This is a genomic window from Streptomyces iranensis (assembly GCF_017874715.1).
GTDB lineage: Bacteria > Actinomycetota > Actinomycetes > Streptomycetales > Streptomycetaceae > Streptomyces > Streptomyces iranensis.
Genome location: NZ_JAGGLR010000012.1, coordinates 114,590 through 171,413, shown reverse-complemented (window position 1 = coordinate 171,413; position 56,824 = coordinate 114,590). Strand labels below are relative to the sequence as shown.

At 69.9% G+C, this 56,824-nt stretch carries 49 protein-coding genes and 1 pseudogene (2 of these 50 cut by a window edge); 26 read left to right on the top strand and 24 right to left on the bottom strand.

Going from position 1 to position 56,824, the window contains the following annotated elements; genetic code table 11:
• The 3 genes in view from menE to J2Z30_RS22970 are tightly spaced (at most 10 nt apart) and all read right to left on the bottom strand, a layout consistent with a single transcriptional unit that may run on beyond the window.
• Nucleotides 1–1,243, bottom strand: partial view of an o-succinylbenzoate--CoA ligase gene (gene menE, locus J2Z30_RS22980; protein ID WP_044580429.1) — the 5' portion only. The gene continues 284 nt to the left of window position 1, outside the view; 1,243 of the gene's 1,527 nt are visible here — the first part of the coding sequence; it begins with the start codon at nt 1,241–1,243; the stop codon falls past the left edge of the window.
• A 10-nt stretch (nt 1,244–1,253) separates the two neighbouring features.
• Entirely contained in the window at nt 1,254–2,129 is an 876-nt protein-coding gene (locus J2Z30_RS22975; RefSeq protein WP_044580430.1) for an amidohydrolase family protein, read from the bottom strand.
• A complete protein-coding gene (locus J2Z30_RS22970) occupies nt 2,129–3,046 on the bottom strand; it encodes an SDR family NAD(P)-dependent oxidoreductase (protein WP_044582552.1) in 918 nt (305 codons plus the stop codon). Before J2Z30_RS22970 ends, J2Z30_RS22975 begins: the two co-directional genes overlap by 1 nt.
• A gap of 247 nt (nt 3,047–3,293) precedes the next feature.
• Here J2Z30_RS22970 and J2Z30_RS22965 point away from each other — a divergent pair, with 247 nt between their 5' ends.
• The 4 genes from J2Z30_RS22965 (at nt 3,294) to J2Z30_RS22950 (ending at nt 7,764) form a co-directional block, all read left to right on the top strand.
• The gene (locus J2Z30_RS22965) at nt 3,294–3,719 is read left to right on the top strand and encodes a MarR family winged helix-turn-helix transcriptional regulator (RefSeq protein ID WP_044582553.1); all 426 of its coding nucleotides are present in this window, start codon (nt 3,294–3,296) and stop codon (nt 3,717–3,719) included.
• Nucleotides 3,720–3,751: 32 nt separating this feature from the next.
• Entirely contained in the window at nt 3,752–4,576 is an 825-nt protein-coding gene (locus J2Z30_RS22960) for a PaaX family transcriptional regulator (protein ID WP_044580431.1), read from the top strand.
• Nucleotides 4,577–4,737: 161 nt separating this feature from the next.
• Nucleotides 4,738–6,120 carry a hypothetical protein gene (locus J2Z30_RS22955; protein WP_044580432.1) on the top strand — a complete coding sequence of 461 codons (1,383 nt, stop codon included), beginning with the start codon at nt 4,738–4,740 and terminating at the stop codon, nt 6,118–6,120.
• Between the two features lie 15 nt (nt 6,121–6,135).
• The gene (locus tag J2Z30_RS22950) at nt 6,136–7,764 is read left to right on the top strand and encodes an MFS transporter (protein WP_044580433.1); all 1,629 of its coding nucleotides are present in this window, start codon (nt 6,136–6,138) and stop codon (nt 7,762–7,764) included.
• Here the strand turns inward: J2Z30_RS22950 and J2Z30_RS22945 are convergent.
• From J2Z30_RS22945 to J2Z30_RS22930, 4 genes are all read right to left on the bottom strand, one after another.
• Nucleotides 7,749–8,159 carry a VOC family protein gene (locus J2Z30_RS22945; RefSeq protein ID WP_044580434.1) on the bottom strand — a complete coding sequence of 137 codons (411 nt, stop codon included), beginning with the start codon at nt 8,157–8,159 and terminating at the stop codon, nt 7,749–7,751. The two genes, J2Z30_RS22950 and J2Z30_RS22945, sit on opposite strands and share 16 nt — an antisense overlap.
• A gap of 114 nt (nt 8,160–8,273) precedes the next feature.
• Nucleotides 8,274–8,666: a helix-turn-helix domain-containing protein gene (locus tag J2Z30_RS22940; protein ID WP_209468794.1), complete on the bottom strand. Its 393-nt coding sequence runs from the start codon at nt 8,664–8,666 to the stop codon at nt 8,274–8,276.
• A gap of 7 nt (nt 8,667–8,673) precedes the next feature.
• Complete coding sequence (locus J2Z30_RS22935) at nt 8,674–10,146, bottom strand: MFS transporter (protein ID WP_063791035.1); 1,473 nt, start codon at nt 10,144–10,146, stop codon at nt 8,674–8,676.
• Nucleotides 10,143–11,417 carry a lyase family protein gene (locus tag J2Z30_RS22930; RefSeq protein WP_044580436.1) on the bottom strand — a complete coding sequence of 425 codons (1,275 nt, stop codon included), beginning with the start codon at nt 11,415–11,417 and terminating at the stop codon, nt 10,143–10,145. The genes J2Z30_RS22935 and J2Z30_RS22930 overlap by 4 nt, the downstream gene beginning before the upstream one ends.
• A gap of 188 nt (nt 11,418–11,605) precedes the next feature.
• Here J2Z30_RS22930 and J2Z30_RS22925 point away from each other — a divergent pair, with 188 nt between their 5' ends.
• Nucleotides 11,606–12,364, top strand: a complete 759-nt coding sequence (locus J2Z30_RS22925; protein ID WP_044580437.1) for an IclR family transcriptional regulator — start codon at nt 11,606–11,608, stop codon at nt 12,362–12,364.
• Between the two features lie 295 nt (nt 12,365–12,659).
• Nucleotides 12,660–13,100 carry a carbohydrate ABC transporter permease gene (locus tag J2Z30_RS22920; RefSeq protein WP_245388316.1) on the top strand — a complete coding sequence of 147 codons (441 nt, stop codon included), beginning with the start codon at nt 12,660–12,662 and terminating at the stop codon, nt 13,098–13,100.
• A gap of 9 nt (nt 13,101–13,109) precedes the next feature.
• Here the strand turns inward: J2Z30_RS22920 and J2Z30_RS22915 are convergent, their stop codons facing one another.
• From J2Z30_RS22915 to J2Z30_RS22905, 3 genes are all read right to left on the bottom strand, one after another.
• The gene (locus J2Z30_RS22915; RefSeq protein ID WP_044580438.1) at nt 13,110–14,444 is read right to left on the bottom strand and encodes an NtaA/DmoA family FMN-dependent monooxygenase; all 1,335 of its coding nucleotides are present in this window, start codon (nt 14,442–14,444) and stop codon (nt 13,110–13,112) included.
• 359 nt (nt 14,445–14,803) lie between these two features.
• Nucleotides 14,804–15,913, bottom strand: a complete 1,110-nt coding sequence (locus J2Z30_RS22910) for a mandelate racemase/muconate lactonizing enzyme family protein (protein WP_044580439.1) — start codon at nt 15,911–15,913, stop codon at nt 14,804–14,806.
• Nucleotides 15,914–15,925: 12 nt separating this feature from the next.
• Nucleotides 15,926–16,687 carry a creatininase family protein gene (locus J2Z30_RS22905; protein WP_044580440.1) on the bottom strand — a complete coding sequence of 254 codons (762 nt, stop codon included), beginning with the start codon at nt 16,685–16,687 and terminating at the stop codon, nt 15,926–15,928.
• On the opposite strand from J2Z30_RS22905, the gene J2Z30_RS22900 reads away from it, so the two are divergent.
• Nucleotides 16,686–17,672 carry an ROK family protein gene (locus J2Z30_RS22900; RefSeq protein ID WP_245388315.1) on the top strand — a complete coding sequence of 329 codons (987 nt, stop codon included), beginning with the start codon at nt 16,686–16,688 and terminating at the stop codon, nt 17,670–17,672. The genes J2Z30_RS22905 and J2Z30_RS22900 overlap by 2 nt on opposite strands.
• Here the strand turns inward: J2Z30_RS22900 and J2Z30_RS22895 are convergent.
• The 5 genes from J2Z30_RS22895 to J2Z30_RS22875 are packed head-to-tail and all read right to left on the bottom strand — an operon-like array spanning nt 17,659 to nt 22,679.
• On the bottom strand, nt 17,659–18,543 hold the full coding sequence (locus J2Z30_RS22895) for an ATP-binding cassette domain-containing protein (protein ID WP_044580441.1): 885 nt from the start codon (nt 18,541–18,543) through the stop codon (nt 17,659–17,661). The two genes, J2Z30_RS22900 and J2Z30_RS22895, sit on opposite strands and share 14 nt — an antisense overlap.
• Nucleotides 18,540–19,349, bottom strand: coding sequence for an ATP-binding cassette domain-containing protein (locus J2Z30_RS22890; RefSeq protein ID WP_052701922.1), 810 nt, complete (start codon nt 19,347–19,349; stop codon nt 18,540–18,542). The genes J2Z30_RS22895 and J2Z30_RS22890 overlap by 4 nt, the downstream gene beginning before the upstream one ends.
• Nucleotides 19,346–20,182, bottom strand: a complete 837-nt coding sequence (locus J2Z30_RS22885) for an ABC transporter permease (protein WP_044580442.1) — start codon at nt 20,180–20,182, stop codon at nt 19,346–19,348. The genes J2Z30_RS22890 and J2Z30_RS22885 overlap by 4 nt, the downstream gene beginning before the upstream one ends.
• Nucleotides 20,179–21,153: an ABC transporter permease gene (locus J2Z30_RS22880; RefSeq protein ID WP_044580443.1), complete on the bottom strand. Its 975-nt coding sequence runs from the start codon at nt 21,151–21,153 to the stop codon at nt 20,179–20,181. Before J2Z30_RS22880 ends, J2Z30_RS22885 begins: the two co-directional genes overlap by 4 nt.
• On the bottom strand, nt 21,150–22,679 hold the full coding sequence (locus J2Z30_RS22875) for an ABC transporter substrate-binding protein (protein WP_044580444.1): 1,530 nt from the start codon (nt 22,677–22,679) through the stop codon (nt 21,150–21,152). Before J2Z30_RS22875 ends, J2Z30_RS22880 begins: the two co-directional genes overlap by 4 nt.
• A gap of 95 nt (nt 22,680–22,774) precedes the next feature.
• Between J2Z30_RS22875 and J2Z30_RS22870 the strand changes: the two genes are divergently transcribed.
• From J2Z30_RS22870 to J2Z30_RS22855, 4 genes and pseudogenes are all read left to right on the top strand, one after another.
• A complete protein-coding gene (locus J2Z30_RS22870) occupies nt 22,775–23,608 on the top strand; it encodes an IclR family transcriptional regulator (protein WP_044580445.1) in 834 nt (277 codons plus the stop codon).
• Nucleotides 23,605–24,858 (top strand): serine hydrolase domain-containing protein, encoded by a 1,254-nt coding sequence (locus J2Z30_RS22865; protein WP_209468793.1) that lies wholly within the window; start codon nt 23,605–23,607, stop codon nt 24,856–24,858. Before J2Z30_RS22870 ends, J2Z30_RS22865 begins: the two co-directional genes overlap by 4 nt.
• A 268-nt stretch (nt 24,859–25,126) precedes the next feature.
• Nucleotides 25,127–26,143: pseudogene (locus J2Z30_RS22860) on the top strand (extracellular catalytic domain type 1 short-chain-length polyhydroxyalkanoate depolymerase); the annotation flags it as partial.
• 94 nt (nt 26,144–26,237) lie between these two features.
• A complete protein-coding gene (locus J2Z30_RS22855; RefSeq protein WP_044580447.1) occupies nt 26,238–27,167 on the top strand; it encodes a LysR family transcriptional regulator in 930 nt (309 codons plus the stop codon).
• 60 nt (nt 27,168–27,227) lie between these two features.
• Here J2Z30_RS22855 and J2Z30_RS22850 read toward each other — a convergent pair whose 3' ends face one another.
• The 3 genes from J2Z30_RS22850 to rocD all read right to left on the bottom strand — a co-directional run bounded on the left by J2Z30_RS22850 (nt 27,228) and on the right by rocD (nt 31,463).
• On the bottom strand, nt 27,228–28,556 hold the full coding sequence (locus J2Z30_RS22850) for an aspartate aminotransferase family protein (protein ID WP_044580448.1): 1,329 nt from the start codon (nt 28,554–28,556) through the stop codon (nt 27,228–27,230).
• Nucleotides 28,553–30,040 carry an APC family permease gene (locus J2Z30_RS22845; protein ID WP_044580449.1) on the bottom strand — a complete coding sequence of 496 codons (1,488 nt, stop codon included), beginning with the start codon at nt 30,038–30,040 and terminating at the stop codon, nt 28,553–28,555. The genes J2Z30_RS22850 and J2Z30_RS22845 overlap by 4 nt, the downstream gene beginning before the upstream one ends.
• 139 nt (nt 30,041–30,179) lie before the next feature.
• On the bottom strand, nt 30,180–31,463 hold the full coding sequence (rocD, locus tag J2Z30_RS22840; RefSeq protein ID WP_078957204.1) for an ornithine--oxo-acid transaminase: 1,284 nt from the start codon (nt 31,461–31,463) through the stop codon (nt 30,180–30,182).
• Between the two features lie 90 nt (nt 31,464–31,553).
• Here rocD and J2Z30_RS22835 point away from each other — a divergent pair, with 90 nt between their 5' ends.
• From J2Z30_RS22835 to J2Z30_RS22795, 9 genes are all read left to right on the top strand, one after another.
• Nucleotides 31,554–32,411: a MurR/RpiR family transcriptional regulator gene (locus J2Z30_RS22835; protein ID WP_044580450.1), complete on the top strand. Its 858-nt coding sequence runs from the start codon at nt 31,554–31,556 to the stop codon at nt 32,409–32,411.
• A 233-nt stretch (nt 32,412–32,644) separates the two neighbouring features.
• A complete protein-coding gene (locus tag J2Z30_RS22830; RefSeq protein ID WP_044580451.1) occupies nt 32,645–33,937 on the top strand; it encodes a glutamine synthetase family protein in 1,293 nt (430 codons plus the stop codon).
• A complete protein-coding gene (locus J2Z30_RS22825) occupies nt 33,927–35,060 on the top strand; it encodes an amidohydrolase family protein (RefSeq protein ID WP_044580452.1) in 1,134 nt (377 codons plus the stop codon). The genes J2Z30_RS22830 and J2Z30_RS22825 overlap by 11 nt, the downstream gene beginning before the upstream one ends.
• A gap of 233 nt (nt 35,061–35,293) precedes the next feature.
• Complete coding sequence (locus J2Z30_RS22820; RefSeq protein WP_052701924.1) at nt 35,294–36,223, top strand: MurR/RpiR family transcriptional regulator; 930 nt, start codon at nt 35,294–35,296, stop codon at nt 36,221–36,223.
• Nucleotides 36,198–37,472: a M20 metallopeptidase family protein gene (locus tag J2Z30_RS22815; protein ID WP_308280019.1), complete on the top strand. Its 1,275-nt coding sequence runs from the start codon at nt 36,198–36,200 to the stop codon at nt 37,470–37,472. The genes J2Z30_RS22820 and J2Z30_RS22815 overlap by 26 nt, the downstream gene beginning before the upstream one ends.
• A 102-nt stretch (nt 37,473–37,574) precedes the next feature.
• Nucleotides 37,575–39,005: a purine-cytosine permease family protein gene (locus J2Z30_RS22810; RefSeq protein WP_044580453.1), complete on the top strand. Its 1,431-nt coding sequence runs from the start codon at nt 37,575–37,577 to the stop codon at nt 39,003–39,005.
• A complete protein-coding gene (locus J2Z30_RS22805; protein WP_044580454.1) occupies nt 39,002–40,321 on the top strand; it encodes a M20/M25/M40 family metallo-hydrolase in 1,320 nt (439 codons plus the stop codon). Before J2Z30_RS22810 ends, J2Z30_RS22805 begins: the two co-directional genes overlap by 4 nt.
• 14 nt (nt 40,322–40,335) lie before the next feature.
• Entirely contained in the window at nt 40,336–41,019 is a 684-nt protein-coding gene (locus J2Z30_RS22800; RefSeq protein WP_052701926.1) for an SDR family NAD(P)-dependent oxidoreductase, read from the top strand.
• On the top strand, nt 41,016–41,393 hold the full coding sequence (locus tag J2Z30_RS22795) for an SDR family NAD(P)-dependent oxidoreductase (RefSeq protein WP_052701928.1): 378 nt from the start codon (nt 41,016–41,018) through the stop codon (nt 41,391–41,393). Before J2Z30_RS22800 ends, J2Z30_RS22795 begins: the two co-directional genes overlap by 4 nt.
• 36 nt (nt 41,394–41,429) lie before the next feature.
• On the opposite strand, the gene J2Z30_RS22790 is transcribed toward J2Z30_RS22795, so the two are convergent.
• Nucleotides 41,430–43,715, bottom strand: coding sequence for a penicillin acylase family protein (locus J2Z30_RS22790; RefSeq protein ID WP_107073451.1), 2,286 nt, complete (start codon nt 43,713–43,715; stop codon nt 41,430–41,432).
• Between the two features lie 71 nt (nt 43,716–43,786).
• Between J2Z30_RS22790 and J2Z30_RS22785 the strand changes: the two genes are divergently transcribed.
• Entirely contained in the window at nt 43,787–44,632 is an 846-nt protein-coding gene (locus J2Z30_RS22785; RefSeq protein ID WP_044580458.1) for a polysaccharide deacetylase family protein, read from the top strand.
• A gap of 192 nt (nt 44,633–44,824) precedes the next feature.
• The gene (ocd, locus tag J2Z30_RS22780) at nt 44,825–45,853 is read left to right on the top strand and encodes an ornithine cyclodeaminase (protein WP_044580459.1); all 1,029 of its coding nucleotides are present in this window, start codon (nt 44,825–44,827) and stop codon (nt 45,851–45,853) included.
• A 51-nt stretch (nt 45,854–45,904) separates the two neighbouring features.
• Here ocd and J2Z30_RS22775 read toward each other — a convergent pair whose 3' ends face one another.
• Entirely contained in the window at nt 45,905–46,972 is a 1,068-nt protein-coding gene (locus J2Z30_RS22775) for an LLM class flavin-dependent oxidoreductase (RefSeq protein ID WP_044580460.1), read from the bottom strand.
• A gap of 232 nt (nt 46,973–47,204) precedes the next feature.
• On the opposite strand from J2Z30_RS22775, the gene J2Z30_RS22770 reads away from it, so the two are divergent.
• Complete coding sequence (locus J2Z30_RS22770; RefSeq protein WP_044580461.1) at nt 47,205–47,861, top strand: hypothetical protein; 657 nt, start codon at nt 47,205–47,207, stop codon at nt 47,859–47,861.
• 98 nt (nt 47,862–47,959) lie between these two features.
• On the opposite strand, the gene J2Z30_RS22765 is transcribed toward J2Z30_RS22770, so the two are convergent.
• The 4 genes from J2Z30_RS22765 to J2Z30_RS22750 form a co-directional block, all read right to left on the bottom strand.
• Nucleotides 47,960–49,195 carry a CaiB/BaiF CoA transferase family protein gene (locus J2Z30_RS22765; protein WP_044580462.1) on the bottom strand — a complete coding sequence of 412 codons (1,236 nt, stop codon included), beginning with the start codon at nt 49,193–49,195 and terminating at the stop codon, nt 47,960–47,962.
• Entirely contained in the window at nt 49,188–50,864 is a 1,677-nt protein-coding gene (locus tag J2Z30_RS22760) for an acyl-CoA dehydrogenase family protein (RefSeq protein ID WP_044580463.1), read from the bottom strand. Before J2Z30_RS22760 ends, J2Z30_RS22765 begins: the two co-directional genes overlap by 8 nt.
• Before the next feature lie 90 nt (nt 50,865–50,954).
• Complete coding sequence (locus J2Z30_RS22755) at nt 50,955–52,283, bottom strand: MFS transporter (protein WP_044580465.1); 1,329 nt, start codon at nt 52,281–52,283, stop codon at nt 50,955–50,957.
• Between the two features lie 180 nt (nt 52,284–52,463).
• Nucleotides 52,464–53,369, bottom strand: a complete 906-nt coding sequence (locus J2Z30_RS22750) for a LysR substrate-binding domain-containing protein (protein ID WP_044582562.1) — start codon at nt 53,367–53,369, stop codon at nt 52,464–52,466.
• 163 nt (nt 53,370–53,532) lie between these two features.
• Here J2Z30_RS22750 and J2Z30_RS49775 point away from each other — a divergent pair, with 163 nt between their 5' ends.
• The 3 genes from J2Z30_RS49775 to J2Z30_RS22735 form a co-directional block, all read left to right on the top strand.
• On the top strand, nt 53,533–53,934 hold the full coding sequence (locus J2Z30_RS49775; RefSeq protein ID WP_245388314.1) for a hypothetical protein: 402 nt from the start codon (nt 53,533–53,535) through the stop codon (nt 53,932–53,934).
• A gap of 674 nt (nt 53,935–54,608) precedes the next feature.
• A complete protein-coding gene (locus J2Z30_RS22740) occupies nt 54,609–55,733 on the top strand; it encodes an LCP family protein (protein ID WP_044580466.1) in 1,125 nt (374 codons plus the stop codon).
• 216 nt (nt 55,734–55,949) lie between these two features.
• Nucleotides 55,950–56,824, top strand: the beginning of a protein-coding gene (locus J2Z30_RS22735; protein WP_107073452.1) for a glycosyl hydrolase family 95 catalytic domain-containing protein. 1,477 nt of this gene lie beyond the right edge of the window; the window shows 875 of its 2,352 coding nt (coding positions 1–875); it begins with the start codon at nt 55,950–55,952; its stop codon lies beyond the right edge, outside the window.

The following is a 56,824-nucleotide window of genomic DNA, read 5'->3' as shown; positions in this document are numbered from 1 at the left end:
CCTCGATCTCGGCGGGGTAGACGTTCTCGCCGCCGGATATGATCATGTCCTTGATCCGGTCGACGATGTACACATAACCGTCTTCGTCGACCCGGGCCGCGTCCCCGCTGCGGAACCAGCCGCCCGCGAACGCGGCCTCGGTCTCCTCGGGCAGCCCCCAGTAGCCGGACATCACATGTGGTCCGCGCACCACCACTTCGCCGGTCTCACCGATGCCGACCGGGGTGAGGCCGGGCCGGACGACCCGTACGTCGCTGAAGAAGTGCGGTACGCCCGCCGAGCCCGCCTTGTCGGCGGCGTGCTCGGCGTCCAGGAAGAGGGTGCCGGGCGCGGCCTCGGTCATGCCGTAGCCCTGGAGGAAGGTGAGCCCGCGCTCCTGGTAGGTGGCGATGAGCGGGGTCGGCACCGGGGATCCGCCGCAGGTGAGGATGCGGAGCGAGGACAGATCCGCGTTCGTCCAGCGGGGATGCCGGGCCACCTGGCCGAACATCGTCGGCACTCCGAACATGGAGGTGATGCGATGCCGTTCGATCAGATCCAGGGTCGTCCCCGGCTCGAAGGCCTCCACCAGGACGCAGGTGCCGCCCTTGAGGAGTACCGGCAAGGTGATCATGTTCAGGCCCGCGGTGTGGAACAGCGGGGCGGACACCAGGGCGCGCTCGTCGGCGAACAGATCGTGGTCGACCAGCACATTGACGGCGTTCCAGATGATGTTGCCGTGGGTGAGCATCGCGCCCTTGGGGCGGCCGGTCGTCCCCGAGGTGTACATGATGAGGCAGGTGTCGTCGGGGGTGACCGGTTCATCGATCGGCTCGGTCGGCGCGGCTGCCAGGGTCTGTTCGTATGCGTCGCCGATCTCGATACAGGTCCGTACACCGGTGTCGGCGGGCAGTCCGGCGACGAGCCCGGCTTGTGCGGCACCGTGGATGAGGGCTTTGGCGCCGGAGTCGGCGAGCTGGTACGCGATCTCGGGGCCGGTGAGCCGGGTGTTGAGGGGGACGAAGACGGCGCCGAGGAGGCCCGCGGCGAACAGGGTCTCCAGATAGGCGGGGTGATTGGGGCCGAGATGGGCGATGCGGTCGCCACGCCTGATGCCCCGGGCGCGCAGGGCATGGGCGAGGCGGGTGGTGCGGGTGTGCAGGGTGCGGTAGTCGGTCGACCGCTCGCCGTGGATCAGGGCCGTGCGGTTCGGGGTCTTACGGGCCCGGCGTGCGGGCCATGACCCCAGTCCCTCGTTGCGCATCCGGCACCCCTTACGGTTTTGTCAGCCCGAGCAGCCGGGCCGCGTTCTCCTTGAGGATCTTCGGCTTGACCGCGTCCTTGATGGAGAGCTTGTCGAAGTCGGCCAGCCATCGGTCCGGGGTGAGCACCGGGAAGTCCGAACCGAACAGGACCTTGTCCTTCAGCAGTGTGTTGGCGTACTGCACGAGCTGCGGCGGAAAGTACTTCGGCGACCAGCCGGACAGGTCGATGTGCACGCCGGGCTTGTGGGTCGCCACCGCCAGCGCCTCGTCCTGCCAGGGGAACGACGGATGCGCCAGAATGATCTTCAGATGCGGGAAGTCGGCGGCCACGTCGTCCACATGGAGCGGGTTGGAATACTTCAGCCGGATGCCGCCCCCGCCGGGCACACCGGCGCCGATGCCGGTCTGGCCGGTGTGGAAGAGGGCGATGGTGCCGGTCTCCTCGATCACCTCGTACAGGCCGTACGCCACCGAGCGGTCGTTGGGGAAGAAGCCCTGGACGCTGGGGTGGAACTTGAAGCCCCGCACGCCGTACTCCTCGACCAGCCGCCGGGCCCGCCGCACGCCCGCCTTCCCCCGGAAGGGGTCGATGGAGGCGAAGGGGATGAGGACGTCCGCGTTGGCGGCGGCGGCCTCGGCGACCTCCTCGTTCGGGACGGGCTCGGTACCGGTGGCGGACTCGGCGTCCACCGTGAAGATGACGGCGGCCATCCGCCGTTCGCGGTAGTAGGCGGCCGTCTCCTCGAGGGTGGGCTTCCGTTTGCCTTCGACCTTGAAGTAGGCGGCGGAGGCGGCGTGCAGATCGTCGTCCAGGGAGGAGTGGCCCTTGGCGGACACCTCCGCGTGGGTGTGGACGTCGATGGCGACCAGATTCCGGAGGTCCATCACGCCTCCGGGGTCTTCGGCGCGGGGATGCCCACCGACTGCGGCTCGGCGCCGACCGATGTGTGCCAGACGTCGGCGAGGGCCTCGGGGGTCCAGCCGCCGTCGGCGTAGGCGGTCCGTATCTCCCGCGGATGCGACCAGAGCGCCACCTTGTCGCCGCCGATGCCGACGCACTGGCCGGTGACGCCGCGGGCGGCGTCGGAGGCCAGGAAGGGGACGAGGGCGGCGCAGTCCTCCGGGGTGCCGAATCCCTCGCCCTTGCGCAGGAAGTCCGGCAGCGGCTCGCCGTTCCTCAGGGCCTCCACATGCGGGGCGAAGGCGGGAATGGTCTCGGTCAACGCGGTGGCGGCGACCGGCACGATCGCGTTGACGGTGATGTTCGCGCGGGCCAGTTCCATGGACCAGGTGCGGGCCATGGCGGCGATCCCGGCCTTGGCGGCCGCGTAGTTGGTCTGGCCGAAGTTGCCGCGCTGCCCGGCCGGGGAGCCGACGAGGACGAGTGTGCCGCCATCGCCCTGCTCGCGCATGCGCAACGAGGCGGCGCGGGCGCAGGTGAAGGTGGCGCGCAGATGGGTGGCGATGACCGCGTCGAAGTCCTCGTCGGTCATCTTCCAGAGCACCTTGTCGCGCAGGATGCCCGCGTTGGTGACCAGGACGTCGAGCCGGCCGAACTCCTCGACGGCACGGCTCACCAGCCGGCCGGCGGCCTCGGCGGAGCCGACCGGGACCACCTCGGCCACGGCGGTGCCACCGGCCTCGGTGATGGACTTGACGGCCTGTCCGGCCACGGCTTCGTCGACGTCGTTGACGACCACGGACGCGCCGTGGGCGGCGAGGGCGTGTGCGTAGGCGAGGCCGAGGCCCCGGCCGCTGCCGGTGACGACGGCGACCTTGCCGGTCAGATCGATGGTGGGCACGAGCGGGTCCCTTCGCATGGGTGCGCCTGTCCGGCGCGGAGTGCGGCGGCGAGATCGAAGCTAAGCGCAATAATTGGTGTCGTCAACAGTTGTTGTCCACCTCGGGTGCGTCATGCTGGACTCTGCACACGAGACCCACCCCTCCGGGGAGCGCCGAGACCGGCGCCCCGGAGCCGAGACCAGGGAGCCCGCCATCGCCCGCCGGCACACCGACACCCCGCCCCCCATCGACGCGGACGAACCGTGGATGCGGGCGCTGCACGCGGACTCGGGCTATCTGCTGTACCGCCTGGGCTTGCGCTCCGGTCAGCTGTTCAACACCTTCCTCCAGGAGTCGGGGCTGCGGCTGCGGCACTACGCCGTGCTGCGCTGCCTCGCCACCTGTGAGGGCGCGTTGCAGCGAGAGCTCAGCGCCCGGCTCGGCTATGACCCGAGCGCGATCGTCGGCCTGGTGGACGACCTGGAGAAGCTGGGTTTCGCCGAGCGCCGCCCCGCCCCCGACGACCGCCGCAGCCGCATCGTCGTCCTCACCGAGGGCGGCCGCGCGTTCCTCCGTGACACGGATCAGGCGGGCCGGCGGGTGACCGACGAACTGCTCACCCCGCTCGCCCCCGCCGAACGGGAGACGCTGCACAAGCTCCTGGTGCGCGTCGCCGGGAACGGGCTCGCCTGACGCTGCCGCGTGTGCGCGGGGCCTCGTAATGTATGCGTGTGACCGCTCCAGCCCTCCGCCCCCAGTCCCTGCTGCTCAGCTTCCTCGGTGACGAAGTGCTGGGCCGCGCGGTGTGCGTGTACACGGGGAGCGTCATCGAGGTGTTCCGGCGCGCCGGAGTCGGAGAGCAGGCCACCCGGTCCACCCTCACCCGCATGGTCGGCCGTGGTCTGCTGAGTCGTCGGCGTGAGGGCCGGCGGACCTACATCGGCCTCACCGACCGCTCGGAGGCGATCCTCCGTGACGGCGAGCGGCGCATCTGGAAGACGGGCGCGGTCAACCGCGAGTGGGACGGCACCTGGACCCTGCTCGGCTTCTCGCTCCCGGAGTCATGGCAGCGCCAGCGGCACGATCTGCGCTCCCAGCTGACCTGGGCGGGCTTCGGCGCGCTGTTCAGCGGACTGTGGATCGCGCCGGGCGAGGTCGACGTCTCCGAGATCGTCGCCGCGCTGGGCCTGGCCGCGCATGTGAAGGTCTTCCGCGCCCACGCGGACGTCGGCATGGATATCGCCGAGATGGTCGACGACACCTGGGACCTGCGCGAACTGGGCGCCGGTTACCGGGACTTCGACGCGTTCTGGCGGCCGTACGCCTCGGGTGGCGTGGACTTGGCCGGAGAGGACGCCCTCGCGCTGCGTCTCCGCCTGACCGCCGAGTGGCTGCAGGTCATCCGCAGTGATCCGCGGTTGCCCGTACGGCACCTGCCGGAGGACTGGCCCGCGGCCGGGGCGGAGGAGACGTTCCGCGCGGTCCACGGCCTGTTGGAGGCGCCCGCCCGGGACGCGGCGCGCCGGTCGATCGAGACCGTTCCGGCGTAGCCGTCTTCACGCGTGCCACACCAGGGCGTGCTCTCAGGCGAAATTGTGCATTGCGTTGACGGCTGCAAGAAATCAGCCCTACATTCCTCCACACCTTCGTTCAGCGCGCTGAGACGCCCCCAGGTTCCCCGCTCCGCAGCCGCCCACAAGGAGCCACTTCCATGTTTGCTCGCACCCGTCCGCGTGTCGCACTGGCCGCCCTGGCGTCCGTCGCCCTCACCGCCCTTCCCTGGTCAGCCGCCCAGGCGGACCCGACGGCCACTGCCCATCTCACCGGCACCCTCGCCGACGGCGCCACCTGGATGGCGGACGTCCCCGACCGCTGGAACGGCACCCTGCTGCTGTTCAGCCATGGCTTCGGCCCCACCGTCGCCCAGGACGCCCCCTCCGACGCCGTACGCACCGAGTTGCTCTCCGAGGGCTATGCGATGGCCGGTTCGTCGTACGACCCCCATGGCTCGATGTGGGCCCTGAACAGCGCAGAACCCGACCAGTTCGCCACACTCGACGCCGTCGTCGCGAAGATCGGCACCCCGCGGCGCACCCTGGCCGTCGGCCAGTCCATGGGCGGACTCGTCAACGCGCAGATCGCCCGCGACGGCGCCGGCCGTGTCGACGGCGTGCTCGGCCTGTGCGGCCTGGTCGCGGGCGGCACCGACCTGGACAACTACCAACTCGACGCCGAGTACACCATCGCTCGGCTGCTCCTGCCGGGGCAGGACGTCCGTCTGGTGCGCTTCGGCTCCGCCGCCGACGCGGCCGCCACCGCCGGGAAGCTCACCGACGCCGTCACCGCCGCGCAGGCCACCCCGCGGGGCCGGGCCCGGATCGCGCTGGCCGCGGCCTTCCTCAACCTGCCCGCCTGGGCGCCCGGAAAGGACCGGCCCGCCCCGGCCGACTGGGCAGGCCAGGAGGAGCAGCAGTACACGTGGTTCGCGCAGGGCATCCTGTCGTTCGTCGAGGGCGGCCGGTTCGCCATGGAGCAGTCCGTCGGTGGCGACAACTCCTGGAACCGGGGCGTCGACTACGCCCACCTGCTCGCCGGCTCCGCTCACGCGCCGCAGGTCCGCGCGCTGTATCGGGCGGCCGGACTCGACCTGCGCGCCGACCTGACGTCCCTGACCCGGAGCGCCTCGATCGCCGCCGACCCCGCCGCCGTCCGTACGGCGCAGCGCACCTCGTCCGCCGGTCAGGGCCTCGGCGTACCGCTGCTGGACGTGCACACGATCGCCGACAATCTCGTACCCGTGGAACAGGAACGGCAGTTCGGCGACCGGGTGCGCACGGCCGGGGACGGCGCGCTGCTGCGGCAGGCCTACGTCGAACGACAGGGCCACTGCGCATTCACCACCGCCGAGACCGTGGCCGCCCTGCACGCGCTCGAACACCGCGTCGTCACCGGCCACTGGGACGACGCCGCGACCCCGGCCGCGCTTCAGCGGTCCGCCACGGCGCTCGGTCTGGACGGGGCGGCGTACGCCCCGTACCGCCCGGCACGTCTGACGGTCGGCCGCGATCGCCCGGCACCCCCCGCCCGCCACTGACGTTGGGACCCTCATATGTCCGACGCATCCGCCTCTTCTCCCTCAGCGCCCCCTTCCGCATCCCCGGTCCCGCGTCTCCCGCTCGGTACGCTCGTCGCCGGCTGTCTCGCCGTCTGCCTCGCCCAGATCGGCCTCGCGATACCGGCCACCCTCAACGGCCTGTTCCAGGAACACCTCCACCCCGTCGGCGCCCAACTCACCTGGATCTCCGACGCGTTCCTGCTGCCCGTCACCGTCCTCGAACTCTCCTTCGGCGTGCTGGGCGACCTCTTCGGCCGCAAACGGCTCCTCGTCGGCGGGGCCGCACTGGTGTGCGCGGGCGAGGTCGTCGCCGCAAGCGCGTCCGGCATCCATCAGCTGTGGGCGGGGCAGGCGCTGGCCGGTCTCGGCGCCGCCGCGCTCTTCCCCACATCGCTCGCCATGATCGCGGCCGGTACGCACACCGGTGCCCAGCGGGCCCGCGTCATCGCTCTCTGGGCCTCCAGCCTGTCCGCGGGCGGCTTCCTCGCGCCGCTGCTCGGCGGTATCACCGGCACCTACGGCTCGTGGCGCTCGGCGTTCGTGGTGGTCGCCGTGCTGGCCGCGGTCAGCGCCCTGGTGAGCCTGTGGCTCGCCGCCAACTCCCGGGCCCCGGAGGGGCGTTCGCTGGACATCGGCGGCCAGATCACCATCGGCGTCGGTCTGTTCGCCCTGCTGTACGCCGTCATCCAGGGGCCGACCGACGGCTGGGGATCGACCCCCGTGATCGTGGCGTTCGTGATCGCCGCGGTGTTCCTGGGCCTGTTCGTGGCCGCCGAGAGCCGGGCCCGCTCGCCCCTCCTGCGCCTGGCCCTGTTCCGCGACCGTTCCTTCGCGATCGCGTCGGTCGTCGCGGTGGTGGGCATGTTCAGCTTCCTGGGCACGGCCTATGCGGCGAGCATCCGGCTCGGCCCCATCCAGCACCAGAGCCCGATGCGCACGGCCTTCGCGTTCCTGCTGCTCAACGGCGTCACCCCGGTGCTCACCCCGCTGACCTCCCGGCTGCTGAACCGGCTGCCCGCACGGACGCTGCTCACCTCCGGTCTGACACTGATCGCCGTGGGCGACTTCCTGGCCGCCGGGCTCGACGTCGGCGACCGGAGCCTGACCTCGCTGATCCTGCCGCTCGGCCTGGTCGGCATCGGTTTCGCCCTCACGGTGTCGTCCATCACCGCGACCGCCGTCAACACGGTGCCACTCCCGCTCGCGGGCATGGCCAGCGCGGCCACCAACCTGCTGCGCGACTTCGGCTTCACCCTCGGACCCGCCGTCATCGGCGCCGTCGCGCTGAGCCAGGCGGCGTCCCGGGTGACCTCGTCGCTGACCACCTCGTCGTCCCTGACCGCGGAGTCGAAGGCGGCGGCGCACGAGGTGCTGAGGGAAGGCGGCCCCCTCGCGCTGAACTCCGTCCCCGCCACCTCCCCGCCGGGCGCGGCCCGCGCACCCGCCCTCGACGCCCTCGGCCACGGCTACGCGATCGGCTTCGTGGTGTGCGGCTCGGCCGCCGTGTTCTCGGCGCTGCTGGTGGTGACGGCTCTGCGGGGACGGATGGCGGAGAAGGGCGCGCCGCGAGCGGAGGACGGTATGCGACGGCGGCCCGCGGGAGAGTCTCAGTCCGCCGGTTGAGTGAAGCGGAGGCGGTTGCCGAACGGGTCACGCAGGCCGCAGTCGATCCCGTACGGGCGCTCGGTGGGTTCCTCGGTGAACTCCACGCCCTGCGCCAGCAGTGTCTCGTAGGTCTTGCGGCAGTCGGGGGTGGTCAGGATGAGCCAGCCGCCCACCACGCCCTTGGTCACCAGCTCTCGGACCTGCTCCGCCGTCTCCTCCGACATCGCCGGAGCACCCGGCTTCTCCAGCAGGATCTGCCGCTCGGGGTGACCGGGAACGCTGACGGCGAGCCAGCGCATGAAGCCCAAGTCGATGTCCGCGGCGACCTCCAGGCCGAGCTTGCCGACGTAGAAGTCGAGGGCCTCGTCCTGGTCGAGGACGTAAATCTGCGAATGTGTGATGGCGTTGAACATGGGACTCACGCTACCGAGCGGACCGGACGAAAACTTATCCGAAACTGCTCAGCCGGCGGACGGCTGACACCGGGGGACGGCTGACACCGGGGACGGTACGGATACGGCGGATGGTCAGGCACTCGGCCGCGTCCACGCCATCGTGAAGCACGTCGGCACGCCCGTGGCCACCGCTTCCTTGCGGTAGGCCCGCGGCGATCGGCCGACGATGTCGCGGAACGTACGGCTGAAGGTGCCCGGACTGCCGAAGCCGACGTCGAAGCAGATGTCCGTCACCCTGCGGTCGCTCTCCCGCAGCAGGAACATCGCTCGCTCCACACGGCGGCGCTGCAGATAGCGGTGCGGCGTTTCACCGAACGTGGCCCGGAAGGTACGCGTGAAGTGCGCCTCGGACACGTGCGCGATCCGGGCCAGGGCCGGGACGTCCAGCGGCCGTGCGTAGTCGCGGTCCATCGCGTCCCGGGCCCGGAGCATGCGGCGGTTGGTCTCTTCTGCGGCGCGGCTCACGGTGTCATCACATCACGGTCCGCCGAGCCTCGGCGAGTGCGGACCCCGCTACGTGACGTGCGCGCTGTCGTCGGGTGTGCTCTCCGAGGGAGCGCGGCGGCGCGGCTCCGGCGGCGCTCATCCGGGGCTGCTGCCCGGACGTCGGGGCGAGGTCGGTGTCGAGCAGCGACTCCGTGCTGGTCTCCGGTGCCCACACCCAGCAGACCAGTCCGCCGACGAGGAGAATCACCACACACCCGACGAGGGCGGTGTCGATGCCGTGTCCCGCCTCGACGACGGGGAGCAGGAAGGTGCTGGCGGCTGATCCGAGGCGGCTGGCGGCCGTTGCGATGCCCACGCCCGAGGCTCGCAGATCGGTGGGGAACAGCTCCGGTGGGTAGACGAACTCCAGGTTCACCGCGGCCGACATGAGGAAGGCGAAGGCGGCGAACAGTCCGATGACGACGATGGCGGACGCGCCCGCGTCGGCGAACAGGATGAGCACGGTGAGCAGTGCCGCGCCGGTGAAGAAGGTTCCCACCAGGAACCGGCGGCGGCTGATGCGGTCGATCAGCAACAGGCCGACGACGGCCCCGATGAGCAGGAACACGTTGTAGAGAGCTCCGGCGCCCATCTTGCTGGTGACGCCGAGGGCCTCCATCACCTGGGAGGAGAAGGTGCCGAGTGCGAAGAAGGGGATGACCTGGCAGACGTAGAAGAGCGCGCCCACGCCCGTCCGCCTGCGGTAGGCGGGTCCGAAGAGGGCTGTGAAGCCGCGGTGTTGGCTCAGCGGGGGAGCGGTGGGCGGAAGGACACCCGGGCCGAGGTGGCGGCGGACGACATCGGCGGCTTCGGCGTTCCGCCGATGCCTGGCGAGCCAGAGCGGGGATTCGGGCACTCCCAGGCGGAAGCCGAAGACGAGCAGGGCCGGGAGCGCGCTGATGGCGAGCATGTACCGCCAGGCGTTGTCTCCGTGTCCGGTCAGAAGGAAGCCGATGAGATACGCGAAGACGTAACCGGCGGCCCAGGCGACGGCCAGCAGGCTCATGAGGCGGCCGCGGAACTTGCGCGGTGAGTGCTCGGTGACGAGGGACTTGCTCACGACATAGTCGGCGCCGAGCACCAGTCCGAGGAGCAGCCGCAGGGTCAGGAGCTGTCCGGGTGTCTGCACGAAGAACTGCAGGAGCGACAGAACGGCGAAGAAGAGCATGTCCCAGCCGAAGATCCATCTGCGGCCGATCCGGTCCGCGACCGGGCCCACGGCGATGGCACCGGCGAACAGGCCGGTCAGGGTCGCCGCACCCAGCGCGCCGGTCCACAGCGGAGTGAGACCGAGGGTGTCGCCGGCCGCGGCGATGACGATGCCGATGATGCCGAGGATGAACCCGTCGCTGAACTGGCCGCCCGTGCCGGCGACGGCGATCCTGATGTGGAAACGCGTGAGCGGGGCGTCGTCGTAGGCGATGGACGCGGGCTGGGTGGGGGAGATGGGCGTGGTCATCGTGCCGTTCCTTCGTCGCTTCCGCCCGCTCGCAGTTCGGCGGTGGCCGACTCGTAGCCGTGGGTCGCCGACATCTCGACCCACCGGTCGAGCGCCCCGGCGAGGTTGCGCTCGCGGTGGGGGCCGTTCCAGTTCAGGCCGAGGACGCAGCGCTCGGTGAAGGTCGTGGCGGCCGCGGCCAGGTCGGCGAAGATGTCGCTCAGGGCGTCGAGGATCACCGGTTCCATGACGTTGAGTTCGAGTTCACCGGCGGCGACGGCGCATTCAACGGTGTGGGCGCCTCCCCTGACGCGATAGCTGAGCTGCATCACGTACTCCGGTATCACCGGATTGACCTTGGCCGGCATGATGGAGGATCCGGCCTGGACCGCCGGAATCGTCAGCTCGCCGAACCCGCCCCGCGGCCCGGAGGACAGCAGCCGGACATCGGCGGCGATCTTCGCCATGGTGATCGCCGCCCGCGCGCCCGCCGAGGCGATCCCGGCGTAGGGATCGAAATGCGCGAGGCTGTCGTAAGGGTTCTCGGACGCGCTGATGGGCAGCCCCGTGAGCCGTGCCAGTTCCTCGGCGCAGCGTTCCGCGAAGTGGACGGGCGCGCCGATCCCGGTACCCACCGCGGTCGCTCCGATCGGAACGGTGGTCAGAGCGTGGGTGGCCGCCTCGAGGACGCCGGCGGTACGGCGGACGGCCGCTGCCTGTGCCCGATGGGTGTCACCGGCGGTCAGGGTGACCGCGTCCTGGAGACACGTACGGCCCAGACGAGGAGTCGTGCCGAACTCGGCCGCCTTCGACTCCAAGGCGTCCGCGAGCCGGTTCAGAGCGGCCACGGGTGCGTCGACCTGGCTCAGCAGTGCGAGCGCCATGGCGGTCGGATAGGTGTCGTTGGTGGACTGGGACGCGTTCACATGGTCATTGGGATGGACCGTGGCTCCGGCCAGCTCACCGGCGCGTGCCGCGATCACCTCATTGACGTTCATGTTGGCGGTGGTCCCGCCGCCACCGTGCACCAGCGCGGTGGGGAAGTGGTCGGCGTGCTCGCCGTCGAGGATCTCCTGGCACGCCTTGGCGATGGCGTCGCAGCGCTGTTCGTCCAGTACGCCAAGGGCCTGGTTGGCGCGTGCCGCGGCCAGCTTCACCTGGGCGTAACCGCGCACCAGGGGCGGGAAGTCGCCGAACGTGCGGCCACGGGGCGGGAAGTTGTCCATGGCCAGCTCGGTCTGCGCTCCGTACAGGGGCGCCCACGTCGAATCCGGATGGATGCCGGTGCTCACAAGCTGCTCCGTTCTTCGGGGAGAGGGTTCCACCACCGCGTCTGCGGTGCGCGTCACCCTAGGCACCGATATACGGCCTGAACAGGGACGATGCTCTCCCAGCAACAAGGTTGTGGCATCTTGGCTGGTGGGATAGAAAAGCGACGACAGTATGTTGCTGTGGCAACAACAAGTGGAAGGTGGCGGGTATGGACTCGGCAGCCGAACGCGTAGCCGCACTCCTGCTGGCCTTCGGGCGTCGCGGCACCACCGGGGACCACTCCGTCAGCGACCTGGCCAGAGCCGTCGGCCGTGAACGCAGTCAGGTCTCCCGGATGCTCCAGGCCCTCGGTCGCGGCGGTCTCGTCGAGCAGGACAGCCACACCAAGCGCTACCGACTGAGCTGGAACATGCTGGTCCTGGCCGCCGGTGCCGGAGACAGCTCGCTCCTGCGGGCGGCCAGACCCGTGCTGCGCGCGCTCGTCGCACGCACCGGCGAAGTGGCGCTGCTGTCCGTGCAGCGAGGCAACCGGTCGCTGACCGTACTGCGCGAAGAGTCGAACCAGTCCCTCCGGGCCGGCGGATGGGTCGGCCGCAGCTCACCTCTGCACTGCACGGCCTCCGGCCGGGCCCTGCTCTTCGACACCGACGACGATCTCGTGGCGGAACTCGTCGCAGCGGACCTGACGACTCCCATGTCGGGGCTGTCCGCTCCCCGGACCATCGAGGAGGTTCTCGAACGCCTGCGGATCGAACGTGACCGTGGCTACAGCATGGCGAGCGAAGAGGTCGAGATCGGCCTGACCTCGGTCGGAGTTCCGCTGCGGACACCGGACGGTGAGCTGGTCGGCGTGATCAACGTATCCGGCCCCACATCACGGATGATCAACCGGCTCGATGACGCGGCCCGGCGGCTCCACGGCGCCGCCACCGCCATCGAGGGCACCCTCGGGCGCATGCTCTCGTGATGTGACCCGGGCGATGCGCTTCGGCACTTCTGTCGCCGCGCGGAGCCGTCGCCGGGGCATCGGGCGCGCCGCGTCAGGCCGAGGGCCGAGGGCAGCAACAGCACCGAGGATGCGGCCGCCCAGGCCTGGGGGCGACACGACGCGGGGTGGGGGGCGGGGTGCGGGCCCGCCGCGGCGCCGTGGCCGGCGAAGAGCTCGGGCAGGCGTCCGGCGAACCCCGCCGACGCCGTCAGCAGGCCCGCCGCCAGCGGCGCCGCCGCATCCGGGAAACCGGTCCCCGCCCCGGGAGGAATCGATGAACGCCATGGCCACGGCTGCCCCCAGGGCCAAGGCCAGGGCCTCCGCCCCGGCACGGGGGCGTCCGGTGCTCGGCCGGTTCCTGGTGCTGAACACATTCGGGCTGTTCGACACCTATACCGGCATGGTCCTTCCGCTGATGGTGGACGCGGCCGGGATCTTCATCATGAAGCAGTTCTTCGAGTCGATCCCCCGGGAGGTCGAGGAGGCCGCGCGGGTGGACGGCGCCGGGGTGATCCGGACCTTCTGGTCGGTGGTGCTGCCGATGGCCCGGCCCGCGCTGATCACCCTGACGATCCTGTCGTTCCAGGGCTCGTGGAACGAGTTCACCCACTTCCTGGTGGCCACGCAGTCCGGCCGGTACGAGACGTTGACGACCGGGCTCGCGCGGTTTGTCTCGGGCGGGTTGGGCGGCGGCTCGGGGGCGGTCAAGGAGTAGTCGGGGAGATCAGACTCGCGCTTCGGTGGATGTCCAGTGGTTGACGGGGACGGGCAGCCCGAGATTGCCGCGCAGGGTGTCGGCCGGGTACTCGGTGCGATACAGCCCGCGCTTCTGGAGGATCGGGACGACGCCGTCGATGAAAAGTCCGAGGTCGTCGTCGGTGCGGAAGGCGAGGTTGACACCGTCGAAGGCGCCGGCGGAGAACCACCGCTCGATGGCGTCGGCGACCGTCTCCGGCGCACCGGCGAACGGGGAGCGGCGGAACTCCCCGACGGACTCCGCCACCTGGCGCAGCGTCAGGCCCTCCGCCGTGGCGCGGGCGATGATCTTGGCGGCGCCGGTCCGGCCGCCCTTCTCGGCGAGGTGTGCCACGTCCGGGAACGGCGCGTCCAGATCGTGTGCGCTGAAGTCGTAGGCGCCGAAGGAACGGCCGAGGAGCGCGAGGTTGCGGTCGAAGTCGTTGTCCTCCTCGAAGATCTCCCGCTCGCGGCGCCGGGCCGCTTCGTCGGTCGGGGCGACGACCGGGCCGCCATGGATGAAGATCTTGATGTGCTCGGGATCGCGCCCGTAGGCGGCGGTGCGGCGCTTGATGTCGGCGTAGTACTCCCGCGCCTGCTCCAGCGAGCCGCCCGGCGCGTAAATGCCCTCGGCGACCTGCGCGGCGAGGTCGCGGCCCTCTTCGGAGACTCCGGCCTGGAAGATCACCGGCTGTCCCTGGGGCGAGCGCGAGAGGTTGAGCGGGCCCGCCACCTTGAAGTGCTCGCCCTCATGGTCGAGTCGGTGCAGTTTGGCCGGGTCGAGGAACAGGTTGCGCCCGACGTCGGCGGGGAACGCGTCGTCCTCGTAGGAGTCCCACAGACCCCGGGCGACCTGCACGAATTCCAGGGCGCGGCGGTATCGGGTGGTGTAGTCGAGGTGTTCTTCGAACCCGAAGTTCCGGGAGGCCCCCGTGTCGAAACTGGTCACGACGTTCCAGCCGGCGCGGCCACCGCTGATGTGGTCGAGGGAAGCGAACCGCCGGGCCAGGTTGAAGGGTGAGTTGTACGTCGAGCTCGCCGTGCCGACCAGCCCGACGTGACGGGTGTGGGTGGCGACTGCCGACAGCAGGGTCAGCGGCTCCAGCCGGTTGAGGTAGTGCGCCGGGTAGGTGGCGTCGATGAACTGGCTGTCGACGATGAACAGGGCGTCGAAGAGGGCGTGTTCGGCCGCCTTGGCCTGTCGGATGTAGTAGTTGATGTCGATGCTCGCGTTCTTCGCGACCCGCGGATCCTTCCACAGTCCGTGCTGACCCGGGCCGCCGACGCCGTACGGGTGCAGCGCGAGGTGGAGCGTGCGGGACATGGGGGTTCTCCCTGCGGTCGGTTCGGGCGTGCGGCAGCGCGCGGAGTGGGGCGGAGCCCAGCAGGTGGGGGAGCGGGAGGATGCCCCGCGCCGGCGCGGCGGTACGGCGGACGGCCGGTTCCGGCGGAGCGGACCGGGGCCGGTGGGCCGTGGGCGGCGGCTGGTCAGCGACAGAGCGCGCTGGAGGTGCGCCGCAGATCCACGTAGCGGCACACCACACCGGGGTGCGTCGTGAGCATGCCGCAATCCTGCGGGCAGGCGTCACCGGCTGTCAATGGACACCTATTGGTGTCTCATCGCGCGGGATGTTTCCGAGCGCTGTCGACGCGGCTCAGAGCCTGCCGTGGCAGGCGGAGGCGTCATCCCGTGAGATCGCCCTCCCGCTCGTTCACCGCCGAGTAGTGCCGCAGCTTCTCCTCGTCGACGCGCACGCCCAGGCCCGGACCCCGCGGGACGGCGAGGCGGCCGTCGATGAGCGGGATCGGGTCGGCGATGTCATCGGCGTGCAGGTAGTACATGCTGTCGATGGCGCGGCTGAGCAACGGAGTGCTGGCGACCACGGCGAGGTGGGCGGCGGTGGCGATGCCGAGTTCGCCGCCGCTGTGCAGGTTCATACCGAGGCCGAAGGTCTCGCAGTGGGCGGCGAGGGCCTTGGTCGGTGCGATGCCGCCCCACTTGTAGACGTCGCCGTGGACGACGTCCACCGCGCCGAGCCGCACCGCCGGAGCGAAGTCCTCGAAGCGTACGACACACATGTTCGTGCACAGCGGGATGCGTACCTTGGCCCGCACCTGGCTCATGCCCTCGATGCCGGGGCACGGGTCCTCCAGGTACTCCAGGTCCAGCTCCTCCAGCTTGATCCCGGCACGTACCGAATCCGGCACCGACCAGGCGGCGTTGGGGTCGACGCGCAGCTCGGTGTCCGGCAGCGCGGCACGGAGTGCGCGGAGGTTGGCGACATCGCCGTCCACGTCGCCGGTGCCCTTGAGCTTGACCGCCGGGAAACCGCCCTCGGCCACCACCCGGGTGGCGTGCTCGGCCAGGGCTTCCGGGGTGGGGCCGTCGGAGCGGGTGACCAGTGCGGTGAGCGGGACGGTGTCGCGTACCGCCCCGCCGAGCAGGTCGGTGAGCGAGTGGCCGGTGGCCTTGCCCATGGCGTCCCAGCAGGCGACGTCCAGGGCGGCGATGGCGGCGTAGCCGAGGTAGCCGTGGAAGAACGGCACCATGTGCTGCTTGCGGTGGAAGGACTCCAGGGCGAACGGGCTGGTGCCGATGAGGTCGGGCGCGAGTTTGCGGACGAGCGCGGCCACCGGCTGCCCCCACATCGTCTCGCCCCAGCCGTCCACCCCCTCGTCGGTCCGGATCCGGACCACGGTGCGGGTCTCGCCGGTCTTGGTCTCGAAAGAGCTGGTGAACGGGGAGGTGAGGGGGAGGTTCACGACCCAGACGTCGATGTGTGTGACCTTCATGTACGAGGCCTCCTAGATGGCACCGGGGGCGGTTGCTTCGGCGAAGGCCCGGATCGCTTGGGCCAGTTCGGTGGCGCGGGTGGACAGCTCGCCCGGGTCGGGGCGAGCGGTGGACGGGTCGTCGGTCATCCCGCCCACCCGTGCCCACTCGCCGTGCCGCTCGGCGGTGAGGCCGGGGTGCGGCGGGGCGTTGAAGAGCGGCGGGGCGCCGTCGGGACGGTGTGGCTCGATGGGTGTACGGACCAGGTCCGGGTGGGCGGCGAGCATGAGGGAGGTCTCGTAGCGGCCGGCGTGCCCGGGGTTCTCCGGGGCCTCGCCGAGGCTCCAGTAGGAGCAGGCCGCGAACGCGCCCTCGGTACGCAGTGCGTGTTCCTTGACCGCCAGGCGCATGATCTCGTCATTGCCACCGTGGCCGTTGACGATCATGACGCGGTGGAAGCCGCTCTCGGTGAGGGACCGCAGAATGTCGGCGAGGACCGCCGCCAGGGTGCCCGCCGACAGTGACACCGCGGCCGCGAAGAGGTGGTGCGGGCTGTGCCCGTACGGCAGGACGGGGAGGCGTACGACCGGCGGCCCGGCGTCCGCCAGCAGCTCGGCCGCCCGGTCCACCACCGCCGTGACCAGCAGCGTGTCGGTGCCCATCGGCAGGTGGGCGGCGTGCTGTTCCTGCGAGCCGATGGGCAGCAGGGCGATGGCGTCCGCGCCCGCGGTCCGGGCCTCGTACCAGGTGAGTTCGGTCAGCCGGAGCAATGTGGTACTACCTCCTGGGTTCATGGCGTGGCAGAGTCTGCGCATGGCCGCACTCGCCCCCGACGGCGGACGCCCCCGGCTCCGCCTGGTGCCCGATCCCCCGGTCGCCCCCGCACGTCCGCTGCTGGGCGCGGTGGAGGTGCTGCCCGGACAGGTGCGCGCGGCGCTGGTCGACCACTCGGGAAAGCTGCTGCGGCGCACCGTGGCCGGCTTCGACCCGGCGGCGCGGGAGGCGGCCGGAGTGGACGCGGCGGTGCGGCAAGCCGCACTGGAGTGCTTCGACGGGCGTGAGCTGACCGGGGTAGGGGTGGCCGCGGCCGGTCTCGTGGACCCGGAGCGGGGCACGTTCATCGAGGTCAACGACGTGCCGGCGCTGCGCGGCTACCCGGTCGCTGAGGTGCTGCGGCGGGCGCTCGGGGTGCCGGTGTACGTCGAGCACCGGGCCCGGCTCCAGGTGCTGGGCGACCGGTGGTTCGGCGTGGGCCGGGGCCTTCGGTCCTTCGCCTCGGTGTCCACCGGCGAGGTGCTGGGCGTCGGGGTGTTCTTCGGCGGCGAGCTGCTGGCCCCGCACGGTGGCCGCAGCGGCGCCCATATGACGGTGCTGGCCGGTGGCGAGCCGTGCACCTGCGGGGCGCGCGGCTGCTGGAAGACCGTGGCCACGACGCGCTGGCTGCGGCGGCGGGCGCAGACGGAGGGACTGGGCACCGGAATGACGCTCGAGGCGCTGGTACGACGCGGGGACGGTGGTCGGCCCATGGTCGAGGAGTACGCCGACAACCTCGCGCTCGGCCTGGTCAACATCCAGCAGCTCTTCGCCCCCGGTCTGTTCGTGCTGCACGGCGAGGCCGTCGAGGGCGGAGAGGGATTCCGGGCCCGGGTCGAGGAGCGGCTGCGGCGGGACAGCGGCTGGTCGACGGCCGCCCCGCCGCGGGTGGTGCTGGGCGAGGCGGGCCGGCCGGACGACGTGGCGCTGCTCGGGGGCGCGGGGCTGGTCCTCACACACCGGTAGTCCCGCCGCCGGTCCCGGTCCCGGTCCCGGTCCTGGTCCTGGTCCGGTACGCGTCGGGGCGTGGCACGGCGGCCAGCAGCTCGCGGGTGTACGGGTGCCGGGGCGCGCCCAGCACGGTGGCGGTCTCCCCGCACTCGACCACTCTGCCGCGCCGCAGCACCGCCACCCGGTCGGCGATCTGCCGGACCACGGCGAGGTTGTGCGAGACGAACACGTAGGTGAGGCCGTGCTGTCGCTGCAGCTCGACCAGCAGGTCGAGGACCTGGGACTGGACGGAGACGTCGAGGGCGCTGGTCGGCTCGTCGAGCACCACGAGCCGCGGTGAGGACGCCAGCGCACGGGCGATGGAGACGCGCTGCCGCTGCCCGCCGGAGAACTCGTGCGGGTACCGGTCCTGCAGCCGCGCCGGCAGCCCGACCGACTCCAGCAGCTCGCCGACCCGCTCCCGCAGCCGCGCCCTGGCGCGCCGTCCGCGGTAGGTGACGTCATGGGTGACCAGCGGCTCGGCCACGATATCGGTGACTTTCATGCGCGGATTCATGCTCGAGTACGGGTCCTGGAGGACGACCTGCATCCCGGCCCGCAGCGCACGCATCTCGGCCGGCGACAGCCGGGCGAGGTCGTGGCCCTCGAAGCGGACGGTCCCGGCGGTGGGGTCCAGCAGCCCCAGCAGCAGCCGGGTCAGGGTCGTCTTCCCGGAGCCGGACTCGCCGACGAGGGCGAGGGTCTCGCCGTCCTCGACGGTGAGCGTGACGTCGTCGACGGCGATGGTGCGGGTGGTGCCGGGTCCGGTGAACTCCCTGGCCAGGCCGTCCAGTTCGAGCAGCGTCGTCCTCGTGGTCGTCCTCCGGGACGTGTCGGCGGTCGTCATGATGTCGGCTCCAGTCGCGGGGTGGCGGCCAGCAGGTCGCGGGTGTACTGCTGCCGGGGCGTCTCGAAGACCTCGGCGACGGTGCCGTGCTCCACGACCCGGCCGGCGTTCATCACCACGACCCGGTCGGCGGTCTCCGCGACCACCCCGAGGTCGTGGGTGACCAGCACCACCGCCATACCGTGCCGGGCGCGCAGCTCGGCGAGGAGGTCCAGGATCTGCCGCTGCACGGTGACGTCCAGGGCGGTGGTCGGCTCGTCGGCGATCAGCACCCGCGGCCGGCCGACCAACGCCGTCGCGATCATCACGCGCTGACGCAGCCCGCCGGACAGCTCGTGCGGGTACTGCCGTGCCCGCAGTTCCGGATCCGGGATCCCGACCTCGTCCAGCGCCCGTACCGCCTCCTGCCGGGCCCCGGCGCGCGAGGCCCCGCGGTGCGTGCGCAGCACCTCGGCCACCTGGTTGCCGACCCGCTGCAGCGGGTCGAGGCTGGTCATCGGGTCCTGGAAGACCATCGCGACGTCGTTGCCGCGCACCTCGCGCAACCGCTTCTCCGGCAGCGCGAGCAGGTCGCGGCCGTCGAGGAGGACCTCGCCGCCCGGGTAGGCGCACGGCGGTTCGGGGTTGAGCCGCAGCGCGGCGAGCATGGTGGCCGACTTGCCGCTGCCGGATTCGCCGACGACGGCCAGGGTCTCTCCGGCGTGTGCGGTCAGGCTCACGCCGCGCACGGCGTGCACGGGGCCGCCGGCGAGGCGGAAGTCGACGTGCAGATCGCGGATTTCGAGCACGGGGGCTTGTGTGGTCATCGGCGGTACGCCTTCGGGTCCGCGACGTCGCGCAGCGCGTCGCCGGTGATGTTGATGGCCAGGGACGTGAGCATCAGCGCCAGCCCGGGGAAGACCGCGACCCACCACGAGGTACCGAGATAGAGCTGGCCGTCGGCGAGCATCGAGCCCCAGGTGACGGTCTCCTTGGGCACACCGAGGCCGAGGTAGCTGAGCGAGGCCTCGGCGACGATGGCCGCCGCGATGTGCAGCGTGGCGATGGTGGCCAGGTGCGGCAGGACGTTGGGGAGCAGATGCCGGCGCATGATGGTGAGGTCCGTGACGCCGGTCGCCCGAGCCTGGGTCACATAGTCCCGGGTGCGCAGCGACAACACCTCGGAGCGGACCACGCGGGCGTACGCCACCCAGCCGGTGAAGCCGAGCACCAGGACGACGTTCCACAGCCCGGAGCCGAGGAAGCCGACGATGGCGAGCGCCAGCAGCAGTGAGGGGAAGGCGAGCTGGATGTCGGCGAAGCGCATCAGTATCCGGTCCGGCCATCCGCCGCGGAAGCCGGCGAACAGCCCGCACACCGCCCCCACCACACCCGCGAGCAGCGCCGCCCCGATGCCGACGAGGAGCGAGACCCGGGAGCCGTAGACGACGCGGGACAGCACATCGCGGCCGAGCTGGTCGGTGCCCAGCGGGTGTGCGAGGCTGCCGCCGCCCTCCCAGGCCGGGGGCGTGAGCCGGGCGAGGAGTTGCTGCTTGGCCGGGTCGTCCGGGGCGAGCAGTGGCGAGAAGACGGCGGCGATCACGAGCAGCGCGAGGACGCCGAGGGCCGCCAGGGCGAGCCGGTTGCGTACGACGGTCATGATTGGGCCCGCACTCTCGGGTCGAGGAGGCTGTAGGAGAGGTCGACGAGCAGGTTGACGATCACGAAGGCGGCGGCGAAGAACAGGACGGCCGCCTGCACCAGCGGGAAGTCCCGGTGCGAGATGGCCTCCACGGTCAGCCGTCCGATGCCCGGCCAGGAGAAGACCTGTTCGGTGAGGATCGCGCCGCCGAGCAGCCCGCCGAACTCCAGGCCGATGACGGTGACGGTCGGCAGCGACGCGTTGCGCAGCCCGTGTGCGAGCACCACCTTCGCCGGGCCGAGTCCCTTGGCCTTCGCGGTGCGGATGTGGTCCGAGCCGAGGACGTCGATGAGCGAGGAGCGCAGCAGCCGGGCGATGACCGCGATGGAGTAGACGGACAGCGTGACGGCCGGCAGCACCAGATGCGCGAAGGTGCCGTAGCCGGAGGCCGGAAGCACCTTGAGCCGCACCGAGAAGAGCAGGACCAGCAGGATGCCGACCCAGAACGGAGGGGTGGACTGGCCGAGCAGCACCGCCGTCATCACGCCCGTGTCGCCGGCCCGGCCACGGCGCGTCGCGGCGTAGATCCCGGCCGGTATGGCGATGACGAGGCTGAGCACCAGGGCGCCGGCGGCGAGTTCGAGGGTGGCCGGGACGCGGTCGGCGATGACCTGGCCGACCGGCTCGTGGTAGACGAGCGAGTCGCCGAGGTCGAACCGGAGCAGCCCCCACAGGAAGTCGCCGTACTGGGCGATCAGGGGCTGGTCCAGGCCGAGTTGGGAGCGGAGCGTGGCCTCCTGGGCGGCGGTGGCGTCGGGGGGCAGCAGCTGCTTTACCGGGTCGCCGGAGAGCCGTACCAGGAGAAAGGCCAGGGTGGCGGCGGCGAAGAGCACGCCGACGGCGGTGGCCAGGCGGACCAGGACATGGCGGAGGAGTCCGGACTTCGGCTTGCCGACGGTGACCGGCGGCTGGACGGAGGCGGCCGTCATGCCCTCACCTCCGCGCTCTCCATGGCCAGCGAGCCGTTGACGACCGGTGTCCAGCGCACCCGGGTGGTCCGGGCCAGGATGATGTCCTGCTGGTAGAGCGGTACGAACGGGGCCTCGCGTTTGATCAGGCGCTGGAGCGCGGTGAACGCGCGCTGCCGGTCTTCGGGGTCCATGGACAGCTCCTCGGCGTCGATGAGCCGGTCGGCCTCCTTCGACGCCCACCGGCTCTGCCGACGGTCATGGCGCACGTTCGACTGCACCATGGACGCGCCGTCGAGCGTCCAGGCGGTGGAGGCGGCGAGGTAGATGGGGCCGAGCGCGTGCCGGTTGTCGGAGGTGAGGCGGGCGGAGAAGGTGCCGGGGTCGAGCAGATCGACGCGGGCCCGGATGCCGGCGCGGTCGAGCAGGCCGGAGATGGCCTCGGCCACCTGGGCGTCGTCGTTGGAGGCGGTGAGCGTGGTGGTGAGGCCGTGCGCGTGGCCGGCCTCGGCGAGCAGCCGCCTTGCGGTGCGTACGGAGCGCCGGAAGGGCTCGACGGACGCGTCGAAACCGACGACGCCGCGCGGCAGCATCGCGGGAACCTCGCTCGCCTTGCCGTCCAGTACGGCCTTGATGAGCAGCGGTACGTCGATGGCGTGGTTGAGCGCCTGCCGCACGCGGCGGTCGCGCAGCGGCCCGGAGGTGGTGTCGAGGTTGAGGTACGCGGTCCGTACGCCCCGGTGGCTCTCCAGCTCCACGCCCGCGTAGCCGGACAGCTGCCGGGCGGCGTCCGGGGTGAGCCCGGTGACCAGGTCGACCTCGTCGCTCTGCAACGCGGCCAGCGCGGAGGCGGGGTTGGGCAGCGCGCGGAAGACCAGTCGGTCGGCTCCGGGGGAGCCGTGGAAGTGGCGGCGGTTGGCGCGCAGCCGTAGTTCGCGGTCGCGCCGGAAGGACTGGAAGACGAACGGCCCGGTGCCCACCGGCCGCTTGGCGAAGGCGGCGTCGCCGACGTCGGCGAGGTACTTCGGCGGCACGATCACGCCGCCGAAGAGCGACAGCTTCGCGGGCAGGATCGGGTCGTGCAGTGTGGTGTGCACATCGACGGTGTAGCGGTCGACCACGCGGACCGAGGTCACATACCGCAGCTCGACGATCGGCGACCGCGTCTTCGGGTCGAGGACCCGCTCGATGGAGAACTTGACGGCATCGGCGTCGAACTCCTCCCCGTTGTGGAAGCGCACGCCGCTCCGGAGGCGGAAGCGCCACACGGTCCTGGAGCGGGACTCCCAGGAGGTGGCGAGCCGGGCGGCGAGCCGGCCGGAGACATCCCGGGTGGTGAGGGTGTCGAAGATGTTGATCAGGACGTTCATGGAGGCCATGTCGCCCTGTTTGTGCGGGTCGAGTGTGGTGGGGTCGGTCGGCTGCGCCACCCGGAGGGTGCCGTCGCCGCCCGCGCCCGCGGCCGTTCCGCATCCGGTGAGCGCTGTCGGCGCGGCGATGACGGGTAGTGCGAGCCCGCCCAGCCGAAGGGCCCTGCGGCGCGACATTGATGGAGGAGTCACGATCTGCCCTCCGCGTGATGTTCCATTGAACAGTTCGTTCGTTCCGGGAGCCGGAACGATGATGCGTTAAGCTAGGCGACATGCCGAAGCCGGTCAATACCTCCGCCTCCCGCCGTGAGGAGCGGCCCGCCGCCGCGACGGGTCCCGTGGACAAGGCACTCGCGGTGCTGGACGCGCTGGTCCAGCCCGATGCCCCGCACCGCCTGGCCGACCTCGCCGCCCGCACGGGACTGCCGAAGCCGACCGTCCACCGCCTGCTGCACACCTTCGCCGAGGCCGGGTACGCGGTCCCGGGGCCGGGCGGCAACTATCAGGCCGGGCCGCGCCTGCTCGGGCTCGCCGCCACGGCGCTGGCCGCCAGCAGCGAGCTGCGGCTGGCCCGCCCAGTCCTGGACGACCTGCGGCTGCGTACCGGCCACTTGGCCCACTTCTCGGTACGGGACGGTGCCGTGGCGGTGCATGTGACGCAGTCGGAGCCGTCGCCCACGTACCGCATTCCGCTGACCGCGGGCGGCGAAGTCCCGCTGTACTGCTCGGCGGTGGGGTGGGCGATGCTGTCGGCCCTGCCGTCACCGGCGGCGGCGGAGCTTCTGGGCGGCCGGCCGCTCCCGGCCCGTACCTCACGGACGGTGCGGGACCCGGGTGCCGTGCTCGCCGCTCTGCCCGCCGTGCGCGAGCGAGGCTACGCGGTCGATGACGAATACGCGGAGCAGGACGTCCGCGCCATCGCGGCCCCGGTGCTGGGGCCGGGCGACCGGGTCGCCGGCGCGGTCGGCATCGTCGGGCTGACGTTCACGCTGGACGAGGAGAGCGTGGCGGTGCTGGGGCCGATGGTACGGGCCGCCGCCGGTACGGTGTCGGCGGCGTTGCGCGGCGGGCCGGGGGCGCTGGGGATCGTGCGGGGGCAGGAGTGAGCTGGGCCGCGGGCGGCCGGGTCCCACCGGGGGCGGAACGGACGGGAACGGCCTGCCCGCCCCCGACGGCCCGGCAGGCAGGCCCACCAGCGGCCCGGCCGGCACGGCTCACGGCACTTCTGGCGGCCGGCCGGCGGGCCGGGATCTACTCCGCGGCCGCCTGGTCGGTCGGCACCGCGGCCGGGCGGGAGACCCGCGGGCACCTGGGCACACGTCGTTGGGGCGGAGTGGAGCTGAACGGCACCGAGCTGTGGGATCTGGCCTCGGTGACGAAACCGATTGTGGGCCTGGCCGCGCTGCGGCTGGTGGAAACGGGAGCGCTCCGACTGGACGACACGGTCGGCGCGTATCTGCCGGAGTACCGCCGAGTGCCGGGCAAGGCGGACATCACCGTCACCCAGCTGCTCACCCACACCTCCGGCCTGCCCGGCGGCACCCCGCTCTGGCGCGCGCACTCCGACCGGGACGGGCTGCTGGCCGCCCTGCGCGGGCTACCGCTCCGCGGGGCGCCGGGCACGGTGGTGGAGTACTCCTCGGCAGGCTTCGTCCTCCTCGGCCTGATCCTCGAACAGGCCACCGCAACCGGCCTGGACGAGCTGGTGGCCAAGCAGGTCTGCGAGCCGCTCGGCATGCGCGGGACGGTCTTCGCACCCGGCCCGGCGGCCCGTGAACGCGCGGTCTCCACGGAGCTGTGCACCTGGCGCGGCCGCCTGGTGACCGGCCAGGTGCACGATGAGAACGCGGTGGTGCTCGGCGGAGTCTGCGGCCACGCCGGCCTGTTCGCACCGCTGACCGACATGGACCGGCTGGGCCGGGTCCTCGCGGCGGGCGGCGACGGCCTGCTGAGCGCGCCCGGCTTCGCCCGTATGACCGCCTGCCATACGGAGGGCCTCCCGCTGCGCCGCTGCCTCGGCTGGCAGGGGCGGGACGCGGTGGGGTCGCCGGTCGGTACGGCGATGGGGCCGGCCTCGTACGGGCACACGGGCTTCACGGGGACGAGCCTGTGGGTGGAGCCGGCGGTTGACGGGGCGGGGGCGAACAGGGCGGCAGCGGACGGGGCGGGGGCGGAAGGCCGCTACTACGTCCTCCTCACCAACCGCGTCCACCCCAGCCGCGATCCCCGCCGCTTCCCGGCCGTCCGCCGCGCCTTCCACCACCACGCGGCGGCCCTCGCCCGCCCAGTGGATACGTTCCGGATCCCCGCCCCTGGAACGGGGCCCGGCTCAGCTTCGACGCCCGTCGGCCAATAGGCCATGAGCCGGTGGCTCGTTGTCCCCGGCCCCTGACAGCCACACACCTCGCCGGTCACATGTGGCGGCGCAACACGTCTGAGCTGACGCCGTCAGACGAGGGGCGCGCGGGGCGGTCGCGCCAATTAGCAGATCGGTTGTCCACCGCGCAATCCGTGAGATGCCGAGGGCGGTGAATCCGCTTGTGGTCCCCCGGGCCATGGTGACGGGCTGCGCCGGATTCTACGGTTTCGGCCACGTCTGGTGCATCAACCGAAGGAGCACTGCCATGTCAGTCCCCCCACGACACGCACTGCCACGGAGCCGATGGAACCGCATCGCGGCCCGGTTCCTCGCCGTCGCCGCCCTCTTACTCGGAGCCGTTCTCGCCGGGCCCGCGCCCGCCGCGAACGCCGCGGTCACCCTCACGAAGGTGACCGACTTCGGGTCCAACCCCGGCGCGTTGAACATGTACGTGTACAAGCCGGCGTCGCTGCCCGCGAACGCGCCCGTGGTCGTCGCGCTCCACGGCTGTACGCAGAGCGCCCAGGTCTACGCCGACAACTCGGGGCTGCCCGAGCTCGCGGACCGCGACAGGTTCGTCCTGGTGCTGGCGGAGACCACCTGGTCGAACAACCTCAACAAGTGCTTCAACTGGTTCCAGGCGGGCGACAACCGGCGCGACCAGGGCGAGGCCCTTTCGATCCGGCAGATGGCCGACCATGCCGTCTCGGCCTACGGCGGGGACTCCGAGCGGGTCTACGTCACGGGACTGTCGGCGGGTGGCGCGATGACCTCGGTCATGCTCGCCACCTACCCCGATGTCTTCTCCGCCGGCGCGGTCGTCGCGGGCCTGCCCTACAACTGCACCAAGAACAACAGCCCTTACCAGTGCATGAACCCCGGGCTCGACCTCAGCCCGAGCGAGTGGGCCCAGCGGGTGCGTGAGGCGTACCCGTCGTACGAGGGACCGTGGCCGCGCGCCGCCATCTGGTACGGCGACCGGGACACGACGGTCGTACCGCGCAACGCCACCGAACTGCGCGACCAGTGGACCGCGTTGCACGGGCTGTCCCAGACTCCCACCCGTACCTCCAGCATCGGTCCCAATGCCACCCAGCACGACGAGTACGCGGCGTCCGACGGCACGGTGGCCGTCGAGGTCAACAAGGTCCCCGGCATCAACCACGGCACCCCGGTCGACCCCGGCAGCGGCGCCGAACAGTGCGGCAGCACCGGCGCCCCGTACTTCCTGGACTCGATCTGCTCCAGCTACTGGATCACCAAGTTCTTCGGCCTCGGCGGCTAGGGCGGCGAGCGCCGGGCAGGGCCCGTCCCGTTCGGGAAGGTGGGATACTGGAGATCCCCGCCGTCCTCAATAGAAAGTATGGTGATCGACGGTGCTGGAGCTGCGGCAGTTCGAGGTGCTGCGGGCGATCGCCCGCGAGGGCTCGCTCGCGGCTGCCGCACGGTCACTGCACTACAGCCAGCCGACCATCGCGCACCACCTAGCCGCGATCGAGTCGCACTTCGGCGCCCCGCTGGTGCACCGAGGTCCGCGCGGTGTCCGCCTCACCGAAGTCGGCAGGCTCGTGCTCCCCCACGCGGAGGCGGTGCTCGGCCGCGTGGGACTGGTCGAGCAGGAGGTCCGCGCGCTGGTCGAGCACGGCGCGATGTCGCTGCACGTCGGCACGTTCCCGACCGCCGGGGCGCTGCTGCTCCCGCCCGCGGTACGGCAGTTGGCCGAGGATGGGGTCAGGGTCTCGCTCACCGAAGGGGAACTGCCCACCCTGGTCAAGGCGCTGCGTGGTGGCGGAGTGCAGATCGCCCTGGTCTATTCCCAGCCGGGTGAACCCCTCGACCTCGGTGAGGAGTTCGTACTGCACCACCTGCTCGACGATCCGCTGCTGCTGGCGCTGCCTGGCAACCACCCGCTCGCCGGTCTGGACCGTGTCCCGCTGGGCCAGTTGCGCGATGCGGGCTGGATCATGGGCACCAGTGACTGGGACCCCTGCGATCGCGCCCTCGGATGGGCTTGCGCGCAGGAGGGTTTCGAGCCCGTCCGGGTCATGCGCACCGACGACTACGGCATGCTCAAGGGCTTCGTCGCGGCCGGGACCGCGGTCGCCCTGATCCCGCGGCTCGCGCTCACCGGCCACGAGTCCGACCCCGATCTCGCCATCCGTCCCGTCGACGGACCACTCCTGGCCCGTCGCATCAGCGTCGCCATGCTCCGTTCCACCGTCTCCGACGCCGCCGACACGCTGCGCGAAGCGCTGACACAGCAGGCCGGGAAGATCACGCAAGCCTGGTGTGAGACTCCCGCTTGAGGAAGGCCCCGAGAAGGCGGCCCAGAGTGTCCACGTGGACGGCGGGACCGGCGGGGGACACTAGGTTCCACCCGTCACGTCCGACACTGCCTGGGCAAGCACGTCGACGGCCCGGTCGATCTGGGCGTCATCGATCACCAGCGGCGGGGTGATCTCCAGAACGTTGCCGCCGACCACGTACACAACGACGCCCAGCTCCCATGCCCGCCGCGCGATCGCGGCCGCCATCGACGGGTCCGGCTTCTGCGTCCCCGGGTTGGTGATCTCGACGCCGATCGCCAGCCCCCGCCCGCGGAGGTCACCGATGTGGCCGCCCTGGAAGGTGGCGTAGCCGACCAGCTGTTCTCTGAGTCCCGACAGGAAGCGCGCTCCCGCCACTGCCGCACGCTCGGGCAGCCGCTCCTCCACCAGGATCCGCAGAACAGTCCGGCCGACCGCGGCGCAAATGGGATTGCCGGCGGTCGTCAGAAGAGAAGAGCCGACCGGTTCGTCGAGATAGTCAGAGGGGCCCACGGCCGCAGACAGCGGTAGCCCCGCCCCGAGAGACTTGCCGAACGTAATGATGTCGGGCGTCGCCCCGTCGTGCTCAAACGCATGCAGCATCCCTGTTCTGCCGAGTCCGACCTTGACTTCGTCGCAGACCAACGGAGTGTTGTAGAGGCGGCAGAGATCGCCCACCCCGGTCAGGAAGCCGTCCGGCGGCACAACCAGCCCGCCGTCGGCGAGCAGGGGCTCGACGATGAGGCAGGCCACGTCGCCCTTGCTCAACTCCTGTTCGACAGCGCTCAGGCTTCGGACGAGGTCGGCCGCAGCGTCTCCGTCCGCCGCATGGAACGGGGTCGGGTAGGGCACCAGCGTCACGTGCGGGTCCGGAACGGCCCCGCCGTTGATCTGCACACCCGACACTCCCATGGCGACTCCGGTTCCGCCGTGATAGCCCTTCTCGAAGGCGACGATCCGGCGAAGGCCGCTGCGGGCCCGGCACGCCCTCAGTACGGCGTCGTTCGCGTCGGAGCCGGCGTGTCCGAGGTAGACACGGCGACCAGCAGGCCCGGGTGTGAGCGCCAGCAACTCCTCGGCGAACGCGACCGCCTCCTCGTGAACGGCGGAGAGGACGCTCGCACCTGGCGGGGCCTGCGCGGCGGTCACGATCGCCTCGGTCACCGCCGGGTGGCCATGCCCCAGCCCACTGGCTGTCCAGCTCGCCGAGAGGTCGATCAGCTCCCGGCCGCCGGGCTCGATCAGGATGGCGCCGCGGCCCGCGGCCACTTCCAGCGGGAAGTAGCGCAGCTTCTGGACGCCGGCGATGACCCGAGCGTCGCGCTCAGTGATGGAGGCGGCAGCGGACGGGCCTTCCTCTGCCGCGTGTTGGGGTGGGGGTGCGGTCATCGTGATCCTCCCACCCGGGCTTCGCCGATCTTCTCCGTCAGTCCTCCACCGACGGTGCGCTCAGTCCTTCCGACGCGCAGCCCGACGAGGACGCCGACCGCGCACCAGTAGACGCCGAGCATGGCAGCGGAGGTGGGTGAATCGGCGTCCCGTACGTTGAACCACAGCACGACCAGGATCACCGCGGCGCCCAGGGTGGGCAGCACGACGCCGAGTACGCGGCCGCGGCCGCCATGGATGTGGTCGAAGCGGGAAGAGCCGACGAAGCGGAGTGCGGCGACTTCGACGACCAGGTAGGTGACCATCAGGCAGAAGGAACCGGCGATGGCGAACAGGAAGTACGCGTCGCTCGCGCCATTGCCCGTGCCCATGTCGGGCCAGCTCGTCACCGAGCACACCAAGTTCATGAGGAAGGCGACGCCGACCACGGCCCACATGGCCCGCCGGGGTCCGCCCGTGCGCTCGTGGATCTTGCCGAGCCAGGACGGACCGACGCCGTCCCGGGCGAAGGCCTGCATGACGCGGCCGGCGGTCGCGGCGGTGGCCATGTGTGAGGCGAACGCCGCGATCGTCGCAGTGAAGACCACCACCAGAGCGAACCCCGAGCCGATGTACCGGTCCGCAAGGTCTCCGAGGGTGTTGTCCGAGGTGCGGAATGCCTCAAGGCCCGCTTTGTCGGTTCCGAATCCGACTGTCTGCGCGAACATCACGACGACGAAGACCACGCCTGTCGCGATCAGCGTGCCGCCCAGCGCGCGGGGGATGTTGCGGCCCGGGTTCGATGTCTCTTCACCCATCGACGCACATGCCTCGAATCCGGCCCACGAGAGAAAGGCGGCGACGACACCGCCGAGTACGGCGGTCGCGCCGATGCCGCCGGAGAACGTGAAGACCGACATGTCCATGCCCGTAGAGGGAGCTCCTCCGCGGCTGAAGATGACACCGATGAGAACCAGCATGGCAATGATGCCGATGCCTTCCAGGACGAGCAGTGTCTTTGCGATGAAGGAGACGTCGCGACCGGCGAACGCCAAGGAGACCGCTGTGAGCACCAGCACCGTGACAAGCCACGGGACCTGGAAGGGTTGGCCGCCGGGTTGCAGCTGCGCAAGGAAGGCGTTCACGAACGATGCCGTCAACGCCAGACAGCCGATGGAGAACCCGACGTAGGCGCCGATCATGGCGAAACCGGCGAAGACGCCGGTCCGCCGGCCCAGTGTCCGGCCGACCAGGGCATAGGCGGACCCTGCGTGATTCAGGTGGCGGGTCAGCCGAACGAAGCTGTAGCCGACCAGGGATACCCCGATCAGCCCGATGAGGAAGACCAGGGGCACCGCCTTCCCGACCGAGGCGACCAGGCCCTGCCCGTTGCCGGACATCGCCAGGGTTGGACCGACCGTGCCGAGCGAGAGTGCCCCTGCAACCCAAATCGGCAGGTCGCGCCTGGTCTTGCCGGTGTGGTTCGCGATCTCTGTGCTGGTCATGTGCTGCCCTTTGGTGATTGGCGGACGCCCCGCTCCCGTTTCCGGCTCCGTCTGGTTGGCCGTCGGAAAGCTGCCGAAGGGAGGCGGTTGTCACTGGGATGTGTCCGGGTGTGTGCTTCACGCAATGTTGTGCAGCCTTCTATTGCTCACAGACTCCGTGTCCATCGCCACCAGCGGTCTCGCCGCCTACGGCTGAGCCGTCGCTCATGACCTCACTGACCGCGTCGACGAGCAGGTCGATGTCGGCCTCGGACGCGACGAGCGGAGGGGCGAAGCGCACGGTCGAGCCGTGTGTGTCCTTGGCCAGCACGCCGCGGGCGAGGAGTCCGGCGCAGGCCTCGCGGCCGGTCATGAGGTCCGGGGCGATGTCCACTCCGGCCCACAGGCCGCGGACGCGGACTTCCGACAGGCCTGAACCGATGAGCCCGTCGAGTCCGGCGCGCAGTCGCTCTCCGAGCTCATGCGCGCGGGCCTGGTACTCCCCGGTCTGGAGCATGGCCACGACCTCAGCTCCGACGGCCGAGGCCAGTGGGTTGCCCCCGAAGGTGGACCCGTGGGTTCCGGGGGTAACCACGCCGAGGATGTCGCTGTCGGCGACCACAGCGGAGAGGGGGAGGATCCCGCCGCCGAGGGTCTTGCCGAGGATGTAGACGTCCGGGACCACGTCTTCGTGGTCGCAGGCGAAAGTCTTCCCTGTGCGGGCGAGGCCCGACTGGATCTCGTCGGCGACCATGAGGATGTTGTTGCGCGTGCACACCTCCCGGAGCCGGGAGAGGAATCCCGGAGGTGGGATCACCACCCCGCCTTCTCCCTGGATCGGTTCGAACAGCACGGCCACGGTGTTCGGGGTGATCACTTGCCGGATGGCGTCGATGTCTCCGTAGGGGACGGAGACGAAGCCCGGCGCGAAGGGGCCGAAGCCTCCGGTCGCGGTGTCGTCGTCGGAGAAGCTCACGATGGTGGTGGTCCGGCCGTGGAAGTTGCCCCGCATGGTGATGACGCGGGCGGAGTCGGCGGGGATGCCCTTGACCTCGTATCCCCACTTCCGGCTCACCTTGATGGCCGTTTCGACCGCTTCGGCGCCGCTGTTCATCGGCAGCACCATGTCCTTGTGGCACAGACCGGCGAGTGCCTCGGCGAAGCCGCCGAGTTGGTCGTTGTAGAAGGCTCGGCTGGTCAGGGTGAGGTGGTTGAGCTGCTCGTTCGCCCGGCGCAGGAGACGGGGGTTGCGGTGGCCAAAGTTGAGGGCGGAGTAGCCGGCCAGGCAGTCGAGGTAGCGGCGACCTTCGATGTCGGTCACCCAGGCGCCGTCACCGGAGGAGAGGACCACGGGCAGTGGGTGGTAGTTGTGGGCGGCGAACCGCTCGGTGCGGGCTATGTGTACGTCCGTGGCGGAGGCGGGCGTGGTTGCCGGGATGGTCACGGGGCTTGGTTCCTTCGTTGGGCGGTACGGGGCAGGACCCGAGGAGCGGAGCGGATCAAGAAAGAAGGAGCGGAGCGGTAGGCTCTGTTCATGAGTGGGGTTCCTGGCGAGTTCGCCTCCGTTCGCAAGTTGCTGCTCGGCAGGATGGACGGGCTGACACCTGGCGAGCGGAAGGTGGCGCGGGCCCTCTTGGCGCAGTACCCGACCGTCGGCCTCACCACGGCCGCCCAATTGGCGGCCGCCGCTGACGTGAGCGCCCCGACGGTGATCCGTTTCGCCACCCGGCTCGGTTTCGAGGGCTTTCCCGGTCTGCAGCGCGCCTTGCTGCACGAACTGCACAGCGAGGGCGGATCGCCCCTGGTCCAGTACGAGGAGAAGCCTCCCGCCTACCCGCAGGGCATCCTGCGCGGGACCCGGCAGGCCTTTGTCGACATGATCGACGCGTCCTACGACGGGATCCCCGAGTCGGAGTTCAGTGCCCTGGTGGACCTGCTGAGCGACACCAGCCGCGCGGTGTGCCTGGTCGGCGGGCGTTTCAGCCACGTGCTGGCCGATTACCTCCTTCTTCATCTGCGGCTGCTGCGGACCGGCGTCCGCATGGTCGGTGAAGACGAGGCCGACCGTCTGGTGGCCGTGGCGGACGCCGGCACGCAGTCCGTCTTCGTGATGTTCGACTACCGGCGCTACACCGATGCCAACCTCCGTCTCGCTCAAGCGGTGAGCCGGCGGGGTGCGACGGTCGCCCTGATGACGGACAACTGGCTCTCGCCGATCGCCAAGGTCTCCAAGGTGGTGCTGCCGTGCCGGGTGCAGTCGGCATCTCCGTTCGACTCGCTGGTGGTGGCGATGGCCGTCACCGAGAGCCTGGTGGCAGGCGTGGCGGGCGCTCTGGGTGAGGGCGGCCGCGCACGGCTGACGCTCATCGAGTCCGTCTCGCTCGACGATTAACCGGCGGATCAGGAGCTTCCGCCGGACGACAGCGACGGGGGAGCGCATGGCTCGGCTGTCGCACTCGATGAAACGTTCATTACGCTAACACCGCTACCTATGGTTCGTGAAGTGAGACGTTCACTGAAGCGTCTGTAATGAAAGTTTCAGCTCCACGTATTGACCGCTAGATGTAACGCATGTATCACTCATGTTCAGCCGTTGGCTCATACACGACTTGCAGAGGCTGGAACATGACCGCATCGCCCCCGCTGTTCATCGCCACCAGCGATCTCGCCGCCATCACCCGCGGACGAGCCGTACCCGCCAGTGAGGAAGAGGCGGTGCTGCGCCGGGGTGTCGGCTGGGTGCCCGCAGACCTCGCCATCACCTCCTTCGGAGAGATCGCGCCGAACGTATTCGGCTCCGTCGGGGACCTGCGACTCCTGCCCGTTCCCGCCTCCCGCGTGCGGCTGCCCCCTTCGGGCGGACTGCCGGGCGCCGGCCTCTGCCTCGCCGAGCAGGTATACCCCGACGGACGCCCGTGGGAGTGCTGTCCGAGGGTCTTCGCCCGCTCCGCACTGGACGACTTCAAGCAGGCCACCGGGCTGGATGTCGTCGCCTCATTCGAACACGAGTTCACTCTGGGCGGGTTGCGGCCCACGGCGCCGTTCTCGTTCGAGCGATACCGCGGCGCGGAGCCGTTCGGCAGCCAACTGCTCCAGGAGCTCGGGGAACTGGGCCTGGAGCCGGAGAACTGGCTGCCGGAGTACGGAGCCGACCAGTTCGAGATCACGCTGTGTCCCACGGACGCCCTCCAGGCCGCGGACCGCGCCATCCTGCTCAAGGAGGTGGTGCGTGACCTCGCCCGCCGCCACGGCCGCCAGGTCACCTTCGCCCCCCTGCCCGACCCCGACGGCAGCGGCAACGGCGTGCACGTCCACCTCTCGCTGCGCGACGCGGCCGGCCGGCCCGCCCTGTACGACCCCGCCCGTCCGGGAGGACTCTCCGAACTCGGGAGCCGCTTCGCGGCCGGAATGCTCAACCACGCCCCAGCCCTGTCGGCCATCACAGCCGCCAGCCCCGCCTCGTTCCTGCGCCTGCGGCCCCACCGGTGGAGCGTCGGAGGAATCTTCCTCGGCGAGCGCAACCGCGAGGCTCTCCTGAGGATCTGCCCCACCAGCAGCCTCGGCGGAGGCCGGGCGGCCGAGCAGTACAACCTCGAGTACCGTGCCGCGGACGCCACGGCCAACGCCTGGCTCACGCTCGGCGTACTCATCCGCGCCGGCCTGCAGGGCATCACAGAGACTTATGACAGCCCGCACCCGTGGCCCGAAGGCGCAACACAGGAAGACCTCGCCGGCGTGCCCGCCCTGCCCGGCAGCCTCACCGAGGCCCTCGCGGAGCTGGAGAAGGACACCGTCGTCGCCGACTGGTTCCACCCCCACCTGCTGGACACCTTCACATCCGTCAAGCGCGCTGAGATCGAGCATGTCCACGACCTCGACCCCAGCACACTGTGTGAGGAGGTCTCCCGTGTCCACTGACCTGACGGACGAGCTGGCACAGCTGCGGCTCGTCGACCACCACGTCCATTCCACCCTGGCCGCCACACCCGACCGGGCCGCGTTCGAACTCCTCATCACGGAGGCCGACCGTCCCGGCCCCGCCGGCACCACGCAGTTCGACTCCCAGCTCGGCTTCGCCATCCGCGCCCACTGCGCACCTCTGCTCGGCCTCGACGCCCACGCCCCGGCCGACGACTACTGGGCTGCCCGCACAGCACGGCCGGAGGAAGAGGTGGCGGACACCTTCCTCCGGGCGGCGGGCGTCGACCACTGGCTCGTGGACACCGGCTTCAAGGGCGACCTCCTGCTGCCGCTGGACCGGCTGTCCGGCGGACGCGACGAACAGGTCTCCGAGATTCTCCGCCTGGAGAGCCTGCTGGAGTCCGTCGCCGCCGGCGCGACCGCGCAGGCGCTGCTCACGGACTTCCGCCAGGCGCTCACCGACGCGGTGCCGCACATCCGAGGTCTGAAGTCGATCGTCGCCTACCGGTACGGCTTCGACATCGACCCGGAGCGGCCGTCACCGCGTGAGGTGCAGAAGGCCGCGGCGCGCTGGCTGGCCGAGCTGGAGACGGGCGTACCTGCCCGCGTCAGTGACCCCGTACTGCTGCGCATGCTGCTGTGGGAAGGCGCCGACACCGGTCTGCCCCTCCAGCTCCACACCGGCTACGGGGACGCCGACCTGGAGCTTCACCGCTGCGACCCGCTGCTGCTGGCGCCGTGGATCAAGGCGGTCGAGCCCACAGGCGCCGCCGTGATGCTGCTGCACTGCTACCCCTTTCACCGCAACGCCGGTTTCCTTGCCCAGGTGTTCCCGCATGTGTACCTCGACGTCGGTCTCGCGGTGAACCACACCGGTGCCGCATCACCCGGCGTGGTGGCGGAGAGCCTGGAGCTGGCTCCCTTCACCAAGATCCTCTATTCCTCGGACGCGTGGGGGCCGCCCGAGCTCCACTACCTGGGAGCCCTGCTGTGGCGTAAGGGGATGGCGGCAGCGCTCTCACGTTGGGTGCACGCCGGCGAATGGTCGACGGCCGACGCGGCGCGCGTGGCCACACTGATCGGCCGGTCCAACGCCGAGCGCGTATACCGGCTCGCCTGAGTCGACCTCTCTTAGGCCGCAGCCACGGTACACAGCGGAAAACCGCTGCTCAGTGGTGCTCTACCGAGCATCCGCACGCCCTGTCATACAGCAGATATCGCCTCAAGCCCGAGGAGTTTCCATGTCACGCAACTGGAGGGTGACCGGCCCCGCGGTCGGCGTCGCCGTCATTCCGCTCCACGTCGACCACAAGCAGGACGGGACGCCCCACGACCAGCCGCCCGGTCCGTGACATGAACCGCCCGCCCGAGTCGCCCTCCGTCGCCGCCCAACTGCGCGCGCACCTCGATACCCTTCCCCGGGCCGAAAAGCGGGTCGCCCGCGTGCTCCTCGCCGGATATCCCACCAGCGGCCTGGAACCTCTCTCCGCCGTCGCCCGGCAGGCCCAGACCAGCACCGCCACAGTCCTCCGCCTCGCCCAACGCATCGGCTACGAGGGCTACCCGGAGATGCAGCAGGCACTGAAACGGGAGACCCAGGAGCGCTACGCCTCTCCCGTCGCCCAGTACGCCGAGGCGCGCCATGACACCGGCCAGGACGTGGTGGCACGCTCCCGCGAGGTGCTCATGGAGTCCACGGCGAGCACACTCCGCCGGCTTGCGCCGGACGAACTGCTGCGCGCAGCAGACCTCCTGGCCGACCCCGGGCGCCGCATCGCCACCCTGGGCGGGCGGTTCAGCACAGTCCTCGCCTCCTACCTCGCCGCCCACCTCCAGCAACTACGCCCCGGCGTCCGGCACCTGTCCTCGACGGCCAAAGGTGCCTACCTCCTTGACGCGGGCCGCAGGGACGTCGTGGTCGTCTTCGACTACCGCCGCTACCAGCGCGAGACCGTCGCCTTCGCCCGGGACTGCGCCGCACGGGGAGCCAAGATCATTCTCTGTAGCGATCCCTGGCTCTCACCCGCCGTAGCCGTGGCGGACGCCGTCCTGCCCGCCCAAGTGCGGTCGCCCTCACCGTTCGACTCCCTCACCCCGGCGGTCGCCGTCGTGGAGACGCTCATCGCCGCGGTCGTCGAGCGGACCGGCGAGACCGGCCGGCAACGGGTCGCCGCCTACGACCGTATCGAGGGCGACATCTTCACCGAAGACGAGCGGCCGACCGTGCCCCACCTCGGAACGAAAGAGCATGACCAACGTGAACAAGACCGATACCGCCCTTGAGACCCTCCGGGAGGGCCGAATGAGCGGCGCCGAACTGACCGACGCGACAGCGGCACGGTCCACGTCCGACACCATCCGCCCGGCCGACCTGGCAAGCGCCCTGCTCGACGAACTGCCCGCGGCTACCAGCCTGCGCCGCGACCTTCACGCAGCTCCGGACCTCACCGGTCAGGAGGCATCCACACGCGATCTCGTCCTGTCCGCCATGGGGGCGCACGGCCTCGGCCGCATATCTCGCGACAACGCGGAACACGTCGCGGAGACGGGCGCCGCGATCCGGGTCGGCGGGCCGGGCCCGGCCATCGCGGTCAGGGCAGAGCTGGACGCCTTGGCCGTCACCGAAGAGACGGGCGTGCCGTGGGCCTCGGCGCGGGCCGGCCGCATGCACGCGTGCGGGCACGACGTCCACATGGCCGCACTCGTCGCCCTCTCACGCGCGGTCGCACGCATGCCCGGCCTGCCGCCACTGCTCGCGGTGCTCCAGCCGAGAGAGGAGAGCTACCCCTCAGGAGGCCAGGACATCGCCCGGTCCGGAGTCTTCCGACGGCACGAAGTCACCTCCGTCATCGGGGCCCACGTCCAGCCCACGCTGCGTGGCGGTGTGGTGGCCGCCACCCCGGGCCCGGTGAACGCCGCGGCCGACGAGTTCTCCGTCACCGTCGCGGGAGCCGGCGGACACGCCGCCTACCCGCACCTGACCCGGGACCCCGTCCTGGCGCTCGCCAGCATCGTCGTGGACCTTCAACACCTCGTCAGCCGGGGCGTCGACCCCGTCGAAGGGGCCATCGTCAGCGTCTCCACCCTCGCCGCCGGCACCGCCCCCAACGTGGTGCCCGACCGCGCGGTCGCCACGGGAACGCTGCGCAGCGTGTCGCGGACCACGCAGAACCACCTCCATCAGCGGCTCTCGGAAGTCGCGCGGCACCTGGCGCAAGCCCACGGATGCCGGGCCGAGATCAAGATCGAGCGCGGAGAACCCGTACTGTGCAACGATCCCGCCATCGCCGACCGCACCCTGGGCCTCGTCGAGGAACTAGGCCTCACCCCGGCCAAGCCTCTGCGTTCCTTCGGGTCCGACGACTTCTCCTTCCTGTCCGAAGAAGTCCCCGGCCTGATGATGTTCGTAGGAGTCGACGCGGGCGACCGCGCACGCCTGCACGGCGCGACATTCCTGCCCCCTGACCAGGCGGTCCACGACGTGGCGATGGCCATGCTCGCCGGCTACCTCTCGGCAGCGGCATCAGGCTGAGAAGCCGCACGGCAACCGCTGACCCAGCGCATCCTTCACCTGAGTTACGGGCCGAGACCGATCCGGATCGCCGATCCTTCTCAGGCGTCATGAGGAGTTTCCATGAACTCGAGAAATCCCCTGAAAGAGCCCGCTGACGACACGACCGGACGTGCCCCGGACGGCCAGGCCGACGCGGTTCGCCAGCCGCGCGGTGTCGAACAGCACGGTGTCGAGCCGGTGCCGCTCGAGCAAAGGACGGTCGGCTGGTGGGATCTGTTTCAGATCCTCATCAACGTCCTTCTCAACCCAGGACTGATCCTCATCGGCGGACTCTCCGTCGTCGCCGGCCTCTCGTTCTGGGCCGCCGTTTTCGCGCAGGTCTTCGCCATCGTGATCACCTTCGTGGCCTACACCATCATGGGCACGGTCGGAGTTGATTACGGACTGCCCGGCATCGTGTCGACGCGTGCCTTCCTCGGCATTTCCCTGTCACGCTGGATCCTCTCGGCGCTGCGCGCCGTCTCGTCGGCCTTCTTCTTCGCCTTCCAAACGCTGGCGGGCGCACTGGGCATCAAAGCGGTACTGGCTCAGCTCTTCGGCGTCGATCTGTCGTTGATCCTGGTGAGCGTCGTATTCGCGGTGTTCCAGGCCGTCGTCGCACTGTTTGGTTACAACTCTCTCAAGTGGCTGTCGAAGATAGCCTTCCCATTGAAGGTCGTCATCCTCGGCTATCTGCTCGTCGTCATGGCCGGGCATGACGCTCCCGGTTTCTCCCCGGGCGAGGTATTCGCCTACAAGGGCGAGGTCGGCTGGGAGTGGCCAGTTGTCGCGGTCTGGGTGAACACCATCGCCGCCGGATGGTTCAGCCAGGTCACCGACGCGGCCGACTACTGCCGGTACACCCGCTCCCGTAAGCACATGTGGATCGGCACCATGGCGGCGGCCGTCATCGGCACCGCGGGCGCCGGATTCTTCGGCGCGTACGCCGCCGCGGCCACGCTCGGCGAGAAAAGCAATCCTTTCGAGATCATCCCGGAGCTCGGGGCCGGTACATGGACCCTGCTGATGGTGCTCATCGTGCTCGTCCTCGACAACTGGACGATCAACGTTTTGAACCTGTACACGGGCGGCCTGTCGCTGGCGAACCTGGCAACACGCCTCGGCCGCTTCTGGTCGACCCTCGCCATCGCGGTGGCCGGCACCCTCCTGGCGGCCATGCCCGCGGTCGTCAATGACGTCAACGAAGCCTTCGGCGCCATCGGGAGTGTGTTCGGCCCCGTCTCCGGCGTGATCGTTGCCGACTACCTGGTTCTCAAGCGCGGCAAGATCGACGTTGCCGCGCTGTTCGATCCGCAGGGCCCTTACCGCTACGTCGGAGGCGTCAACGTCCTGGCGCTCGCCTGGATCGTCATCGGTCTAGGGATCTACTTCCTGCTGCCCGACTGGACGATTCCGGTCGCGGCCACCGCACTCCTGTCCGCGATCGGATACGCCGTCACCGCCCGCCTGATGCCCATGCGGGCAATCGAAGGAACAAAGGAGAGGACATGACACAGGAACAGGCGATCAACCGGGTCGTCGAGCAGATCGAGCGAGATCGCGACCGGCTCGTCGGAATCGTGCGCGACCTGGTGCGAATACCGACCGTGAACCCGAAGTTCGAACGGGCCGAGGACCTCAATCGCGAGGACGAATGCCAGCAGCTCGTCGGCAGCCTGCTGGCCGACGCCAACATGGCCGTCTCCACCGCGGAAGCCTTCCCCGATCGGCCCAATGTCGTCGGACGGCTGGACGGCGAGGTCGGCGAGGACGGGAACAGCCTGGCAATCAACGGGCACATCGACGTTGTCCCGAGCGGCGACGTCGACGCCTGGACCACCGGGCCATTCGAGGCGGCGGTACGCGACGGACGGATCTACGGCCGCGGCAGCTACGACATGAAGGGAGGGCTCGGCGCGGCCATCGGCGCGGTCCGCGCACTGGCCGCCTGCGGCATCGAACTCGCCGGCCGCCTGGAAATCCACAGTGTCGTCGACGAGGAAGCCGGCGGATTCGGGACTCGTGCACTGCTCGACGGAACGCCCCGAACGTCCGCGGTCATCGTGGCTGAACCGACGCAGACTGACGTGATGGTCTGCCAGCCCGGCCTGGAGTGGGTACGGGTCACGCTGCGCGGACTCGGTGCGCATGCGGGATGGCGCTACAACGACATCTACCCGCAGCCCCATGATCCGGACCGCACCCGACCCGGTGTGAACGCCGCCGAACTCGCGACTCGCTTCATCGGTGCGGTCGCCCACCTGGAGCGGTCCTGGGGGCAGCGCAAGTTTCATCCCCTGCTCCCGCCGGGCATCACCACGATCAGCCCCAGCGTGGTGCACGCCGGGGTCGGCATGGGACCGAACGGCCTGCCCACATCGGTCACCAACCCGGCCACCACTCCGGATGTCGCCACGATCGACTTCGACCTGAAGTACCTGCCCACCGAGACCTCCGAGCAGGTACGGCGGGAATTCGAGGACTTCGTACACCACTGGGCCATGATGGATCCTTGGCTGCGCGAGCACCCGCCGGAGGTCCAGTGGGACCTGTACGGACTCCATTTCCCCGAGTTCAACACCGATCCGGAGGGCCCCCTGGTCCGCGGCATCCTCCGGCAGAGTGCCCGCCACGGGCTCCCGGGCCGGGTCACCGGATTCCCCGCGGTCTGCGATGGCGCGTTCTACGAGGGTGCGGACCCGGTGATCTTCGGTCCCTGCGGCGCAGACGCACACGGGGTCGATGAGTGGGTGGACATCGACTCCCTCATCGGAGTCGCGAAGGTAATGGCCGTGACAGCAATCGAATACTGTGGAGTCACGCGATGAACCGATTCCAGGGAATGGTCGCCATCGTCACTGGCGCCGCAAGCGGCATCGGGCAGGCCACCGCCGACCGGCTGGCCCAGGAGGGGGCAGCCGTGGTCGGCACCGACCTCACCGCCTCCGCGACCATCGAAGGGCTCAACGTGGCCGACGAGGCGGCCTGGATCAGGACGATCGATCAGGTGCGAGCCGAGCACGGTCGGGTGGACGTTCTCGTCAACAACGCCGGCACGGGCGGTTCGCAGTGGTACCACGAACTCGACGCCGAGGAGTGGGACCGCGTCATCGATGTCAACCAACGCGGGACCTATCTGGGTATGAAGCACGTTCTGCCAGGGATGTTGGACGCCGGTCGCGGTGCGATCGTCAACGTGGCCTCGATCTTCGCGACCCATGCGGTCGCCGGGAACTCCGCCTACCACGCCAGCAAGGCCGCGGTAGTCGGCATGACCCGCAACGCCGCTGTCAGCTACGCCGACCGCGGTGTGCGAGTCAACGCCGTGGCACCGGGCTGGATCGACACTCCGCTCACCGCGCTGCAGCCGCGCGAACTCAACCAGAGCTACATCGACGCCACCCCGATGCGCCGCGGCGGGGTTCCCGGCGAAGTCGCATCGGCGGTCGCGTTCCTCGCCGCGCCCGAGGCCTCTTTCGTAACCGGCACTGTGCTGCACGTCGACGGGGGGTACCGGGCGACATGACGAAAGACGACGCGCAGGTATGGCCCGGCCATGAAGTCGCGGAACTGTGCGACGGGACGGCTGTCGTCGGCGACGTGTCCGATCCGCGGATGTGGGATCGACTCGTCCAGGGCACGACCCACGACCTCGGCGAGGTCACCGCCCTGGTGAACAACGCGGGAGTGTTCCGGGTCGGCGACATCACCACTTCCGACCCACGAGAACTCGACCTGCTGTACCGGGTCAACCAGCTGGCGCCGATACTCGCCGCACGCGCCGTCGCGCCCTCGATGCGCCGGGCGGGGCGGGGCTCCATCGTGAACATCTCCTCGACTGCCGGATTGTGCGGCCGAGCCGTTGACCGAGCGGCCATTCGTCATGCGAGCGGCTGGTGATCGACGCCGCGTCCCGCCGGCCGCGGCAGCAGGTACTCACGGACGCAAGGTCTGGCTCGATTCGGTGTGGGCGCGGACTGCCTCGGGGGAGCTGAGCAGCGGGAAGACCTCGCCGGCGAGCCAAAGATCGTAGAGGTCGTCGTAGTGCGAGCTGCGCGGATCACCGGACTGGCCCGGGGTGTTGATCGCAACGCTCGCGTCCCAGTTCCCGACATCGACGACGAACCGAACGCTGGCGCCCGTCGTCTGCACACCAGTCCCTGGATCCCGCACCGCGACGCCGACCGTCTCGGGACCGCCGGCCTTGGGCCGCGGCCCGATCCGCAGCCACGGAAGGCTTTCGTCGGCATGCTGCGAAAGCGGGTGCCGCAGAAGCGACGTGTTCAGCCGGCCCCAGGACCAAGTGGCGGGGTCGTCGCCCAACCGCTCCCGACACCGGCGCACGGCAAGCCCCAGCGTCTCCACGAGAACCCGCGTCCGGTCCTCACAGGCGTTGAGCAACTCGGTCTGCACCGTCATGTCACCGGACAGCGAATCGTCCGGCAGCACCCACGCGAGAGCTGCCTCGAGCCGGTCGTGCGGAACCAGTGGACGCAGCGCGTCCCGGTAGAGACGTTCACGCAACGGTCCCCGCAGCCACGTCTCGAACAACGCCGCGGCGGCCGAGTCGGTGCCCATCCGGTAGTCCCAGTCGTGCAGCCGGGTGAGCCCGGCGCTGATGTCCGGGTCGTCGTCCCCGCCACCGGCGGGGAGAAGGGAGCAGACGCTGCGTGCGACGATGCTGAGATCATCGTTCTGCAGCGCGATTGACCCCGCCACATCGCAATGCGTGTCCGCGCCGAGTACTTCACTCAGTCGCTGCGCCCGGAACGGCGGGTACCACTCGTAGGAGACAGGAACAGGGTCCCAAGACCCGTCCTCGGGAAGGTTCATCTCGTTGGCGGTCGCCACCCAGCCCCTGGCCGGATCGACGACGGTGGGCAACTCGCGGGCCTCCCGGAACCCGGCCCACTCATAGCGGCCATCCCCGGGCACGGGGAACAGACCGTTCCAGTTCGGGCGGATCGGAACCAACGCCCGTGGGCACCAGCCGATCCGGCCGTCGGCGTCGCCGAACACATGGTTCACGCCGGGCGCCCGCCATGGATCCAGGGAGGATACAAAAGCAGCACCGTCGCCCGCGTCGAGGTAGTTCAGGCTTGCCAGGTACGGCGCGGTGCCGGGCTCGAGCCACGCGGCGCGTACCGCGTGTGCGACGCCACGTGCCGCGTCGGAGTGAATGACCGGGCCGTGCCGGGTGAAACGAAGCTCGACCTCCCGGTCGCCGTCGGGCGACGGGATCCGCTCATGCACCACCTCCATTGACTCCCAGCCGTCGCCGTACCGGTATCGCGAGTCGTCGTCCGGATGGAGCTCGTAGACGTAGAGATCCTCCTGATCGACCGCCCAGATCGTGAGCCCGAACGCGACTGCGCCGTTGTGTCCGATGGAGATCCCGGGCAGCGCGGGCTCCCCAGCACCGATCACGTCGAACTCGGGGCAGCTGAGATGAACCAGGTAGCGCAGTGACGGCAACGACATCGCTCGATGTGGATCGTTGGCCAGCAGCGGACGCCCGGACTTGGTGCGCCCTCCGGCGACGACCCAGTTGTTGCTCCCTTCAAGGGTGCGCGTCGGCGCCGGGTGCGTCGCGACGGGACCCATGGCAAGTCGGTAGGTATCGAGGACGTGTGGGTCGACGGCAGCCAGATCAAGCCCCTCTGGAACCGACAGTGAGACCGCAGGCTCCCGCCGTCTGCGCAAGCCCTCCACCTCTGCACCGAACTCGCGCAGGGTCACCGCGCGCGCGACTTCCTGTTCCAGGTTGCCGTAGAGGCCGTGCGACCTGAGCCGGACAACGTCCTCAGGCTCCCAGAGAGCCGGCCGATACCCGAGTTCGGTGAACTCCGGGGGCAGCAACCCAGGGTCTCGCTCTGTGGCCGCGATCCAGGCGTTCACTCCTGCAACGAAGCGGGTGACCGCGGAGCGGGCCCGCGGCCCATATGCGGCCCACTCTTCATCGATATCGCCTCGATACAGGAACAGCCTCGCGGCACGGTCTCTTTCGACGTAGTGTGCTCCCAGCACCTCCGCGGTGCGGCCGAGACCGCGCCGCCGCCACCAGTCCAGCTGGAACAGCCGGTCTCGCGCGGCTACCCAGCCTTGAGCGAGGAAGGCGTCGTCCGCGGACGACGCCTCAATGTGTGGGATCCCCCAGCAGTCGGTACGTATGGTCACGGACTGCGTCAGGCCAGGTATGCGCAGCGGGGTGCTGTCTTCCACCGATGTCCTCCTGATGATCGAACCACCCTGTAGTTCAAACTGTCCACAGGGATTGATGAACGGAAGTTGCTATGCCGCTCAATTTGCCCGAAGGTAAGCGTTTTGCTGTGAATATCGGAGCTGATTTCGACGCCCACGCAGCCTGGATGGGATCGTTCAACCTAACCAGCCCATCGTATCTATCACGGGGCGAGTTCGGAGCCGAGGTCGGCGTACCTCGTATCCTCAATCTGTTGCGACGCCACGATATCCGGGCGACCTTCTGTACGCCAACCCATACGATGGCGACATTCCCCGAACAATTCCGGACAATCGTCGATGCGGGCCACGAGATTGCCGCGCACGGATGCTACCACGAGGCTGTTCCCACCTTGGATCCGGCAGAGGAACGGCGACTGATGAAGGTGACACTACAGCACCATGAGAAGTACGTCGGCGTGCGGCCTCGCGGTTACCGTTCCCCGGCATGGGACTTCACCGCGCTGACCCCAACCCTGCTCGACGAGTTCGGATTCGACTGGGATTCGTCCCTGATGGGGCGCGACTTTCAGCCGTATCACCCACGGCCCGTGGTCACCCTCGACCGAGAGAACGGAAATACCTTCGGGGAGCCGGCCAGGTTCCTCGAGTTTCCGGTGTCCTGGTATCTCGACGATTTCCCGCCGACCGAGTACGTGCCCGGAATGAACTCGGGCTTCACTCCGATCAACGCGCTGCTCGAGCAATGGATCGCTCAGTTCGACTATGCCTACGCGAACGAGCCGAATGGGGTTCTGTGTCTCACGACCCATCCGCAGTGCATCGGGCGAGCGCACCACATCACCGCACTTGAGCGTTTCATCGAGCACGTCGCCGCGCACGATGGCGCGTGGTTCGCATCGTTGAGTGAAATCTACGATGTCTGGACCGAAGAGTGAGGCGGGGACCGGCACAGGGCGAGATGTAGCCAACGACCACCATAGCGAGTATGGCGACATCCAGATGTTTGCAGGGTTCCCTTGCTGCTGCCGTCCGGTCACTCTGTCTGCATGAGTCTGTGCCGCCCTGATTGACCTGCCCGTGTTGCCCGCCAAGAGACTCCCGAACAGCAGTTGAGAGGTGATCCTCCGATGACCGGCTTCGTCGGTGTGAAGAACATGATTCGCTGGCTTACCACGCAGGGAATCGCCCCGACCCTGACCGGGATGGCGGAGGCAATAGAGGAGGACTTTCGGCGGTGGCCGGTGTTCAACAAGACGGAGCGCGTGGCCAGCCATACGCCGTTCGGTGTCATGGAATTGATGCCGATCGCAGACCCGGACCTTTATAGCTTTAAGTACGTCAATGGGCACCCACTCAATCCCGCGCGCGGGTACCAAACGGTTACCGCCTTTGGTGTGCTGGCCAATGTTCACAATGGATACCCTGTCTTCGTCGCTGAGATGACCATACTGACGGCGCTACGGACTGCCGCCACATCGGCTATGGCGGCTCGTGCGCTGGCCCGAAAGGATTCGACGGTCATGGCCATGGTCGGAGCCGGAAGCCAGTCCGAATTCCAGGCCATTGCCTTCCGTGAGCTTCTCGGCATCCGACGGCTTCGAATCTATGACACGGATGACCGTGCCACGGAAAAGTTCGTGCGTAATCTGACCCCCCTCGGATTCGATATTCAGGTATGCCCCTCCGGGAAGGAGGCAGTTCGGGGCGCGGAGATCATCACGACGTGCACCGCGGACAAGACACATGCGACATTGCTGTACAGCGCGGATGTCTCCCCAGGGGTCCACGTCAACGCGATCGGCGGCGACTGCCCTGGAAAAACTGAACTGGATCCAGAGATCCTGCGCCGCAGTACGGTGTTCGTGGAATTCGAGCCCCAGACGCGTATCGAGGGGGAGATCCAGGCGCTACCCGAAACGTTTCCGGTGACTCCTCTGTGGAAGGTTCTCGCGGGTGAGGCGGCAGGGCGGACCACCGGAAACGACATTACCGTCTTCGATTCGGTCGGATTCGCGATTGAAGACTACTCGGCCCTGCGGTACCTGTATGAAAGCGTCAGCGGCAGTCCTCTGTGCGAGGAGATCGATCTTGTTGCCGACCCGGATGATCCGAAGGATCTCTTCGGTTTTGCTCTCGCGCCGAGTCCGGTTTTCTAAGCCGCGCCGGGCCCCTGCAGCCGGCTTGGGAAATCCGTGGATCGGGTCCGCTCAGGTGAGGAGTTTCGCGAGCTGGGCCATCTCGGCGGGCGGGTCGATCACCGGCTGGATGAGGAGTTCGTCGATGCCGGCCTGTTCCAGGGCGGTGATACGGGTGAGGAGGTCGTCGCGGGTGCCGACCAGGGCCAGGGTGTTCATCAACGAGGGCAGGACCAGGTCGCGGTCGCGTGGTGCGATGCGTTCGAGGTAGTTGGGGTAGAGCTTGGTGTGCCGGTCCGGTGCGGTGGAGGTGGTGCCGCGCCGGTCGAGGAGCCGCCGCACCGCCTCGCCTTCCTCGGGGCCGAGTTGCCCGGCGAAGGCGGGTGTGTCGGCGGCGAAGGCCAGTAGCGACATGACGAGGTGGCCTGTGGCGTCCCGGGCCGGGTCGCCGTGGGGATCCTCGTCCTCGTCGAGGAGGTGGAGCGAGGTGACCACGTAGGAGTCCGCCCGGGAGTCCGGGTGGGAGTCGGGGGCATGGGGTGTGGCCTGGGCGGCGTGGCGGCGGGCGTCGTGAAGCGCGTGCCAGGCGGTGGGGTCCAGCAGGCCTACGGAGATGAGGCCGGTGCCGCGGCGGCCGGCGACGGCGGCGGCCTTCGGTCCGAGCAGCGCGGCCACGATGAACTCGATCGGGTCGGCGGTGTTCACGTGCCCCCCGGTGTGCAGGAACCGGATGTCGCGGACCCGGTCACCTTCGCGATACTCCGTCGAACGTCCGGCGCACAGGTCCTGCAGTGCGGCGATGAAGTTCTCCAGCCTGGCCGCCGTGGTCGGCCGCATGCCCAGGGTGCGCCGGGCGGTGTTTCCGGTGCCGACCCCGCAGATGATCCGGCCCGGTGCCAGGGCGTTGAGGCTGGCGAGCCCGCTCGCGGCGGCCGGGGCCGAGCGCAGGGCCGGTGAGGTCACGCCGATGCCGAGCCTGATGCGGCTGGTGGCCTTCGCACACAGGCTCAAGGCGACGAAGGGGTCACCGTGGACCATCGGGGTGTCGTAGACCCAGAAGCTGTGCAAGCCCATCTCCTCGGCCCGCACGGCGAGGTCCTCCACACCGGGGTGTGCGGCGACGATGACGCCCGTACGCATCAAGACCTCCAAGGTGTGCGGATGGGACCGGACGTGCTCAGCATGGCAGTTCCCGGCGCAGGGCCGTCGCGGAGTCGCGCGATCTCGTACCGTCGCAGGCCGGATGGCCGTGCCGCCGGGTGCTGGAGCGGGTCTGCCCAGGTGGGGTACCGGGCCCTGACGGTAGATCAACGGGCCGTGGTGGCGCATGATGGAGGAGCCCGTACCGTCAGAAGCGAGGTGCCGCGTCCCGATGAAGCGCAAGACCAGAATCCTCCTGGCGGGCCTGGCTTCCGTGGGCGGCGCCGTCGCCGTCGCGGGGCTGCTGCACAACCGCCGGCCTGATCGCAGGGAACGCCTCCACGCCACGGTCTTCAGCGAGCCCGGCTACATGGGCCGCAACAAGAGGCTGACCTGGACCGGCGGCGAGCGCGAGGTCGTCCCGCTCACCCGGGTACAGCTACCGCGCATCGGCTCGATCAGGCTGGAGCGGCTCGTGTACCGCTTCCAGCCCGAGGTGCGGCTGCCGAACATGCGCATCCTGTGGCACGCCCTCACCGAGCGCCCGGACCCCACGGACCCCGAGGGCGGCGTGGCCGGCTTCATCGCCATGCACCAGCTCGTCGGCATGTTCTCGGTGGGCTGGTGGGAGCCGGTCCGCGAGTCCGAGGCGCGGTCGGGAGTGCGGCTCTGGGCCGGGCGCCCCGGCTATCCGCCGCCCGCGCACGGCGAGGGGAACCCCTCCGGTAGGGCGGCCCCCGGCAAGGGGGCGGCTTCCGGTGAGGCGGCCGCTCCCGGCGCCCAGCCCTGGCACGACGTCCTGGCCAACACGCCCGACCTCGGCTCCTGGAGCACCCGCACCCGCTACCTCGAACTCGGCTACCACCACGGAAGCGGCCCCCGCGGCTGACCGGCCGCCTGCCCTGCCTGCTCCACCCTGCCCCTCGCGCCGCCACGTCAGTGGTGGGCGACGTGGGCGGTCAGCGCCGAGCGTGGTGGACGGCATGGTCAGGCTCCTCGCGGGTGTGAGCGTGGGTGTGTGTGCGGGTTCGAGGGGTTGAGCAGGCGGGCGATCTCGGCCTCGCCGTAGCCGAGTTCGGCGAACACGTCGCGGCTGTGCTGGCCGAGCGTGGGCGGGGCGGTGCGCACCGGTGGGCGCTCGCCGCGGAAGGTGACGGGGAAGGCGATCTGCCGCAGCGGCCCGATGGCGGGGTGGTCGACGTGCCGGACCATGCCCAGCGCCTCGGTCTGTGGGCAGTCGTAGACCTCGTCGAGATGGCGGATGGGGGTGACCGGGACGCCCTCGCTCCCCAGCAGGGCACACCAGTGGGCCACGGTGTCGTCGACCAGGACGGCCTGGAGCTTGGCGTTGAGGGCGGCGCGGTTCGCCACCCGATCTCGGTTGGTGACGAACCGCGGGTCGTCCACCCATTGCGGGTGGCGGAGCGCCTCGCACAGCCGGCGGAACAACGCGTCGTTGCCGACAGCGATCACGAAGTGTCCGTCGGCGGCCGGGTAGGCCTGGTACGGGACGAGGCTCGGATGGCCGGAGCCCAGGCGCCCGGGGCGCTCCCCGGTCGCGAAGTAGCCGGTGGCCCAGTTGATGTGCAGGGCCAGCTGGGACTCGTAGAGCGAGGTGGTGACGTACTGCCCGTGTCCCGTGCGCTCCCGTTCGACGAGCGCGGAGCTCACCCCGATGAGGCCGAAGAGGGCGGCGGCCAGGTCCCCCATCGCGTATCCGGCCTTGACGGGCGGGCCGTCCGGCTCGCCCGTGAGCGACATCAGGCCGGCCGAGGCCTGCGCGATCATGTCGTAGCCGGGCTCGTCGCGCAGCGGTCCGTGGTCGCCGAACGCCGAGATGTGCAGCAGCACCAGGCGCGGGTAGCGGGCGGACAGATCCTTGTAGTCGAAGGCGCGAGCGAGGGAACTGCCGGGGCGGAAGTTCTCCACGACCACGTCGGCGGTCGCCAGCAGCCGGTGGACGGCCTCCTGGCCCAGGGGCGACTTCAGATCCAGCGTCACCGAGCGCTTGCCGCGGTTGGCGGCCAAGTAGTACGTCGCGTCGGGGCCGTTGAAGGGCGGGCCCCAGCCGCGCGTGGGATCGCCGCCATCGGGGTGTTCGACCTTGATGACGTCGGCGCCGAGGTCGGCGAGCGACATCGTCACATACGGTCCGGCCAGGATCTTCGACAGATCGACGACCTTGATCCCGGCGAGCGGGGCGGCCGCGGGCTGCTCAGACACGGGTGGCCTCCGTCGCCTCGTGCCCGGCGCCGGGCGCGGGGACCAGGGCGAGGGGCACCCGGCCGCCGTCGGCGAGTTCGGCGAGGTGGTCCAGCGCGGTGCGGGGGAGGGCGTCCGGGTCGTTCAGCAGGGCAAGGTAGGCGTGGGCGACCAGGAACGTGCGGCCGTTGCCGGTCGCCTCGGCCTCGTACTCGGCCTGCTCGAAGAGGAGTGTGGCCATGATGGTGCGGGCGAGTTCACCGGCAATCCGGCCGATCCTCATCTCCGCTTCCTCCCCGGGGAGTTCCAGGAGCCGGTCCCCCTTCTCGCGGAGGGTCTTCCAGCGGTCGGCGAGGCGGTCGGTCCCGTAGGTGTCGGCGAGGGTGTGGTGGGCACTCCGGCGGCGCATGCAGCGCAGCACGTCGAGCGCGATCACGTTCGACGACCCCTCCCAGATGGAGCCGAGGTGGGCGTCGCGCAGCAGGCGCGGGTTGACCCAGTCCTCGATGTAGCCGTTGCCGCCGCGGATCTCCATCGCCTCGCCGGTGACGGTGCGGGCGCGCTTGCACAGCGTGTACTTGGCGAGTGGGGTGAGGACCCGGATCAGGTCCCGGGCGGCGGCCGACCCGTTGTCGGCCTCGGTCAGACGGGCGGCCGCCTCGAGCACGAGGCCGAGTGCGGCCTCCGCGTCGACCACCATCGGCAGCAGGGTGGCGCGCATCAGGGGCTGCTCGAACAGTGGCTTGCCGAAGACTTCGCGGACGCGGGTGTGGTCGATGGACTCGCGGACGGCGCGTCGCATCAGAGCGGTGGCGCGCATGGCGTTGGAGAGGCGGGAGACATTGACCATCTCGGCCATCTGGCGGAATCCGCCGGTGAGTTCGCCGACCGGGGTGGCATACGCCTCATCGAGGGAGACCTCGGCGCTCGCGATGGACCGCGAGCCGAGCTTGTCCTTCAGGCGGTCGATACGGATGGCGTTGCGGCTGCCGTCCGGGCGCAGCCTCGGGACGAGGAACATGCCGAGCCCGCGCGTGCCCGCGCCCTGCCCCGGGACGCGGGCGAGCGTGAGTATCACATCGGCGGCCGGATTGGAGGCGAACCACTTCTTGCCCGTGAGCGTCCAGTGTGTGCAGTGGTCGGTGGCGAGGGTCCGGGTGAGACCCACATCCGTACCGCCCTGCTGCTCCGTCATGAACATCGCTCCGGTGGCGCGGAGTTCATGGTCGGTGGAGGACAGGGCGGTGATCTCCTCGGCGTACCGCTCCGGGTCGAACAGGCGCAGGACACGGGCGGCGGAGTCGGTCATCGACAGCGGGCACGCCATGCCGAACTCCGACTGGACGTATAGGTAGGAGAGTGCGTACTTGACCGTGTGCGGGATCGCGGTGGGCCAGCCGTGGACGCCGGGGCGGTGCGACATCGCGGCGAGGCCGAACCGCTCGTACGCGATCGAGGCCACCCGGTCGTGCGCCGGGTGGTACTCGATCTCGTCGACGCGTTCACCGTCCGGGGCGTACTGGCGCAGCTTCGGCGGGTTGGCATCGGCGAGCGCGGCCTGCCGGTCGAGCTCACCGGCGGCGAGTTCACCGAGTTCGGTGAGCAGCGGTTCCACTCGGGCGCGGTCCTCGGCGGACAGGAGCCGGTCGAGCAGCGGGCGCAGGGCGGGGTCCTGGTCGGCGTGGTTCACGGACGGTTCTCCTGTCAGGCGAGGCGGGTGCGGCGGTGAGGCGGGTGAGGCAGGTGAGGCGACCGAGGCAGGTGAGGCGAGCGAGGCGGCTCAGACGGGTGTGGCGGCGCGGGCGGTGACGGCGGGGGAAGGTTCACCGGTGCGGGCCAGCAGGGGCAGCACACCGAGGAGGGTCACGGCGGTGTAGCCGAGGCCGAGGCCGACGACCGGCCAGATCGAGCCGGAGGCGCTGAGCAGGTACTGGGCGACGATCGGTGCGGTCCCGGCGAAGAGCGTGGTGCACAGCTGGTACGACAGGGACATTCCGGTGTAGCGGACCTCGACGGGGAAGACCCGGGCGAGGATGCCCGCCAGCGCCGCGTAGTACATGGCGTGCGGGAAGGTCGCCAGCCCCATCCCGAGGACGGCGAGCCAGAAGTTGCCGGTGGCGCAGAGCACGAACATCAGCGGCAGGACGACGAACTCGGGCATGAGCATCCACAGCACGGCCTTCTTCACCGGCCACTTGCTCGCCAGGACGGCGCCGAAGGGCTGGACCACGACCTGCACCACGAGGGTGAGGGAGATGACGGTCAGAAAGGTGGTGCGGTCGAAGCCGATGTCGGAGGTGGCCCAGGAGAGCGCGAAGGTCGTCTTGATGTAGGTGATCGCGACGCCGGCGGTGCCCGCGAGTACGCCCAGGGCGACGAGCAGCGGATAGCGGGTGAACACGACCTTGATGGGCAGCTTGGCGGTTTGCCTGCGTTCCAGGACGGCGAGCATCTCCGGGGTTTCCGCCAGCCGCAGCCGGATGACCAGGCCGACGGCCACGAGGACGGCGGAGGCGAGGAAGGGTACGCGCCAGCCCCAGGATTCGAAGGCGGCGTCCGGGAGCCTGGCGATGCCGAGAAAGGCGAGCGTCGCGAGGAGATTGCCGACCGGGGAGCCCTGCTGGGCGAAGGCTCCGTAGAGCAGCTTCCGCTTCGGCGGGGCGTACTCGGTGGCGATGAGCACCGCGCCGCCCCACTCCCCGCCCATCGCGACGCCCTGGACCATGCGCAGCAGGACGAGGAGGACCGGGGCGGCGGCGCCGATCTGCGCGTATCCGGGCAGCAGTCCGACGCAGAAGGTGGCCGTACCCATCATGACGAGCGTGGTGATCAGGGCCTTCTTGCGGCCGTGGCGGTCGCCGTAGTGGCCGAATATCAGGCCGCCGAGGGGGCGGGCGAGGAACCCGACCCAGAAGGTGGCGAACGCGGCCAGCGTGCCGACCGCGGGCGGGACGTCGGCGAAGAAGACCTTGCCGAGGACGAGCGCGGAGGCGGAGCCGTAGATGTAGAAGTCGAACCACTCGATGGTGGTGCCGACGAAGGCGGTGATCCCGGCACGTTTGGCGTCGCGGGCCGTGGGCGGCCGAACGGCGGGAGCGGTGTGCTGCATGACGAGCGTCCTCTCGTAGCGGCAGATCTCGCCACGAGAGCCAGTGGAGGGGAGCGGTGCGGCCGCTCGGCGCCCCATCGCGAGATGGGCATCACTGTGCACCCGCCGTTTCAGAGGTGTCCAAGACCAATTCCGCCCATCGGTCAGACGTCATCCGTCTCAATCGGCGGCCGACCGCTGCTATCCGTGGAAGTCGGCCGGAGTGGGCAGGACCCGGTCGGCGACGCGCAGCACCGCCGCCAGCGCGGCGGACTGGTTGCCCGAGCGCCAGCCCAGCGCGATCGGCAGCACCGGTACGTCGTCCCCGGCGAGAGGACGGAAGACGACATGTTCCAGTTGAATGTTGCGCGCCGACTCCACGACCACCGCGAGGCCGACACCCGCGCCGACCAGGGCGAGCATGGTGTACGAATCGGGTGCTTCCTGAGCTGTCCGCGGCGCGAACCCCGCCTCGTGGCAGGCCTGCATCATCGCCTCCCGCACCGCGGAGCCGCGAGAGAGCGGGAACGTCACGAACGGCTCCCGCGCCAGCTCGGCGAAGGCCACCTCGGCACGGTTCGCGAGCGGATGGCTGTCCGGCAGCGCCAGTTGCAGCCGCTCCATGCGGACGACCCGTGCGCTGATCCCGCGCCGTACGGGCAGCGCCACGAAGCCGAGGTCCAGCGACCCCTCGGCGATCCGTCCCAGCGCCTCGCCGGCATAGGTCTGGCCTTCCAGCACCAACTCGATACCGGGGTGTTCGGAGGTGACGGCACGCGTCAGCACCGGCAGGGCGGAGTAGCTGCTGGCACCCGCGAAGCCGAGCGTGACGCGGCCGACCTCGCCCAGATGCGCCGCCTGCACGGTCCGTCGTGCGGCCGAGGCCTCGGCCAGCAGACGCCGGGCGGGCTCCAGCAGCGCCCGCCCCGCGGCGGTGAGCTGCACGGACCGGGTCGTACGGTCGAACAGCCTGACCCCGAGGTCCCGCTCCAGCAGCCGGATCTGCTGGCTCAGCGGCGACTGGGCGATGTGCAGCCGCTCGGCTGCCCGCCCGAAGTGCAGTTCCTCGGCGACGGCGACGAATCCGGAAAGGTGACGTAGCTCCACGCACCCGACCATGCCATCCACACCGCTCCAAGAGAACTGAGGCCGTATCAAATTACTTCGGCCGAGGCCGGTTCTCGGCAGAATTCATAACGCCCCGGGAACACCGGTGTGAAACGAGTGTGAAGAAGGTTTCGGTTGGGCTGACCCGGCAAGGGGGAGCTCCATGAGTTACCCCCATGACCGCATAGCGGATAACAGTCAGTACAACAGCGATGGAAATCGCCCATACCATGCCGACCCAACCGGATATCCCGCCGCCAATCGGCGTCGGGCGGGCAATGGAGGGGGTCTGGGCGCAGACAGGACAGCGCTGGTCATCCACACGCTCGCAGACATTGCCGCGGGGTTTCTGGCGTTGTGGATCCTGCTGTACATGCTCGATGCGAATCAGGCGAATGTCTTCGTCGACTTCGTGCACGGTGTAGCGGACTGGCTCGCCGGCTGGTCACAGGACATCTTCACGATGGACACGGAATCCGTGCGAGTCTTCTTCAACTACGCGCTGCCCGCGGTGATCTACCTGGCGATTGGGCACGGCGCCGCGGCGTGGGTGCGACGGCTCTGACCCCGCAGGCTCGGTGGCCGGTACCCCTCCTCGTGCCGAGGGGTGCCGGCCGCCGCCGTGTTCGGGCGGACAGCCGCTCCGGATCGCGTGATGACCAGCGGCGATGCCCCACGCGGACGATGTCGGCAGCTAGGGCTCGCAAGGGGTCTCGAGGAGGGCGCGGGCGGATACCGGGTACCCGCCCGCGCCACGCGCCCCGCTGTCCCTGTACTCGGGGGGACCGGAGATCGACCAGGGAGGGCGCGCGCCGATGACCAGTCGGCAGTACCTACAGCGCCGGACCGTAAACGCGCGTTACTCCTGGGCCATTTTCGCCCGTCGAACCCCGCCCGAGCCTGGCCGAGTAACACGATCCGCGCCCTCGGCGCTGTAGGTGATGGCGCCGTCGGCACCATCGTGGAGTGGTGTGTGTGGAGCCATGTCGCAGCCGTACGTGGCAAATCCCAGAACGTCAGCACACAAGAGCCGGAGGCCCATCGGGAGCACACACTGGTAATGTCCGAAATGCAGGATGGTCGTAGAGTCTTCATATGCGCAGCCATGGCTGACGGGAAATATCGGCTGTGCGCTTTTCGCTGTCCGCCTTGGACTTGTGTATCAAATTGGAAACACTCCGGGGCGCATCTCCTTCGCCATTTGCATTTCAGTCGGGTGAGGAATGCACACTGTCCGGCATGCACCCAAGGACAGACAGCGGAAACCCTGGCTTCGCGCACCCCTCTGGATGGGGAAACACCGCGCCGGGCAACGACGGCACGCACCCACCGGATGACTTCCCGTACGAGGAGCACGGTGGTGGGCACCGCGGCAGGCCGCCGCACCGCCGCCGTGGCAGGACGGTCCTGCGTGTCCTGGTCGCCGTGGTCGTCGTTCTGCTGGTCGTCTCGGTGGCGACGTACTTCTGGGCCGACTCCGAGCTGCGCAAGGAAGTCGACCTCGGCAAGGTGGTCGACCGCCCCGGGACGGGGGAGGGCACCAACTATCTGATCGTGGGGTCCGACAGCCGCGAGGGCATGTCGGACCAGCAGAAGAAGGACCTGCACACGGGCTCCGCCGACGGCAAGCGCACGGACTCGATGATGCTCCTGCACGACGGCGCGTCCGGCCCGACACTCATATCGCTGCCGCGCGACTCGAACGTGACCATCCCGAAGTTCCGCGGCTCCGAGTCCGGGCACATCAAGGGCCCGCTGGGCGACAACAAGCTGAACGCCGCGTACTCCATCGACGGCCCGCAGCTCCTGGTCCGCACCGTCGAGTACAACACCGGCCTGCACATCGACCACTACGCGGAGGTCGGGTTCTCCGGCTTCGCCAACATCGTGGACTCCATCGGCGGCGTCGACATGACCCTCGACAAGGGCTTCAAGGACAAGTGGTCCGGCGCCGACTTCGACGCGGGCGAGCAGACGCTGAACGGCCGGCAGGCACTCGCGTTCGTCCGCACCCGGCACGCGTTCGCCACCAGCGACCTGGAACGCACCAAGAACCAGCAGAAGTTCCTCTCCGCGCTGGCCAGTCAGACCGCGACGCCCGGCACGCTCCTGAACCCCTTCAAGCTCTACCCCACCATGGGAGCCGGACTCGACACCCTCGTCGTCGACAAGGACATGAACCCCTACTACCTGGCCAAGATGTTCTTCGCCATGCAGGACGTCACCGGCAGCGGGGGCAAGTCGATGAACATGCCCGTCTCCGGCAGCGTCGGCGGCAACCTCCAGTGGGACAAGGTCAAGGTCGGACAGCTTGTGCGAGAGCTCAAGAACGACGAGCCGGTCACCGTGACCGACACCCGGTGATCCCCGCCGAGCGGTGGCCGGCTGGCCACCGCTCGGCATGAGCCGTGGCCATACATCGGTTGGCTGGCGCCTTCCATCACCTTCATGCCGCTGAGCTGCCCAACTCACCTGCGGATATGGGCCCTTCTGAATTCCGATACGTCGGAGGTCTTCCCCTGGGCCTCATATGGCCTGCACCATGCCGGTAGTTCACCACCGGATATGGGAGGCACATACGTGACCGCGCCAACAGGGAACGGGATCTCTCGAAGAGGAGTGATCGGCTCGGCGGCCGTAGCCGGCTCGGCGGTCGCGCTCGGTGCCGGAGGGCGGCTGACCGGCTCCGGTACCGCATGGGCCGCGCCCCGGGAGCCCGGCGGGTCGGGAAGCTTGACCGAACGGCTGGCCAGGTCCGCCGCTCCGCGATGGCGGCGGATGCCCGGCGACTGGAAGGACGGTCCCTTCCTCGGCAACGGTCTGCTCGGGGTGAACGTCTACCGGGGCGCCACGGCCAACTCCGTAAAGGTGATGGTCAGCCACAATCAGGTACAGGACCAGCGACCCCAGTGGGCCGCCACGTACGGCTATTCACGCCTGCCCATAGGACATTTCGACCTCACACTGGCAGGCGAGGTGACCGATGTCGACTGGACCCTCGACATCTGGGACGCCGAGCTGAACGGCACCATCACCACCACCCGGGGCAGCGTCCGCTTCTCGATGCTGGTGCACAACGCCCGTACCGCGCTGCTGATCTCCACCCGGCCGAGTGCGGGGGAGGAGAGCGCGGCCTGGTCGTTCACATGGATGTCCGCCACCTCGCCCCGGACGAAGGGCAAGCCCGCCGACTACACCGGCAACCCCGACCCCCGTACCGGCTCCACGGGCGCCACCCACTACGTCGAACAGCCGTTGATCGCCGGTGGCGGGTGGACCACCGCCTGGCGGGAACGCCGAGTCGGCACCGGCAGGCTGCTCGCCGCCCATATCGTCTACCGCTACCCCGACGACCTCTCGAAGACCACCGAACTCGCCGTGGCCGAGGTGGCGCGCACCCTGGCCGAGGACCCGGACGACCTGGTGCGTGAACACCGCGGCTGGTGGAACCGCTT

Bases quoted from the DNA above. Each gene is read 5' to 3' on its own strand.
- J2Z30_RS22975 (WP_044580430.1), bottom strand. From the start codon at position 2,129: ATGGACCTCCGGAATCTGGTCGCCATCGACGTCCACACCCACGCGGAG.
- J2Z30_RS22965 (WP_044582553.1), top strand. From the start codon at position 3,294: ATGCGGGCGCTGCACGCGGACTCGGGCTATCTGCTGTACCGCCTGGGC.
- J2Z30_RS22960 (WP_044580431.1), top strand. From the start codon at position 3,752: ATGCGTGTGACCGCTCCAGCCCTCCGCCCCCAGTCCCTGCTGCTCAGC.
- J2Z30_RS22955 (WP_044580432.1), top strand. From the start codon at position 4,738: ATGTTTGCTCGCACCCGTCCGCGTGTCGCACTGGCCGCCCTGGCGTCC.
- J2Z30_RS22950 (WP_044580433.1), top strand. From the start codon at position 6,136: ATGTCCGACGCATCCGCCTCTTCTCCCTCAGCGCCCCCTTCCGCATCC.
- J2Z30_RS22945 (WP_044580434.1), bottom strand. From the start codon at position 8,159: ATGTTCAACGCCATCACACATTCGCAGATTTACGTCCTCGACCAGGAC.
- J2Z30_RS22935 (WP_063791035.1), bottom strand. From the start codon at position 10,146: ATGACCACGCCCATCTCCCCCACCCAGCCCGCGTCCATCGCCTACGAC.
- J2Z30_RS22925 (WP_044580437.1), top strand. From the start codon at position 11,606: ATGGACTCGGCAGCCGAACGCGTAGCCGCACTCCTGCTGGCCTTCGGG.
- J2Z30_RS22920 (WP_245388316.1), top strand. From the start codon at position 12,660: ATGAACGCCATGGCCACGGCTGCCCCCAGGGCCAAGGCCAGGGCCTCC.
- J2Z30_RS22915 (WP_044580438.1), bottom strand. From the start codon at position 14,444: ATGTCCCGCACGCTCCACCTCGCGCTGCACCCGTACGGCGTCGGCGGC.
- J2Z30_RS22910 (WP_044580439.1), bottom strand. From the start codon at position 15,913: ATGAAGGTCACACACATCGACGTCTGGGTCGTGAACCTCCCCCTCACC.
- J2Z30_RS22900 (WP_245388315.1), top strand. From the start codon at position 16,686: ATGGCGTGGCAGAGTCTGCGCATGGCCGCACTCGCCCCCGACGGCGGA.
- J2Z30_RS22905 (WP_044580440.1), bottom strand. From the start codon at position 16,687: ATGAACCCAGGAGGTAGTACCACATTGCTCCGGCTGACCGAACTCACC.
- J2Z30_RS22895 (WP_044580441.1), bottom strand. From the start codon at position 18,543: ATGACGACCGCCGACACGTCCCGGAGGACGACCACGAGGACGACGCTG.
- J2Z30_RS22890 (WP_052701922.1), bottom strand. From the start codon at position 19,349: ATGACCACACAAGCCCCCGTGCTCGAAATCCGCGATCTGCACGTCGAC.
- J2Z30_RS22885 (WP_044580442.1), bottom strand. From the start codon at position 20,182: ATGACCGTCGTACGCAACCGGCTCGCCCTGGCGGCCCTCGGCGTCCTC.
- J2Z30_RS22880 (WP_044580443.1), bottom strand. From the start codon at position 21,153: ATGACGGCCGCCTCCGTCCAGCCGCCGGTCACCGTCGGCAAGCCGAAG.
- J2Z30_RS22875 (WP_044580444.1), bottom strand. From the start codon at position 22,679: ATGTCGCGCCGCAGGGCCCTTCGGCTGGGCGGGCTCGCACTACCCGTC.
- J2Z30_RS22870 (WP_044580445.1), top strand. From the start codon at position 22,775: ATGCCGAAGCCGGTCAATACCTCCGCCTCCCGCCGTGAGGAGCGGCCC.
- J2Z30_RS22850 (WP_044580448.1), bottom strand. From the start codon at position 28,556: ATGACCGCACCCCCACCCCAACACGCGGCAGAGGAAGGCCCGTCCGCT.
- J2Z30_RS22845 (WP_044580449.1), bottom strand. From the start codon at position 30,040: ATGACCAGCACAGAGATCGCGAACCACACCGGCAAGACCAGGCGCGAC.
- J2Z30_RS22835 (WP_044580450.1), top strand. From the start codon at position 31,554: ATGAGTGGGGTTCCTGGCGAGTTCGCCTCCGTTCGCAAGTTGCTGCTC.
- J2Z30_RS22830 (WP_044580451.1), top strand. From the start codon at position 32,645: ATGACCGCATCGCCCCCGCTGTTCATCGCCACCAGCGATCTCGCCGCC.
- J2Z30_RS22820 (WP_052701924.1), top strand. From the start codon at position 35,294: ATGAACCGCCCGCCCGAGTCGCCCTCCGTCGCCGCCCAACTGCGCGCG.
- J2Z30_RS22810 (WP_044580453.1), top strand. From the start codon at position 37,575: ATGAACTCGAGAAATCCCCTGAAAGAGCCCGCTGACGACACGACCGGA.
- J2Z30_RS22805 (WP_044580454.1), top strand. From the start codon at position 39,002: ATGACACAGGAACAGGCGATCAACCGGGTCGTCGAGCAGATCGAGCGA.
- J2Z30_RS22800 (WP_052701926.1), top strand. From the start codon at position 40,336: ATGGTCGCCATCGTCACTGGCGCCGCAAGCGGCATCGGGCAGGCCACC.
- J2Z30_RS22795 (WP_052701928.1), top strand. From the start codon at position 41,016: ATGACGAAAGACGACGCGCAGGTATGGCCCGGCCATGAAGTCGCGGAA.
- J2Z30_RS22785 (WP_044580458.1), top strand. From the start codon at position 43,787: ATGCCGCTCAATTTGCCCGAAGGTAAGCGTTTTGCTGTGAATATCGGA.
- ocd (WP_044580459.1), top strand. From the start codon at position 44,825: ATGACCGGCTTCGTCGGTGTGAAGAACATGATTCGCTGGCTTACCACG.
- J2Z30_RS22775 (WP_044580460.1), bottom strand. From the start codon at position 46,972: ATGCGTACGGGCGTCATCGTCGCCGCACACCCCGGTGTGGAGGACCTC.
- J2Z30_RS22770 (WP_044580461.1), top strand. From the start codon at position 47,205: ATGAAGCGCAAGACCAGAATCCTCCTGGCGGGCCTGGCTTCCGTGGGC.
- J2Z30_RS22755 (WP_044580465.1), bottom strand. From the start codon at position 52,283: ATGCAGCACACCGCTCCCGCCGTTCGGCCGCCCACGGCCCGCGACGCC.
- J2Z30_RS49775 (WP_245388314.1), top strand. From the start codon at position 53,533: ATGAGTTACCCCCATGACCGCATAGCGGATAACAGTCAGTACAACAGC.
- J2Z30_RS22740 (WP_044580466.1), top strand. From the start codon at position 54,609: ATGCACCCAAGGACAGACAGCGGAAACCCTGGCTTCGCGCACCCCTCT.